General features: G+C 58.5%; 50 protein-coding genes, 1 tRNA gene and 1 pseudogene. 32 read left to right on the forward strand and 20 right to left on the reverse strand.

Features of this window, described 5'->3' with window-relative positions:
* Positions 1 to 143: 143 nt before the first annotated feature.
* Positions 144 to 1,325, reverse strand: a complete 1,182-nt coding sequence (locus ABJO75_RS11165; RefSeq protein ID WP_348130322.1) for a pyridoxal phosphate-dependent aminotransferase — start codon at positions 1,323 to 1,325, stop codon at positions 144 to 146.
* A 258-nt stretch (positions 1,326 to 1,583) separates the two neighbouring features.
* On the opposite strand from ABJO75_RS11165, the gene cysS reads away from it, so the two are divergent.
* The 4 genes from cysS (at position 1,584) to ABJO75_RS11185 (ending at position 6,214) form a co-directional block, all read left to right on the forward strand.
* Entirely contained in the window at positions 1,584 to 2,969 is a 1,386-nt protein-coding gene (gene cysS, locus ABJO75_RS11170; protein WP_348130324.1) for a cysteine--tRNA ligase, read from the forward strand.
* Positions 2,970 to 3,096: 127 nt separating this feature from the next.
* Positions 3,097 to 4,719, forward strand: coding sequence for a citramalate synthase (cimA, locus tag ABJO75_RS11175; RefSeq protein ID WP_348130327.1), 1,623 nt, complete (start codon positions 3,097 to 3,099; stop codon positions 4,717 to 4,719).
* Entirely contained in the window at positions 4,716 to 5,429 is a 714-nt protein-coding gene (locus ABJO75_RS11180) for a class I SAM-dependent methyltransferase (protein WP_348130330.1), read from the forward strand. The genes cimA and ABJO75_RS11180 overlap by 4 nt, the downstream gene beginning before the upstream one ends.
* Positions 5,430 to 5,458: 29 nt before the next feature.
* Positions 5,459 to 6,214 (forward strand): squalene/phytoene synthase family protein, encoded by a 756-nt coding sequence (locus ABJO75_RS11185; RefSeq protein WP_348130486.1) that lies wholly within the window; start codon positions 5,459 to 5,461, stop codon positions 6,212 to 6,214.
* 3 nt (positions 6,215 to 6,217) lie between these two features.
* Here ABJO75_RS11185 and ABJO75_RS11190 read toward each other — a convergent pair whose 3' ends face one another.
* Positions 6,218 to 7,432: an MFS transporter gene (locus ABJO75_RS11190; protein WP_348130333.1), complete on the reverse strand. Its 1,215-nt coding sequence runs from the start codon at positions 7,430 to 7,432 to the stop codon at positions 6,218 to 6,220.
* Between the two features lie 75 nt (positions 7,433 to 7,507).
* On the opposite strand from ABJO75_RS11190, the gene ABJO75_RS11195 reads away from it, so the two are divergent.
* Positions 7,508 to 8,263, forward strand: coding sequence for a cobalt-precorrin-6A reductase (locus tag ABJO75_RS11195; RefSeq protein ID WP_348130336.1), 756 nt, complete (start codon positions 7,508 to 7,510; stop codon positions 8,261 to 8,263).
* Positions 8,260 to 8,895 (forward strand): DNA-3-methyladenine glycosylase 2 family protein, encoded by a 636-nt coding sequence (locus tag ABJO75_RS11200; protein WP_348130339.1) that lies wholly within the window; start codon positions 8,260 to 8,262, stop codon positions 8,893 to 8,895. Before ABJO75_RS11195 ends, ABJO75_RS11200 begins: the two co-directional genes overlap by 4 nt.
* A gap of 2 nt (positions 8,896 to 8,897) precedes the next feature.
* Here ABJO75_RS11200 and ABJO75_RS11205 read toward each other — a convergent pair whose 3' ends face one another.
* Together ABJO75_RS11205 and ABJO75_RS11210 are read right to left on the reverse strand one after the other, a co-directional pair.
* Positions 8,898 to 9,797, reverse strand: a complete 900-nt coding sequence (locus ABJO75_RS11205; protein ID WP_348130342.1) for a DUF2950 family protein — start codon at positions 9,795 to 9,797, stop codon at positions 8,898 to 8,900.
* Positions 9,798 to 9,801: 4 nt separating this feature from the next.
* Complete coding sequence (locus ABJO75_RS11210) at positions 9,802 to 11,061, reverse strand: DUF3300 domain-containing protein (protein ID WP_348130344.1); 1,260 nt, start codon at positions 11,059 to 11,061, stop codon at positions 9,802 to 9,804.
* A 244-nt stretch (positions 11,062 to 11,305) separates the two neighbouring features.
* Here ABJO75_RS11210 and ABJO75_RS11215 point away from each other — a divergent pair, with 244 nt between their 5' ends.
* Both ABJO75_RS11215 and ABJO75_RS11220 read left to right on the forward strand, forming a co-directional pair.
* Positions 11,306 to 11,971 carry an alpha/beta fold hydrolase gene (locus tag ABJO75_RS11215; protein WP_348130347.1) on the forward strand — a complete coding sequence of 222 codons (666 nt, stop codon included), beginning with the start codon at positions 11,306 to 11,308 and terminating at the stop codon, positions 11,969 to 11,971.
* Positions 11,972 to 11,984: 13 nt separating this feature from the next.
* Complete coding sequence (locus ABJO75_RS11220; RefSeq protein WP_348130350.1) at positions 11,985 to 12,284, forward strand: putative quinol monooxygenase; 300 nt, start codon at positions 11,985 to 11,987, stop codon at positions 12,282 to 12,284.
* Positions 12,285 to 12,291: 7 nt separating this feature from the next.
* Here ABJO75_RS11220 and ABJO75_RS11225 read toward each other — a convergent pair whose 3' ends face one another.
* Together ABJO75_RS11225 and ABJO75_RS11230 are read right to left on the reverse strand one after the other, a co-directional pair.
* Positions 12,292 to 12,717, reverse strand: coding sequence for a VOC family protein (locus ABJO75_RS11225; RefSeq protein WP_348130353.1), 426 nt, complete (start codon positions 12,715 to 12,717; stop codon positions 12,292 to 12,294).
* Positions 12,718 to 12,729: 12 nt separating this feature from the next.
* The gene (locus tag ABJO75_RS11230; protein ID WP_348130356.1) at positions 12,730 to 13,302 is read right to left on the reverse strand and encodes a pseudouridine synthase; all 573 of its coding nucleotides are present in this window, start codon (positions 13,300 to 13,302) and stop codon (positions 12,730 to 12,732) included.
* Positions 13,303 to 13,540: 238 nt separating this feature from the next.
* On the opposite strand from ABJO75_RS11230, the gene ABJO75_RS11235 reads away from it, so the two are divergent.
* Entirely contained in the window at positions 13,541 to 14,125 is a 585-nt protein-coding gene (locus ABJO75_RS11235) for an HNH endonuclease (protein WP_348130359.1), read from the forward strand.
* Positions 14,126 to 14,226: 101 nt separating this feature from the next.
* Here ABJO75_RS11235 and ABJO75_RS11240 read toward each other — a convergent pair whose 3' ends face one another.
* From ABJO75_RS11240 to rocF, 3 genes are read right to left on the reverse strand one after another with little or no spacing between them, the layout of a single operon-like run.
* Positions 14,227 to 15,273 (reverse strand): ornithine cyclodeaminase, encoded by a 1,047-nt coding sequence (locus ABJO75_RS11240; RefSeq protein ID WP_348130362.1) that lies wholly within the window; start codon positions 15,271 to 15,273, stop codon positions 14,227 to 14,229.
* Positions 15,274 to 15,284: 11 nt separating this feature from the next.
* The gene (locus ABJO75_RS11245; RefSeq protein ID WP_348130365.1) at positions 15,285 to 16,199 is read right to left on the reverse strand and encodes an arginine deiminase-related protein; all 915 of its coding nucleotides are present in this window, start codon (positions 16,197 to 16,199) and stop codon (positions 15,285 to 15,287) included.
* 11 nt (positions 16,200 to 16,210) lie between these two features.
* Positions 16,211 to 17,125, reverse strand: coding sequence for an arginase (gene rocF / locus ABJO75_RS11250; protein WP_348130368.1), 915 nt, complete (start codon positions 17,123 to 17,125; stop codon positions 16,211 to 16,213).
* Between the two features lie 107 nt (positions 17,126 to 17,232).
* Here rocF and ABJO75_RS11255 point away from each other — a divergent pair, with 107 nt between their 5' ends.
* Both ABJO75_RS11255 and lysM read left to right on the forward strand, forming a co-directional pair.
* On the forward strand, positions 17,233 to 17,658 hold the full coding sequence (locus ABJO75_RS11255; RefSeq protein ID WP_348130371.1) for an Lrp/AsnC family transcriptional regulator: 426 nt from the start codon (positions 17,233 to 17,235) through the stop codon (positions 17,656 to 17,658).
* A gap of 99 nt (positions 17,659 to 17,757) precedes the next feature.
* Positions 17,758 to 18,186, forward strand: coding sequence for a peptidoglycan-binding protein LysM (lysM, locus tag ABJO75_RS11260; RefSeq protein ID WP_348130374.1), 429 nt, complete (start codon positions 17,758 to 17,760; stop codon positions 18,184 to 18,186).
* Positions 18,187 to 18,264: 78 nt separating this feature from the next.
* Here lysM and ABJO75_RS11265 read toward each other — a convergent pair whose 3' ends face one another.
* The 3 genes from ABJO75_RS11265 to ABJO75_RS11275 form a co-directional block, all read right to left on the reverse strand.
* On the reverse strand, positions 18,265 to 19,647 hold the full coding sequence (locus ABJO75_RS11265; protein ID WP_348130377.1) for a DUF2235 domain-containing protein: 1,383 nt from the start codon (positions 19,645 to 19,647) through the stop codon (positions 18,265 to 18,267).
* An 86-nt stretch (positions 19,648 to 19,733) separates the two neighbouring features.
* Positions 19,734 to 20,300 carry a peroxidase-related enzyme gene (locus tag ABJO75_RS11270; protein WP_348130380.1) on the reverse strand — a complete coding sequence of 189 codons (567 nt, stop codon included), beginning with the start codon at positions 20,298 to 20,300 and terminating at the stop codon, positions 19,734 to 19,736.
* A gap of 46 nt (positions 20,301 to 20,346) precedes the next feature.
* Positions 20,347 to 22,386, reverse strand: coding sequence for an ASKHA domain-containing protein (locus ABJO75_RS11275; protein WP_348130382.1), 2,040 nt, complete (start codon positions 22,384 to 22,386; stop codon positions 20,347 to 20,349).
* Between the two features lie 240 nt (positions 22,387 to 22,626).
* On the opposite strand from ABJO75_RS11275, the gene guaB reads away from it, so the two are divergent.
* From guaB to ABJO75_RS11290, 3 genes are all read left to right on the forward strand, one after another.
* A complete protein-coding gene (gene guaB, locus ABJO75_RS11280; protein ID WP_348130385.1) occupies positions 22,627 to 24,078 on the forward strand; it encodes an IMP dehydrogenase in 1,452 nt (483 codons plus the stop codon).
* Between the two features lie 45 nt (positions 24,079 to 24,123).
* Positions 24,124 to 25,302 (forward strand): RsmB/NOP family class I SAM-dependent RNA methyltransferase, encoded by a 1,179-nt coding sequence (locus ABJO75_RS11285; RefSeq protein WP_348130387.1) that lies wholly within the window; start codon positions 24,124 to 24,126, stop codon positions 25,300 to 25,302.
* Positions 25,303 to 25,496: 194 nt separating this feature from the next.
* Positions 25,497 to 27,701, forward strand: a complete 2,205-nt coding sequence (locus ABJO75_RS11290) for an ATP-binding protein (RefSeq protein WP_348130488.1) — start codon at positions 25,497 to 25,499, stop codon at positions 27,699 to 27,701.
* Between the two features lie 9 nt (positions 27,702 to 27,710).
* Here ABJO75_RS11290 and ABJO75_RS11295 read toward each other — a convergent pair whose 3' ends face one another.
* A complete protein-coding gene (locus ABJO75_RS11295; protein WP_348130390.1) occupies positions 27,711 to 28,304 on the reverse strand; it encodes a gamma-glutamyl kinase in 594 nt (197 codons plus the stop codon).
* Positions 28,305 to 28,498: 194 nt separating this feature from the next.
* Between ABJO75_RS11295 and recA the strand changes: the two genes are divergently transcribed.
* The 3 genes from recA (at position 28,499) to ABJO75_RS11310 (ending at position 32,705) form a co-directional block, all read left to right on the forward strand.
* A complete protein-coding gene (gene recA / locus ABJO75_RS11300; RefSeq protein WP_348130393.1) occupies positions 28,499 to 29,572 on the forward strand; it encodes a recombinase RecA in 1,074 nt (357 codons plus the stop codon).
* Between the two features lie 186 nt (positions 29,573 to 29,758).
* Positions 29,759 to 32,416, forward strand: a complete 2,658-nt coding sequence (gene alaS, locus ABJO75_RS11305) for an alanine--tRNA ligase (protein ID WP_348130396.1) — start codon at positions 29,759 to 29,761, stop codon at positions 32,414 to 32,416.
* Position 32,417: 1 nt separating this feature from the next.
* On the forward strand, positions 32,418 to 32,705 hold the full coding sequence (locus ABJO75_RS11310; protein WP_348130398.1) for a DUF1330 domain-containing protein: 288 nt from the start codon (positions 32,418 to 32,420) through the stop codon (positions 32,703 to 32,705).
* A gap of 89 nt (positions 32,706 to 32,794) precedes the next feature.
* Here ABJO75_RS11310 and typA read toward each other — a convergent pair whose 3' ends face one another.
* Both typA and ABJO75_RS11320 read right to left on the reverse strand, forming a co-directional pair.
* A complete protein-coding gene (gene typA / locus ABJO75_RS11315; protein WP_348130401.1) occupies positions 32,795 to 34,615 on the reverse strand; it encodes a translational GTPase TypA in 1,821 nt (606 codons plus the stop codon).
* Between the two features lie 85 nt (positions 34,616 to 34,700).
* Entirely contained in the window at positions 34,701 to 35,036 is a 336-nt protein-coding gene (locus ABJO75_RS11320; RefSeq protein WP_348130404.1) for a multidrug efflux SMR transporter, read from the reverse strand.
* Between the two features lie 742 nt (positions 35,037 to 35,778).
* Here ABJO75_RS11320 and ABJO75_RS11325 point away from each other — a divergent pair.
* On the forward strand, positions 35,779 to 36,048 hold the full coding sequence (locus ABJO75_RS11325; protein WP_348130407.1) for a hypothetical protein: 270 nt from the start codon (positions 35,779 to 35,781) through the stop codon (positions 36,046 to 36,048).
* Between the two features lie 32 nt (positions 36,049 to 36,080).
* Positions 36,081 to 36,332, forward strand: a complete 252-nt coding sequence (locus ABJO75_RS11330; protein WP_348130410.1) for a hypothetical protein — start codon at positions 36,081 to 36,083, stop codon at positions 36,330 to 36,332.
* An 83-nt stretch (positions 36,333 to 36,415) separates the two neighbouring features.
* Here ABJO75_RS11330 and ABJO75_RS11335 read toward each other — a convergent pair whose 3' ends face one another.
* Entirely contained in the window at positions 36,416 to 38,626 is a 2,211-nt protein-coding gene (locus ABJO75_RS11335) for an NADP-dependent isocitrate dehydrogenase (RefSeq protein WP_348130413.1), read from the reverse strand.
* 225 nt (positions 38,627 to 38,851) lie between these two features.
* Between ABJO75_RS11335 and ABJO75_RS11340 the strand changes: the two genes are divergently transcribed.
* Both ABJO75_RS11340 and ABJO75_RS11345 read left to right on the forward strand, forming a co-directional pair.
* Positions 38,852 to 39,616: a hypothetical protein gene (locus tag ABJO75_RS11340; protein WP_348130416.1), complete on the forward strand. Its 765-nt coding sequence runs from the start codon at positions 38,852 to 38,854 to the stop codon at positions 39,614 to 39,616.
* A gap of 315 nt (positions 39,617 to 39,931) precedes the next feature.
* Positions 39,932 to 40,348: a thioesterase family protein gene (locus ABJO75_RS11345; RefSeq protein ID WP_348130419.1), complete on the forward strand. Its 417-nt coding sequence runs from the start codon at positions 39,932 to 39,934 to the stop codon at positions 40,346 to 40,348.
* A gap of 18 nt (positions 40,349 to 40,366) precedes the next feature.
* On the opposite strand, the gene ABJO75_RS11350 is transcribed toward ABJO75_RS11345, so the two are convergent.
* Genes ABJO75_RS11350 through ABJO75_RS11360 form a run of 3 tightly spaced genes read right to left on the reverse strand, consistent with a single transcriptional unit; the run spans position 40,367 to position 41,859 of the window.
* Positions 40,367 to 40,954 carry an HD domain-containing protein gene (locus ABJO75_RS11350; protein WP_348130421.1) on the reverse strand — a complete coding sequence of 196 codons (588 nt, stop codon included), beginning with the start codon at positions 40,952 to 40,954 and terminating at the stop codon, positions 40,367 to 40,369.
* Positions 40,951 to 41,187, reverse strand: coding sequence for a hypothetical protein (locus ABJO75_RS11355; RefSeq protein ID WP_348130424.1), 237 nt, complete (start codon positions 41,185 to 41,187; stop codon positions 40,951 to 40,953). Before ABJO75_RS11355 ends, ABJO75_RS11350 begins: the two co-directional genes overlap by 4 nt.
* 18 nt (positions 41,188 to 41,205) lie before the next feature.
* Complete coding sequence (locus ABJO75_RS11360) at positions 41,206 to 41,859, reverse strand: alpha/beta hydrolase (protein WP_348130427.1); 654 nt, start codon at positions 41,857 to 41,859, stop codon at positions 41,206 to 41,208.
* A 181-nt stretch (positions 41,860 to 42,040) separates the two neighbouring features.
* Between ABJO75_RS11360 and ABJO75_RS11365 the strand changes: the two genes are divergently transcribed.
* The 11 genes from ABJO75_RS11365 to ABJO75_RS11415 all read left to right on the forward strand — a co-directional run bounded on the left by ABJO75_RS11365 (position 42,041) and on the right by ABJO75_RS11415 (position 50,295).
* Positions 42,041 to 42,499 carry an Rrf2 family transcriptional regulator gene (locus ABJO75_RS11365; protein ID WP_348130429.1) on the forward strand — a complete coding sequence of 153 codons (459 nt, stop codon included), beginning with the start codon at positions 42,041 to 42,043 and terminating at the stop codon, positions 42,497 to 42,499.
* Entirely contained in the window at positions 42,496 to 43,539 is a 1,044-nt protein-coding gene (locus ABJO75_RS11370) for a cysteine desulfurase family protein (RefSeq protein WP_348130431.1), read from the forward strand. The genes ABJO75_RS11365 and ABJO75_RS11370 overlap by 4 nt, the downstream gene beginning before the upstream one ends.
* Positions 43,540 to 43,555: 16 nt before the next feature.
* Positions 43,556 to 45,079, forward strand: coding sequence for a Fe-S cluster assembly protein SufB (sufB, locus tag ABJO75_RS11375; RefSeq protein WP_348130433.1), 1,524 nt, complete (start codon positions 43,556 to 43,558; stop codon positions 45,077 to 45,079).
* A gap of 2 nt (positions 45,080 to 45,081) precedes the next feature.
* Positions 45,082 to 45,351 (forward strand): hypothetical protein, encoded by a 270-nt coding sequence (locus ABJO75_RS11380; protein ID WP_348130435.1) that lies wholly within the window; start codon positions 45,082 to 45,084, stop codon positions 45,349 to 45,351.
* Positions 45,348 to 45,662, forward strand: a complete 315-nt coding sequence (locus ABJO75_RS11385; RefSeq protein WP_348130438.1) for a heavy metal-binding domain-containing protein — start codon at positions 45,348 to 45,350, stop codon at positions 45,660 to 45,662. Before ABJO75_RS11380 ends, ABJO75_RS11385 begins: the two co-directional genes overlap by 4 nt.
* Before the next feature lie 52 nt (positions 45,663 to 45,714).
* Positions 45,715 to 46,470, forward strand: a complete 756-nt coding sequence (gene sufC / locus ABJO75_RS11390) for a Fe-S cluster assembly ATPase SufC (RefSeq protein WP_348130441.1) — start codon at positions 45,715 to 45,717, stop codon at positions 46,468 to 46,470.
* Positions 46,470 to 47,750: a SufD family Fe-S cluster assembly protein gene (locus ABJO75_RS11395; protein WP_348130444.1), complete on the forward strand. Its 1,281-nt coding sequence runs from the start codon at positions 46,470 to 46,472 to the stop codon at positions 47,748 to 47,750. Before sufC ends, ABJO75_RS11395 begins: the two co-directional genes overlap by 1 nt.
* On the forward strand, positions 47,750 to 48,235 hold the full coding sequence (locus ABJO75_RS11400) for a YIP1 family protein (protein ID WP_348130447.1): 486 nt from the start codon (positions 47,750 to 47,752) through the stop codon (positions 48,233 to 48,235). The genes ABJO75_RS11395 and ABJO75_RS11400 overlap by 1 nt, the downstream gene beginning before the upstream one ends.
* Complete coding sequence (locus ABJO75_RS11405; protein ID WP_348130450.1) at positions 48,232 to 48,822, forward strand: Yip1 family protein; 591 nt, start codon at positions 48,232 to 48,234, stop codon at positions 48,820 to 48,822. Before ABJO75_RS11400 ends, ABJO75_RS11405 begins: the two co-directional genes overlap by 4 nt.
* Positions 48,815 to 50,035, forward strand: a complete 1,221-nt coding sequence (locus ABJO75_RS11410; RefSeq protein WP_348130452.1) for a cysteine desulfurase — start codon at positions 48,815 to 48,817, stop codon at positions 50,033 to 50,035. The genes ABJO75_RS11405 and ABJO75_RS11410 overlap by 8 nt, the downstream gene beginning before the upstream one ends.
* Positions 50,036 to 50,218: 183 nt before the next feature.
* Positions 50,219 to 50,295, forward strand: a tRNA-Arg gene (locus ABJO75_RS11415).
* Between the two features lie 39 nt (positions 50,296 to 50,334).
* On the opposite strand, the pseudogene ABJO75_RS11420 reads toward ABJO75_RS11415, so the two are convergent.
* Positions 50,335 to 50,514: pseudogene (locus ABJO75_RS11420) on the reverse strand (hypothetical protein); the annotation flags it as partial.

A 50,514-nucleotide genomic window follows, 5' to 3' on the forward strand; every position in this document is an offset into this window, starting at 1 on the left:
CTTCAGCCTGCATCGCGTCTCCTCTTGGCTATCGAGTGTGACGCTGTCTGGCGACGAATCTGTCCTGTTTGCGACGCAGGTGACGCATTTTCCCGGGGCAGGGCGCAGATCCCGGTGAATTCGCAGAGGGTTTGCGGCGCAGATTACGCGGTCTGACTGGCCCGTGTTTCAGCGAATTCACAAAGGGTCGCGAGCGAAGTGGCAAAGGCGCGATCCTCGATGGTCATCGCCACGCGGACATGGCCCGCCGCCGCCGCGCCAAAGCTTTCACCCGGCATGACCGCAATGTGATGCGCATCCAGCAGGGCTTCGGCAAAGGCTTCTCCAGTCATTCCGGTAGCGCGAACATCAAGCATCAGATACATCGCCCCCTGCGCAGGAATCAGGCCAACAGAGTTTTGCCTGGCAAGAATATCCTGCGCGATAGCCCGTCGCCTGCGGAATGGCGTGGCCACTTCTCTTTCCAGTGCGTCGCCTTGTGTAAGCGCAAAAACGGATGCGTCCTGAATGTATCCCGGCACGCCATAAGTGGTGTGGATCGCAAGGGTGATGAGATGGTCAATGGCGCTTTCCGGGCCAACGATCCAGCCACAGCGCGATCCGGTCATGGCAAAGGATTTTGACATGGATCCGACAACCAGCGTCCGGTCAGCCATATCTGGCAGGGCGCGCGGGGACAGGTGGCTGCCTTCCCAAACCTGCGTGTCATAAACCTCGTCCGAAATCAGCCACATGTCGTGGCGTTGGCAGACCTCTGCAATCCGGCTGAGCGTGTCCTCGCCATAGATTACGCCGGTCGGGTTGTTGGGCGAGTTAATGAGCAGCGACGCCGCCCCGACAGCAGCGGCATCAATATCCTCGGCGCGGGGTTGAAACGCGTTTTCGGCACGTGCAGCAACGGGACGCGGCACGGCCCCGACGCCGCGAATGGTGCCGGGGTAGGTGGCGTAATACGGGTCAATATACAGCGCCACATCACCATCGTCACAAACCGCCGTATGGCTGGCGAACAGCGCCGCTTGCCCACCCGGCGTGATCATCACGTTGGCGGCGGTGGTCGCGACCCCGGTCTGTGCCTGTATCCGTGCGGCAACCGTTTCGCGCAGCTCGTCCGTACCAGGAACCGCAGCATAGCCGGTATGCCCGCCAAGGGCGGCCTTGTGCATGGCCTCAAGAATGCTGGGATGGGTCGGGATGTCATGCTCGCCAATCGTCAGTTCCGTCACCGATGTGCCATTGGCGATCATCGCCCGTGCCCGATTGAACAGATCCCAGCCGTCGGATCCGCCGCCAGTGATGTTTGTGATACGTTGGGACAGGTGCATGTCGATCTCCGTCGCTGAATTTGCGCGAGAGGGTCAGAGTCGCCCGGTTTTGTCAATGCGATGCGTGTGCTCGCGCGATTGCCATTGCGATAAAGGAGCTTGGCCAAGGCATGGCTCCTGTGCTAAGGTCATCGCATGAACCGCATCTGCACCATTATTTGCTGCATTCCCTGCTGATCTTTCAAGCGGGCCGGTTTCTGTCATTTTCTTCTACTGACCAAGTTGCTAAGCCCGCGCTGCCTGCGTGAGGATTTTGCCATGACGATCAAGCTGCACAACACCAAGACCCGTAAGAAAGAGGTGTTTGCCCCCATCGACCCCGACAACGTGCGGATGTATGTCTGCGGACCCACGGTTTATGACCGGGCGCATCTGGGCAACGCGCGCCCGGTTGTGGTGTTCGACGTGCTGTACCGTCTCTTGCGGTACACCTATGGCGCGGATCACGTGACCTATGTGCGCAACTTCACCGACGTGGATGACAAGATCAACGCCCGTGCCGCCGAAAGTGGCCGGTCGATTGGCGAGATCACGGCGGAAACCACGCAGTGGTTTCTGGATGACATGGCGGCACTTGGCGCGCTTGAACCCAACCACATGCCGCGCGCAACGCAGTTCATTCCGCAGATGGTGACGATGATCGAAGACTTGATCGCCAAGGGACATGCTTATGAGGCTGAGGGCCATGTGCTGTTTGCCGTGGACAGCTGGCGCGAACACTATGGCAATCTGTCGGGCCGTTCGGTTGACGACATGATCGCCGGCGCGCGAGTCGAAGTCGCACCCTACAAGAAAAACCCGATGGATTTCGTGCTTTGGAAGCCGTCGTCGCCGGATTTGCCCGGTTGGGAATCGCCGTGGGGCCGGGGCCGTCCTGGCTGGCACATTGAATGCTCCGCCATGGCATACGAATTGCTGGGCGAGAGTTTTGATATCCACGGCGGCGGCAACGACCTGATGTTCCCGCACCATGAAAACGAGATCGCCCAAAGTTGCTGCGCCCACCCAGAAGGCGAATTCGCTAAGGTCTGGATGCACAACGAGATGTTGCAGGTCGAAGGCAAGAAGATGTCCAAATCGCTGGGCAACTTCTTTACCGTGCGGGATTTGATTGATGGGAACTGGAGCGGGGGGTGGAAAGTACCCGGAGAGGTAATCCGCTTTGTTTTTCTCGGCACTCACTACCGAAAGCCGATGGATTGGACTGAAACTACCGCTAAGAGCGCGATGGAAGAACTAGCGCGTTGGTATAGGTTTCCCGACTTCATGAAGGGCAATAGCAGTGAACCCGTGAAAGATATTTCGGCTGCTTTGAGCGACGACCTGAACACTCCCGAAGTGCTCAAAATTCTTCGAGATTTAGCGAAGCTGCACGCGTACGAGGAACTGTCTGCTTCGTTGCGATTCTTGGGATTCACAGGAAAATGGTTCTTCGATCTGATCCCATCAGAGGAGGTGTCACGCCGTATTCAATCATTGGTTTCCGAATTGGACAGATTCCGTGAAGAAAAGAACTATGCTGCAGCAGATGAATTGCGAGCTCAGCTGACGGCGGCAGGTGTGCAAGTACGTAGTTCAAAAGGTATCTCGGAGTTTTCGGTAACATCTGATTTTGCGCCCTCCAAATTGGAGGAACTACAATGAATTCCTTTCCATCCCAGACTAAGGCTAGCGCCCGTCCTTGGGTGGGTGCAAAGCGCTCTCCCGGGGGGAGGGACGGGCGCTGGCCGGGCCGCTGGCCCGTCCGGGTCGTTTGTCGCGAGCGAGTCTTATGACCAAAGAACGCCTCTATCTCTACGACACTACCCTGCGCGATGGGCAGCAGACCCAGGGTGTGCAATTCTCGACGGCCGAAAAGGTGCAAATCGCCAAAGCACTGGACGATCTGGGCGTGGACTACATCGAGGGCGGCTGGCCCGGTGCCAATCCCACAGACAGCGCATTCTTTGACGAGGCTCCGAAAACGCGGGCAAGGCTGGCAGCTTTTGGCATGACGAAACGCGCGGGGCGGTCGGCGGAGAACGACGATGTTCTTGCCGCTGTGATGAATGCAGAAACCGATACAGTTTGCCTCGTAGGCAAATCGCATGACTATCACGTTACAACCGCGCTCGGGATCACGCTTGAAGAAAATCTTGCCAACATCGCCGCGTCGATTGCGCATATCGTCGGGCAGGGGCGTGAGGCGCTTTATGATGCCGAGCATTTCTTTGACGGCTACAAGGACAACCCGGACTATGCACTGGCCTGCTGCCTCGCGGCACTGGAGGCTGGTGCGCGTTGGATCGTGCTGTGTGATACCAATGGCGGCGCCCTGCCATCCGAAGTCGGACGGATCGTCACCGAGGTGATCGCCGCAGGGATACCCGGCGACCGGCTGGGCATTCACACCCATAATGATACCGAAAACGCCGTCGCCTGTTCGCTGGCCGCGATCGAGGCCGGCGCGCGGCAGGTTCAGGGGACGTTGAACGGTCTGGGCGAACGTTGTGGCAATGCCAACCTGACCTCTCTGATCCCGACATTACTGCTCAAGGAACCCTATGCCAGCAAGTTCGAAACCGGCGTAAGCCACGAGGCGCTGGCCGGGCTGACCCGGACGAGTCGAATGCTCGACGATATCCTGAACCGGGTGCCGATGCGGCAATCGCCTTATGTCGGGGCCAGCGCCTTTGCCCATAAGGCGGGTCTGCACGCCAGTGCGATCCTGAAGGACCCTGGAACATATGAACATGTCGTACCGGAGCTCGTGGGCAATCAGCGGATCGTGCCGATGTCCAATCAGGCAGGGCAATCGAACCTGCGCAAGCGGCTGGCCGAAGCCGGGCTGACGGTTGAAAAGGGCGATCCAGCGCTTGGTTTGATCCTTGAGCGGATCAAACAGCGCGAGGATCAGGGCTATTCTTACGACACCGCGCAGGCGAGTTTTGAATTGTTGGCGCGTGAAGCGCTTGGGAGGCTGCCGGAGTTCTTTGAGGTCAAGCGCTACAAGGTCACGGTCGAGCGGCGCAAGAACAAGTACAACAACATGATCAGCCTGTCCGAGGCCGTTGTGGTGGTGAAGGTTGATGGGCAGAAGCTGCTGTCGGTGAGTGAATCGCTGGACGAGGATGGCAGCGACCGGGGGCCGGTGAACGCGCTGAGCAAGGCGCTGGCCAAGGATTTGGGCCAGTATTCGTGGGTGCTTGAGGATATGCGGTTGGTCGATTTCAAGGTCCGCATTACGCAAGGCGGCACCGAAGCTGTTACCCGCGTGATCATTGACAGCGAAGATGGCAAGGGCCGGCGCTGGTCGACGGTGGGTGTCAGCCCGAACATCGTCGACGCCAGTTTCGAGGCTCTGCTGGATGCCATCCGCTGGAAGCTGGTGCGGGATTGCGGGGCTGGCGCGTGACCGAAGAAGAGATTCTGGCGCGGATCTATACGGGGCTGGATCGCGAGGGACCGGGCGAGCCGGCTGATGTGGCTTGGGTGATCGATCAGCTTGGCGTGCCAAAGCCGAGTTCGGTCTGTGACGCAGGCTGTGGTTCAGGCGCGGATACGGTGACGTTGGCAAGCATGTTGCCAGAAGCGCAGATCACGACGATCGAACAATTGCCGCATCTGGCGAAAGAGGCGCAGGCACGCTGTAATGCGCTACCCAATGTCAACGTCCTGCAGAGTGACATGGCGCAGCTCGACGGGTCCTATGACCTGATCTGGTGCGCAGGCGCGCTCTATTTTCTCGGAGTGACTGAAGGGTTACGCGGCTGGCGCACGGCCTTAACGCCGGGTGGGGCCGTGGCGTTTTCCGAACCGGTATTGTTGGCCCCTGCGGATGAAACTGTTGCGGCATTCTGGGAGGAATATCCGGCGATTACGGATTTGGACGGGATCAATGCTCGCGTAGAAACGGCCGGTTACGATGTGGTGGATCATCGGCTGATCATCGGCGCACCTTGGCAGCGGTACTACACGCCGTTGGCGGCGCATGTCGCTGCGTTGCACGCCGAACACGACCCGGATTTGCGCGAGGCCGTTGCCGCAACCGAACGAGAGATTGCACTGTGGCAATCGGCGCAGGACCGGATTGCTTATGCGTTGATCCTGGTGCGGCCACGGTGACTGCGCCCGACAAATTTTCCGACGATCTCATGGCGTGTGGCGCGCTGGTGCAGCGGGGAGATCCGGATCGCTTCATGGCTGCGATGGCGGCACCGGTCGCGTCGCGGCGGGTGTTGTTTCCGCTATATGCAATGAATGTCGAGGTCGCCCGCGCGCCCTGGGTGACGCAAGAGGCAATGATTGCCGAGATGCGCCTGCAATGGTGGCGCGATGCGCTGGCCGAAATTGCAGCTGGCGGGGTGGTGCGCCGCCATGAAGTGGTGACGCCGCTGTCCGAGGCTCTGTCGCCGGAGCTTGCCGCACTGGCGGATGAGATGATCGCAGTGCGCCGTTGGGACATCTACCGCGATCCGTTCGAAGACAACGACCATTTCGAGCGGTATATCGACCAGACTTCTGGCACGCTCATGTGGCTGACTGCGCGGACTCTGGGCGATGCGGACGAAGGTGTTGTCCGCGATTTTGCCTTTGCGTCAGGGCTTGCGAATTGGTTCCGCGCTATCCCTGAACTTGAGGCAAACCGGCGTGTGCCGCTGCTGGATGGGACTGCCGATGGAGTGCGCGCATTGGCGAAACAAGGGCTGGCACGGCTGACCAATGCGCGCAAGCGGCGATCCGAGATCAGCAAGGAGGCCGGTGGAGCATTGCTCGCCGGGTGGCAGGCAGAAAGTATCCTGATACAGGCCGCTGCACATCCGGAACACGTGGCCTACGGCACGCTGGGGACCAGCGAAGCGCGTAAGCGGTTAGGCCTTATGTTGCGGTCAGCGACCGGGCGTTGGTAGGCGTCAGACCTTCTGTTCCTTGGGTTGCAGAACCAGCCACAGCAAAGCCCCGCCTGCGAGACACAAGAGTGGGACCATTGCCATGTTGACGGCTGTCCAGCCTTCAACGGCGCTGCCCCCGGAGCAGTTCATCAACCCGCCCGATGCCAATGACGCGACGGTGACACCGCCAAAGACCAACAAATCGTTCAGGCCCTGCATCCGGCCCCGTTCCTGTGGTTCATGTGCACCTGCTAGCATTGTGGTCGCACCGATGAATCCAAAGTTCCAACCAAGGCCCAACAGGACCAGCGCGACAAAGAAGTTCTCAAGCTCCACGCCGCTCAGCGCAACGGCCCCCGCACTGGCAAGGATCAAAAGCCCGAGCGCGACGATCCGTTCCACTCCGAAACGGGCGATCAGGTGGCCGGTAAAGAAGGACGGCGCAAACATTGCAAGGACGTGAAACGACACCACGTCGGCGGCGTCGCCTTCGGTGAAGCCGCAACCGACCACCGCCAAAGGGGTCGAGGTCATCACAAGGTTCATCAAGGCATAGGATACCATGGCGCAAATCACAGCCACCGCGATGCGCGGAGTGGTGATCAATTCCCACCGGCTGCGGCCGCGCGGTGTGTCGGCACTGGGTGCGGCGGGTTTCGGGATGTCGATCAGGAAGAACAGGAATGCGCCGATCACGTTCACCGCAATGACAGCGACATAGGTGCCAAGAAATGGGATCACAAAGGCCTGGCTGGTGGCTTTGACCAATTGCGGGCCGATCACAGCCGACACCAGACCGCCCGCCATGACATAGGAAATCGCCTTGGGCCGGAAAGCGTCAGAGGCCGTGTCGGCGGCGGCAAAGCGGTAAAAGCCCTGTGCGCTCATGTATAGCCCGGTGATGAAGCTCCCTATAAGGAAGATAGGGAACGAGCCCAAATAAAGACCATAGGCCCCGACAGCCCCGCCAACCGCACCGCCGAACGCACCAAGAAAGAACCCCGCGCGGCGTCCAAATTTCTGCATGATGGCCGATACCGGGGTCGCCGACAGCATGGAACCAAGGACGATTAGCGAGATTGGCAGCGTGGCAAGGCAGACGTTTGAGGCAAGCGACTGACCCGCCAGCCCGCCGATGGTAAAGATCATCGGCATCTGCGCGCCCAGAAAAGCCTGCGCGGCCACCAGCACCCAGACGTTGCGGCGGGCGCGCTTATCGTCGAATTGGTCAGTCATTCTGTCCGGTTAGCGCCCAAACCCGGCAGGCACAAGCGGCTTGCACATGCGAGTGGTGGGGATACTGTCAGAGCCATGGATGCACCACCAAAACATCGCCGAAATCTGCTGCTTCTGGCCGGATCAGGAGAGGCGCGGGATCTCGCGGCGGAGCTTATGGATCGTCCGGATTGGAAGGTGACGGGATCATACCTTTTCCCACCGCGCAGCTTTGGCCCGCTGCCGGTGCCGACGCGGTACGGGCGGTTTGGTGGCGAGGATGGCATGGCCCGTTACATGATGGCAGAGCAGATTGATGCGGTAATCGACGCCACCCATCCGTTTGCCCACCAGATCAGCGCAAGTGCTGCGCGGGTCTGTGCGCGACTGGCGATACCCCTTGTCCAGATGTTGCGCCCGCCTTGGGCCCCGGAACAGGGTGATCGCTGGACCGAAGTGGCCGATGAACGCGCGGTCGCATCCCATCTGCGACCAGGGCAGCGGGTCTTTACGACAACCGGGCGCGCAACATTGGAGCATCTGGTCACGCAGTGCAACGCCCGTTTCTTTGTGCGGCAACTGGAGGAGCGCACTCCGCCTGCAAACCTGAAGAACGTCTGCTATGTGACTGGGGCAGGGCCGTTTTCCGTCGCAGAAGAAATTGAAACGCTGAGCGAACTGGAGATAGATGTGCTGGTCGTCAAGAACAGTGGTGGTGATCCAAGCAAGACCAAACTGATCGCGGCCCGATCGCTTGGGTTGCCGGTGATCCTGATCGCCCGGCCGCCGCAACCCGATGTATTGCGGGCGGTCACGGTTCAGGAGGCCTTGAGCTGGGTGGATGGATTGTGAGCGTTGGTCGGATCATCGTCGGCGATGACTGTGTCAGGGAAGGCGCCGTTTGGCTGGCGGAATGTGATGAGCGTTTGGCGGCGGCTCTGGACGAAACCGGGCCATTGCCACTGCGATTGCGACCGGACGGATTTGCGCAATTGTTGAGTGCCATTGTCAGCCAGCAAGTCAGCGTTGCGTCGGCGAGCGCGATCTGGGCCCGAATGGAGGAAGCAGGATTGGCCGATCCGGCAGGGATACACGCTGCGGATGATGACGCTCTGCGTGCGGTCGGGTTGAGCCGACAAAAGATGCGATATGCGCGGGCATTGGCAGAGGCTGATATCGACTATGCCGCCTTGCGAACGGTCCCTTCGCAAGAGGTGATTACAGCATTGACGCAAGTATCGGGTATTGGGGCATGGACGGCGGAAATCTATGCGATGTTCAGTCTCGGTCGCGCCGATGTCTTTGCTCCGGGCGACCTTGCCCTGCAGGAAGCGGCCCGCATTCTCTATGATCTGCCGGACCGCCCAAAGGACCGCGCTCTGCGTGAGATGGCAGAGGCGTGGTCACCTTGGCGCTCGGTCGCGGCGCGCATTCTGTGGGCGTATTACCGGGTCGCGACCAGTAAAAAGGGCATATCCGATTGACGTTATTCGGTTATTGGTGACCAGGCTTCGCCGGGGTCGTACAGGGTCATATCAGCTGCGATATCAAGCGTTTCGCGCCCAAGATCGGCCTCAAGAATGATCCCATTTTCCGACACCATAAAGCTGTGGATTCCAGTTTCGCCATAGGCGGACGGAACTGCAAGCAGGGCATGCCCGGCCAGCATGTGGCCGTTGACGACATACTCCATCGCGCCGCCCGGTGCCGCATCGGTCTGACCGGTCAGGATACGGAAATAGTAGCCCTGATAGGGGTCGGGGTCGAAATCGATCTCACCATCGCTGAAACCGTCAGCGGCGGCCCGCGCCATATCCGCGCCGATCGGGCTGTCGGGGCCGGGCCAGAACAGCCCGTCACGCGCGTCGGCATCCGAGATGATGCGGCGGGCAAATTCCATGACCCCATCGCCGTTTTGATCCACCAACCGGAACGCGGCCTGAACGTCGCCATAGGCATCCATCAGGTCGATGATCTCCAATTCATTGCCGCCAATTTCACGGTTCTGAACTTCGGCGCGACCGGCCTCTGCATCAAAGGCCCAGCCCGCTTCGGTCCGGGCAAGAGGGACAGGGAACGGCCAGCTATCGGTGCCCAGGGCAATGACGATCTCTCCATCATCCTGCGGCTCCATGCGATAGCCTTCGCGGTACATCTGCAGGATTTCCTGCCGGTTTCGCTGATCCTCGGCGGCGTTTCCGGTCGAAATCAGGTCCTCGTTTTCGGGGCCGAAAACCGTCAGCACCGCGTCACGGTCCTGCGCAGACGCGGCATCAATCAACGCCATAAAGGCATCATGCGGCGTGGCGTAGTTCGCAGGGTCCGCGAAGACGGGCGTAACAGAAGCCATGACTGCGGCAAGGCTCGGAAAAAGAAATCGTTTCATGGTCTTATCTCCGCCCTCTATGGCCGCCACCGCCGCCCCGATGCGAGGCCGCACGGGCCTTGTGTGATGGGGCGCGTTTCTGCATGGCTGATGATTTGCGCGGTGCCTTGCTGGTGATCTTGTGGCCACCGCCCGCTGGCTTTTTGGCCGCCGGTTTCTTGACTGCCGGTTTCTTGGCTGCGGGACGGTTGACCGGCGATTTGCCAGCGCCGGGTCGGGTCTTGGCAATGGCGTCATGTTTGACATTTGCAGGCCGCGCCGATGGTCGATTGAGCTCTGGCAGTTTGCCGGCAGCGCCCGGACGGCTGATATCGGCAGCACCGGATTTCTGCGCGAGATTGGCGCGCATGGCATCGCCGCGGCTGTTGCCTTTGTTGATCGGCAGGGTGGTTGCGCCGCCGGGGCCTTTGCGGTCGGCGATCTTGTCCTTTGCGTCCTGCCTGCGCTTGTCGTCCGGTTTCCACTCTCGGTCGCCAAGATCGACGTTGTTGCCGATGTTCACATTGCCATCGACATCGATATCAATATCGGGGTTGCGGATGATCGGATTTCCACCCCACCCGCCGCAGTTACGGCAGCCCCAATAATCGTTCCAAGGGTCATCATTGTCGAAGATCGAATCCATCACCGCATAGGTGCCAAAGGCGATGGCGCCGGCCATCAACGCGTCGCCCACCGCATCGTCATTGTCGGCATACACGACTTGTGTGTCATATTGCGGGACATAGACGACTTCGGGATCGGTCGGCTGGATGATGACCTCGTCCTCGTCATTGACCTCGACGGTCTGCGCCGCACCGCTGATCAAGGCGCCTGAGTCGATGGCTTGCTGCCGCATCGTCTGAATGCCGGTCATGACATCGTCGCTTTGGGCCAGCATCGCGTCGCCCATGGCTTCGGTCCATTCCACATGTTCGGCCATGTCCGAAATCACATCCGGAAACGCAGTGGCGAGCACTCCGACGCTGGGATCATACCCCTCGGCATCAATGGCGCTTTCCAGTGTTGCGCTGTCAGAGCCGGCGTTGTTGGTAAGAAGATTGTCGGCCTTGATGACTTCGAGCGGATAGGTCGATGCGACAAGGATCTGCATCAGGAGCGTATCCGGATATAAGGCGACCGGCGCGACCAGCGTTTCGATCTCTGCCTGCGTCAACAGCGCATCAGTTGCAGTCGCCTCCGAAGCATCGTCGCTCTGAGCCTGCGCCATTGGCACTCCGGTCAGAAGCATTCCGATTGTCAGGTAGTGCGTCAGTCGTTTCACGGCCATCCCCCCGTCTTCGTTCGCGAATACCGTCGCGCACCTCAGGCGCACAATCCAGACCTTAAATTCAATCTGGAGTATTTTTTGCACAATTTGTCCCCGTGCTGGTGGCTGCCTGACCGCGGTCCGATGGCGGATCGTCAATTGCCTTGTCACTCATGAACCCGCATGCCAGAAACATGCAAATGCAGGTCTTGTATACGCCTTTGCGCTGCAGCTTGCGGAAAACTGGATAGAGGGTTTCATGACGCGCGTATTGACTGCTGGCCGGAAAGAGCCGCTTTCGGGCACCACACGATCGGTTGTTGTGTTCCTGCATGGTTACGGGGCCAATGGGGCCGATTTGCTGGGGCTGGCCGATCCTTTGGGGGAACATCTGCCTGATACGCTGTTTGTTGCGCCGGATGCGCCGGAAACGATTGAGGGTATGCCAAACGCCTATCAATGGTTTCCAATCCCGTGGATCGACGGATCAAGCGAAGAGGAAGCGATGCGTGGCATGACGGCGGCGGTCGATGATCTGAATGCCTTTCTTGATGCTCTGATGGTGGACGAAGACGTTCTGCCCGAACAGGTGGTTCTGTTCGGCTTTTCCCAAGGCACCATGATGGCGCTGTATGTCGGGCCGCGCCGAGAGGATGCTGTCGCGGGGATCGTCGGGTTTTCGGGCCGTCTGTTGTCGCCTGAAACGCTTGCGGATGATGTGGTTGTGCGCCCGCCGATCCTGCTGGTGCATGGCGATCAGGATGATGTCGTGCCGCCTCAATCTTTGCCCGAGGCAGCCGAGGCCCTGCAAGAGGCCGGTTGGCAGGATGTCTATGCCCATGTGATGAAGGGCACCGCCCACGGCATCGCGCCCGACGGGCTGAGCGTGGCGCTGGCCTTCATGCGTGACAAACTGAGCCTTTAGAGGAGGAACCGCCATGCTGATCGTTACTGGCATCATCGAAGTCAATCCTGACCGCATCAGTTCTGCACAGGTTGCAGCCGTCAAGATGATGGAAGAAACTCGAAAGGAAACGGGGTGCTACGTTTACGAGTTTTCGCAGCAGATCGAAGCACCGCACCGGTTTCGCGTCTATGAGGAATGGTCGGATGATGCGGCTTTGGAGGCGCATTCCAACGCGCCGCATATGATGGCGTTTCGCGAGGCTCTCGGCGAAATCGGCGTGATTTCACGGGACGTGGTAAAGTTTCAGGCGGGCGAAAAGAAATCGCTCTAACGGGTGATCACTCCCACAACCAAGGCTCCGCGAATTCGACTGAATTGCCTGCCGGGTCGCGCACATAGAGCGAATGGGCGCCGTTGGGCCAGTCGAACTCTGTGTCCACCTCAATTCCGGCTGCAATCAAACGGGCGCGCATCGCGTCGATCTGGTCGCGCGGCATGGCGAAGCACACGTGTCCCGGCCCGCGTGCGCCGTGCGGGGGGACGGGCAGACGTGGATTTTGCGTGGGTTGCTCGGTTGCATCCGGGTTGAACACAAGCAGCACGGCCTTGCCGATGCGGAAAAACACATGCCGGCCTGGAACCGTCTGGAAAGCTTCAAGCCCCAGTAGCCCTTGGTAAAAGCCGGTGGCCGCATCCAGATCGTCCACATAGAGCGCGGTTTCAAGGATCGCGCCGGGTGTAGGGGCAGGGGGCAGGTTGGTCATAGGCACATCCTATCAGGCCCTTGGCCCACTGTCAGTGTCCGCGTCGCCCCACGTGCCGCTGGCCAGACCGTCGAGCGTCCATTGCCCGATGCGTGTACGGATCAGGCGGAGTGTCGGATGACCGACCGCCGCAGTCATACGCCGAACCTGTCTGTTGCGGCCTTCGGAAATGGCAAGTTCGATCCAGCAATCGGGCACCGATTTACGGACCCGGATCGGCGGCGTGCGTGGCCAAAGTCCGGCGGGTTCCTCAATGCGGCGCGCCTTTGCCGGGCGGGTCGGTCCGTCTTTTAGCGTGACGCCTGCGCAAAGGGCCGCGATCGCATCGTCATCTGGATTGCCCTCGACCTGCGCCCAATAGGTTTTCTCCATCTTGTGACGAGGATCGGAGATACGTGCCTGCAACCGCCCATCGTCAGTCAGCAGCATCAAACCTTCGCTGTCGCGATCCAGTCGCCCGGCAGGGTAGACACCGGGCAGGTCGATAAAGTCAGACAGAGTGCGGCGCGGGCTGCCTTGCGTGCCAGAATCGGAGAATTGCGACAGCACGTCAAAGGGTTTGTTAAAGCGTATAAGGCGGGTCATTTTGCCGTCCTACCGTGCAGGCTCATGCCGGTGCAACATGGTGCGAAGACGCAATGTGGATAACTGTCACACCAGAGTTACCTTGCACTTGCAGCATATGATCAGACGAACGGCGACATATTGTGTAAAAACAGGACTTGTCAGGTGCCAACCACGATATATAGTCAAGCCAAAGCTGGGGCGGGTTCCCCGCTCTGGTGTCAGGAAATGGGCAAGCAGGGCGAGGACGGAGTCACCCATGAACGCTGAATTCAGGACGGATTTTGTAAGAGAACCTGGTGCGTTGCGCCAGAACCCGGCATTGGTCCTGAATGCCGATTATCGCCCTTTGTCGTATTACCCTCTCAGCTTGTGGAGCTGGCAGGACGCGATCAAGGCGGCCTGGCTGGATCGGGTTGATATCGTTGCTGAATATGACGAGGTGGTGCGCAGTCCAAGCACCAGTCTCAGGATACCTTCGGTGGTGGTGCTGAAGGACTATGTAAAACCTCAAAAGCGCGTGGCCTTCACGCGCTTTAATTTATTCCTGCGGGATGAATTTCGTTGCCAGTACTGCGGCGGCAAGGGTGATCTGACGTTTGACCATGTGGTGCCACGTGCGAGCGGGGGCGTGACGAGTTGGCAAAATGTCGTCGCGGCCTGTTCCCCCTGCAATCTGAAAAAAGGCTCCAAGGCGCTGCATCGGACTGGCATGTCGCTACGCAAACCTCCGCGCCAGCCCGGCGCCGAAGAGCTGCGCAACATGGGTCGCAAGTTTCCACCAAATCACCTGCACGACAGTTGGATGGATTTTCTCTATTGGGATGCGGAACTCGAAGCCTGACCGCCGCGCTCGCCAAAGAGTTTAAGCTTGCGCGGCAGCAGGCCCGTGTAAAGTGACGCTTGCGATCAGGCGTGCATCGCAAGGTCGGGTTTGGAGCAGGATTAAGATGCGGCGCGGTGCACCATGCCAAAGAGGTCGCGTGGATCGTCCGGATCGGCCAGCAGATCAAGCGGATGATAGAGACCGGTTGCAGGCAGCTGGTCACGGACATAGCGCAGAGCCGAGAAATCTTCGATCGCAAAGCCAACACTGTCAAACAGCGTGATCTGGCGATCTGAGGTGCGGCCCTTGGCCGTACCCGAGATGACCTGCCACAATTCGGTGACCGGGTGTTCCGGATCAAGCTGCTGTATTTCACCTTCGATGCGGGTCTGCGGCGGGAATTCGACAAAGATGTCCGAACGGTGCAGGATCGCCGGGGCCAGTTCGGTCTTGCCCGGACAGTCGCCGCCGATGGCGTTAATATGCACGCCTGCGCCGACCATGTTGTCCGTCAGGATCGTCGCATATTGTTTATCTGCGGTGCAGGTGGTCAGGATCTGTGCGCCTTCGATGGCCTCCTCTGGCGACGAACATTTCACCACATCGATATCATGACCGGCCAGATTGGCGGCGCATTTGGCGGTGGCGGCGGCGTCGGTGTCATAGAGGCGCACGGATTTCAGCCCGCAGATCGTCTTCATCGCCAGCGTCTGAAACTCAGATTGCGCGCCGTTTCCGATCATAGCCATTGTGTCCGCACCCTTGGGGGCAAGGTGCTTGGCGACCATTGCGCTGGTCGCGGCGGTGCGCATCGCTGTCAGAATGGTCATTTCGGTCAGGAGCACCGGATAGCCAGATGCCACGTCCGCCAACAGGCCGAATGCGGTGACGGTTTGCAGCCCCTCGGCGGTGTTCTTGGGGTGGCCGTTGACGTATTTGAAGCCATAAACCTCGCCATCCGATGTGGGCATGAGTTCGATCACGCCTTCTGCAGAGTGGCTGGCGACGCGGGGGGTCTTGTCAAACAGTTCCCAGCGTTTGAAATCGGATTCGATATAGTCGGCCAGCCCGCGCAGCATCGGTTCGATGCCAATGTGGTTGATCAGCTGCATCATGTGATCGACGGAAACGAAGGGCACGAGGGCCTTGTCGGACGGTTGTGTCATGGTTCTCTCTTTCAGCGGCGGGCCAGATGCACGCCCGCGATCATGCAGCGGGCCGAGCCTCCGGCAGTTTCAATGGTGGGCAGGTCCAGCGGCAACAGGTCGGCGCTGCGGGAAATTATGTTGATCTGGTCGTCATGCAATGAGGCCAGCGCACGGGCAGACAGAACCAGCAGCGGGCCATCACGACCCGTCAGTTCGATGGCGTTGCCCGCGAAATTAGCGATCTGATCAGAGCTGAGATCGATCACCTCGCGTCCGGGTTCTGCAAGACGGGACGCCACGGTCGAACGGCGCGCTTCATTTGGTATCAGACCCAGCCCGACAAGCGCATAGGCGGTGCCGATCCCCATCAGAACATTGGTGTGATAAACTGGCGCTCCGGCGGCATCGACCGCATCAAAGACTATGGGCTCAAAACCGAAATGGGTGCAGAACCGCTCGAGCAGGACCGGATCCGCACGCTTGCTGCGGGCGACGTAGGCAACACGTTCGGCATGATCCAGAACCATGGCGCCGGTGCCTTCCAGCGCCAGATCATCAGCCTCCAGACCGGAATAATCGATCACGTCCTGCACGCGATAGTCCTGCTTGAGCATGTCGATCACATCCCAGCGGCGTTCGCGGCGGCGGTTTGCCGCAAACATCGGATAAACGGCGACATGGCCACCTGCATGCGTCGAGAACCAGTTGTTGGGAAACACTGAATCAGGCGTTTCGTTGCTGGTATCGTCAAAGACATGCACCGTCACACCGGCATTGCGCAGCCGGGCAACGGCGGCATCAAACTCGTCGCGCGCCAAGGCGGCGACCTCGGCATCCGTCAGAGGCAGGACGCTTTGAAACGCATTGTCGACGCGGGTTTCCGGATTAGACCGGAATGCATGCGGGCGCACCATGATCACCGAAGAGGGGGCTTGCAGGGTCATTTCAGGTTTTCTCAGGTTGGGCGATCAAAGACGCGACGGCCAAGCGCGGACGCGGCGAGATCAACCATCACCGTCGCAGTGCGGCCATGATCGTCGAGAAACGGGTTCAGCTCGACGAGATCCAGTGAGGTCATCAGGTCGCTGTCACAGATCATTTCCATGACCAGATGGGCCTCGCGCATGGTGGCGCCGCCGGGAACCGTGGTGCCGACTGCGGGCGCGATCATCGGGTCGAGGAAATCGACATCAAGGCTGACATGGAGAAGCCCGTTTGCTGCGGCGACCTGATCAAGGAACGCGGCCAACGGTGCGGCGATACCGGTCTCGTCAATCGAGCGCATGTCGTGGCGCAGAATGGCCGTTTGCTGAAGTGCCTGTTTCTCGGCGGCATCGACAGACCGCAGCCCGACGATACAGATGTTTTCCTGCGGCACGGGGTTGGTGACGGCCGGAAATCCACCAAATCCTGAACGCCCGGTGACATATCCCAACGGGGTGCCGTGAAGATTGCCGGAACTTGTGGTTTCGGGCGTGTGATAGTCACTATGCGCATCCAGCCAGAGCACGAAGAGTGGTCGGCCCTGCGTCGCCGCGTGGTTGGCGACGCCAGCGACGCTGCCCAGAGACAGGGAATGATCACCGCCCATGAAAATCGGCAGACCACGTGCCATAGCGTCTTCGGCAACGCGGATCAGACGATTGGTCCAGCCGATGGTTTCGTTCGGACGCACCAGCTTACCTTCGCCGGTATCCGGTGCATGTGTTGCGGGGGTGAGGTTACCCATGTCCCGAACCTTGTGGCCCAGATCAGAGAGCGCCTCGGTCAGGCCGGCGGTTCGATAGGCATCCGGCCCCATCAGGCATCCACGCCGACCCTTGCCGCTGTCCACAGGTGCGCCGATCAGAATACAGGTTTTAGGTGTCATAGAAGCCTCGCAAGATTGGGTTGCCTGCTTGTATGTTCCGGAATGGTGTTGTCAGAAGCCAAAAAATTGACCAATAAGAATGTAAATTAGCTAAAATGGAGGTCGATTTGGACAAAACGGACGAACGCCTGATTGCGGCGCTGCGTGACAATGCACGCGCATCTCTTTCGGACCTTGCGCTAACCTTGAACCTTTCGCGCACAACCGTGCGGTCTCGGATCGAGCGCCTTCAGCAAAGCGGTCAGATTCTCGGGTTTACGGTGGTGATGAAAGAGGACACGCTGCGCGATCCGGTGCGCGGATTGATGATGATCGGGATCGAAGGGCGCGGAACCGAGCGGGTCATTCGCCAACTGCGCGGACTGGCCGCTGTGCGGGCTGTGCATTCGACCAATGGACGGTGGGATGTGATTGTGGAACTGGGCACCGAGACATTGGAACAACTGGATCTGGCGTTGGGCACGATCCGGCGGTTTGACGGGGTAAGTACAAGTGAGACAAGCCTGCTCTTAGCGACGCGCAAGGCGACCTGACGCACTGACCGCGAATGATGTAAACGCCGACGTTTTCCCACTTGTGAGCAAGCGGACAGTCGGCGACACACATGTCATAGCAACAAGATGGAGAGCGTTATGGGTTTGTGGAGTTTCGTGAAGGACTCGGGCAAGAGCCTGTTCGGTGGCGATGATGCGCCGGATGCCGAGGTACTGAAACAGGAAGTGGCCGATCTGGGTCTGGATACATCCGGGCTGGATATCTCGGTCGAAGGTGACTCGGTAAAGGTGGCCGGTGCGGGCGTTGATCAGGAAACCCGTGAAAAGATCGTTCTGGCCGTTGGCAACGTCAGCGGTGTTGCCAGTGTTCAGGATGATGGCGACGGGGCCGGAACCGTCTTTCACACGGTTGAGCGCGGCGACACCTTGTCTGCGATTGCCAAAAAGACACTTGGAAATGCGAACCGCTACACCGAGATCTTTGAGGCAAACAAACCGATGCTGAGCCATCCCGACAAGATCTATCCGGGGCAGGTTCTGCGCATCCCGAAAGACGCGGCGGCCTGATCCGACTTACCACTGAAAATGATGCGCCCTGCCATGCGGGGCGCGTCATTCATCTTTCAATGCGGAATGCCTGATGCACTAGTCCCTGGGCAGGTTGATCGGGCGATAGAACCGCCAGCGGCGCATGCGCTCATGCACCGAGTCGTCGATTGTATCGTCCTTTGCGATGATACGCGGCTCGGACAGGGGCAGGTACCAGAGCCAGCCGGGACGTTTGTGCCATTGTCGCCGGATGGTGGTCTTGGGAAAGACCTCAAGCGGCGCCCAGGCCAGCGACATCGAGTCATGGAGTGGTGCCAACGCGTCGGGTTTTGCAAAACGCTGCCCATCCGGAGTGGTGCGGGTTTGATCGCGGCCTTCCAAAAATCCCGTTCGATAGCTGGATTTGACCTTTACGCCATGCATTGGTTTCATGCGGCGCTCGCCAGGTTTTGGCGGATCAAGTGCTGAGTCTTCCTTCCAAGCGAGATGGTCCATGCGCCGCAATTCTTCGAGCATCCAGAGAAGGGTGATCTTGCCGATACCGCTGAAGTTCTCGCGTGGTGATCCGCCAATGTCGGAATGGTAGCCGGGGAACCAGCGCTGATGAACGAATTGCGTTCGCTTCTGATTAGGCTGGCGGAACCGATTGCCGTAATAGTCTGTCTTTTGCCAACGCAGCTGGCGAAACATGCTGCGGCGCTCATCAACGGCCATTGCATGCAGGACGATGCGCACGGATGCGTTGCGCTCGACGCTGGCATGAGTGCTCAGTTCCATTGGACTGCGATATTTGAAGAGCGACGACATGGGCCGGTTCAGGCGCACCATCGAGGCCACGGTATCAAACAGCCCAAGGCACTGGATCGGAACACGGCCATTGGGCCGCAGAACACTCTCATACTGTCGTAGTGCTTTGAAAACCACGGCATTGGGTTCGTTCCGGTCATGCTCTGTCACGATCCGGTAGGCGCGGAACGCCTCGGTGATCATGTGCAGGCGCGACGGATCGACCAGCCCAAAGTTGTGGATGAACCCGGCCAGAATACGCGCGGCATAGGCACCACGGGAAAACCCGAAGATATAAATCTGATCATCCTCGGCCTCTGGTACAGAGGGGTTCTTGCGTGGCGATTTTTGACCGAGTTTGCGCGCCGTATCCCGCAGGGTTGCGCGGTCGGCGTTAAAGGCCTTTCGCTTGTCAGACGCGCTTTGGTAGGTGCCGCAGAGAAAGCGATAGGCGTCGAGCACATCGTCCTCAAGCCCCATGCCAAAGGCCAGCCCTGCCAGCGCTTTGGTCTTGCGCACAAGGGTCGATCCTAAGAGGCGCGGGCCGTCCATCGTACCGACACCGGGGACATAATGCACAATTTGCCGGTCTGATTGAGCGAGGCCTTTATAGAGCTTGAGAATATTGCTTTCGTTGTCTCCGACCCGGTTCCCGGTGCCGTCGATGCAGATGATTATTTTGCGTGTTTGCATGCCGGGCCTTGTGCAATGACTGAATCAATGCACGCAGAATGCCAGTCACAGGCGGCTTGGCAAGTCCGGGATACCGGACCCTTGTGTCAGTCCAGCACGCCGATCTTGCGGCCCCAGTCGCCATAGGTCCCGGTGCGGCGGGCGGTCAGGTCGTCTTCGGTGATGGCGTCTGGGTCTACCGGATAGGCGGTCACGCCGGTGCCTTCGAGAATGCGGTTCATGAAATTGAAGAGAGCGCAGGTTTGTATCGCGTCAAACAGCGCCCGTTCGCTCCAGCCGGCATCATAGACCGCCCGGGCGTCGGCCTCGGTCATCGTCGCGGGCGCCGTGGTCAGTTTTGCGACATAGGCCAATATGGGTCTCATCTCGGGGTCGACCGGTGCTGTGGCAGGATCATCCAGCAGCGCGTCGATTGTTTCAGGTGACACGCCAAAGGCCCGCGCCATGATGACATGCGCTCCGAAGCAAAAGGCGCAGGCGTTCAGACCGGAGACATAGGCGGCAATCAGTTCCCGCTGTGCGACGCTGAGCGGACTGTCCGAGCGGAGCAGGGCATCATGATATTCTAGCAGGGGTTTTATGGTGTCTGGAAACGCCTGAAACACCTCGGACAGACCCGCATTTTCGGGCAGAGAGGGAAATAGCTTTTTCACGTCGTGTCCTTTCTTTGTTTGCTGGGCGATCCAGCAGGCGCGTTTGCTAGTCGCGCCGCCGCCGCCGTCCGCGCGACTGTGTTTCCCGGCCGCCCTGATTAAAGTTCACGTCGGGCAGCGACATGATGCTGTTAAGGATAGGGTAGGGTTCAATCGCGTTGGGAATGTTTGAGGCATTCACGAAATGCTCTTGGAAGCGCGGTTCGATCGCGGTTTCGATCTTGTGGATCGCGCGAACAGTCTGTTCGATTTCGTCCCGTGCCTTGCGGTTCAAAAGTGCGATCCGCGCCCCGGTTCCGGCGGCGTTGCCCGCCGAAGTCACCTTGTCGAGCGGCGCGTCGGGGATCATGCCCAGAACCATGGCATGTTTGGGGCTGATATGCGCGCCAAAGGCACCGGCCAGCACGATACGGTCAACATGATCCACTTCGAACTTGTCCATCAGCAGGCGAGCACCGGAATAGAGCGCGGCCTTGGCCATCTGGATTTCGCGAATGTCGCGGTTGGTCACGGTGATGCGCGGTCCGCCATCGGCTGTGCCATCCCAGATCAGATAGGAATAGGTGCGCCCGTCGAGGATACAGCGGTCGCTGCCGGTCTGTTCTGCTGAACCGATCAGGCCGGGTCCATCAACGATGCCCGCCATTCGCATTTCGGCCACCAGTTCGATGATACCTGATCCGCAAATACCGGTGATTCCGGTCGTGGCGATGACATCGACGAATCCGTCCTCGTCAGACCAGACATCGCTGCCAATGACCCGAAAGCGCGGCACCTTGGTAACCGGATCAATCTCGGCGCGTTCGATTGCCCCCGGCGCGGCGCGTTGGCCCGAGGAGATTTGCGCCCCTTCAAAAGCTGGCCCGGTGGGCGAGGAACAGGCGAGCACCTTGTCCTTGTTGCCCAGCAGGATTTCGGCATTTGTGCCAACATCAACAACCAGTACGAGGTCATCGGATTTGTCCGGTGCTTCGGACAGGGCGACAGCGGCGGCATCGGCCCCGACATGCCCGGCAATACAGGGCAGCAGATAGATCCGCGCACTTGGATGCAGTTGCAGATCCATCTCGGCCGCCGTCAGGTTCAGGGCATCGGACGTGGCCAGCGCAAACGGGGCCTGCCCGAGTTCGAACGGATCAATCCCGAGAAACAGGTGGTGCATGACGGGATTGCAGACAAAGACCGCATCCATGATTTCGGTCTTGTCAATTTCGGCTTCTGACGCGATTTGATCAAACAGCGTGTTCATTCCGGCCCGCACTGCAGCCGTCATTTCGGCGGCACCGCCCTTGTTCATCATCGAATAGCTGACCCGGCTCATCAGGTCTTCGCCAAACCGGATTTGCGGGTTCATGATTCCGGAAGAGGCGACAACTTCGCCGGTCTGCAAGTTGCAGAGATGCGCCGCGATGGTGGTCGAGCCAAGATCGACCGCGAGGCCATACGTCGGGGCATCGTGAAAACCCGGCAAGACCTGCATGATGCGGGGCCGATAGGCGCGCGAGCCGAGGTGAACGGCGCAGGTGACTTTCCAGCCGCCTTTGCGCAGCACCGGCTGAAGTGTTTGCAACGTTGGCAGGTCGATCTGCAGATCGGTCACCTGCCATTGGTCGCGCAGCGCGTTGCGCAGCCGTTCCAGATCGCCGGTGGGGTCATGCATGTCGGGTTCTGCAACCTCGACGTAGTAGAGTTTGACAGACGGATCGAGAACGATGTCGCGCGCTTCAGCGCGCTTGCGGACCACTTGTTTGTGGACCTGGCTTTCCGGTGGCACGTCGATCACCACGTCCCTCTGGATCTGTGCCTGACACCCCAGTCGGCGACCGTCGATCATCCCGCGCTTAGAGCGATACCGCTCTTCCACCGCGTTCCATTCTGTCAGGGCGTCGTTGGCAACGGTGACCCCATGTTTGGGGAATTCACCATAGCTTGGCGTGATCTGGCATTTGCTGCAAATGCCACGACCCCCACAGACGCTGTCAAGATCGACGCCAAGCTGGCGCGCTGCGGTCAGAATCGGAGTGCCAACGGGGAAACGACCGCGTTTTCCGGAAGGGGTAAAGATCACGAGAGGGTCGGATTGCATGCCGGGAACCTGCCTTGTGTGTCTGCTTGGAGCACCATAGTCGGCGCTGTGTAAATCGAAACGCAAGTAACGGCAATTTCTGATGCACCTGCGTCATTCCGTAATCACATGTGGATGTGTTGATCACGGGACGCTGCGGAAAACGACATGGCGGGTCACAATATACTGTGTGAACCCTTTCCCCCATCCGCCAACCATGCCATAGGGAAGCGCCAAACGAGATATCCACGGAGAGTGACGATGGAGATTCGCGAGGCCCTCACCTTTGATGACGTTCTGTTGGTCCCTGCGGCCAGCAATGTACTGCCCTCGACGGCCAGTACCGCGACAAATGTGACGCAGAGCATTCAGATGAACATACCCCTGTTGTCCAGTGCAATGGACACGGTGACCGAGGCACGCATGGCCATCGCCATGGCACAGGCGGGCGGCATGGGCGTCGTGCACCGCAACCTCTCGATAGAGTTGCAGGCGCAGGAAGTGCGCCGGGTCAAGCGTTTCGAGAGCGGCATCGTCTATAACCCGATCACCCTGCATGCGGATCAGACGCTGGCCGATGCCAAGGCATTGCAGGAACGATATAGAGTCACCGGCTTTCCCGTGGTTGACGACACGGGCAGGGTGGTCGGGATCGTGACCAATCGGGATATGCGCTTCGCAACCGATGACAGCACCCCGGTTCGGATCATGATGACGTCGGACAATCTCGCCATCCTGCAGGAACCGGCAGATCGCGACGAGGCGATCAGCCTGATGAAGGCACGGCGGATCGAAAAGCTGTTGGTCACCGATGCCAAGGGCAAGCTCACCGGGTTGCTGACACTCAAGGATACGGAACAGGCGGTGCTGAACCCGACGGCCTGCAAGGACCAGCTTGGCCGTTTGCGTGTTGCGGCTGCCAGCACTGTTGGTGACGCCGGTTACGAACGAGCACAGGCGCTGGTTGATGCTGGGGCTGACATGATCGTGATCGACACGGCGCATGGTCACTCCGAAGGGGTTGCCCACGCTGTTGAACGTGCCAAGAAACTGTCCGACGAAGTGCAGATCGTGGCTGGCAATGTCGCAACTGCCGAGGCGACACGGGCGCTGATCGGGGCAGGTGCGGATGCGATCAAGGTCGGAATCGGGCCGGGCAGTATCTGCACCACACGTATGGTCGCAGGCGTTGGCGTGCCTCAGCTGACCGCGATCATGGATTGTGCCAGTGGGGCGGGGGATATTCCAGTGATCGCCGATGGGGGGATCAAGTTCTCGGGCGATTTCGCCAAGGCAATCGCCGCCGGAGCGTCCTGTGCTATGGTTGGCAGCATGATTGCGGGTACCGACGAGTCTCCTGGAGAAGTCATTCTGTATCAAGGCCGTAGCTTTAAGAGTTATCGTGGTATGGGCTCGCTCGGCGCAATGGCGCGCGGTTCTGCGGATCGGTATTTTCAGAAGGATGCGGCAAGCGACAAGCTTGTGCCTGAAGGGATCGAGGGACAGGTGCCTTACAAGGGCAGTGCGGGGGCAGTCATTCACCAACTGGTCGGCGGCCTGCGCGCGGCGATGGGCTATACCGGGTGTGCCACGGTGGATGAGATGCGCAAGAATTGCAATTTCGTCAAGATCACCGGTGCCGGACTCAAGGAAAGCCATGTACATGATGTGCAGATCACGCGCGAGTCGCCAAACTATCGTATCGGCGTTTAGCAAGATCATGTCCTTGCGATTGATTGCAAAGGCGGCGACCGCGCCATGACACCTGCTGCACGGGTGCAGGCCGCGATCGAAATCCTCGACGAGATACAGGCTGGCAAGGCGGCTGAGCGCGCTTTGACAGGCTGGTCGCGCCGCAGCCGCTATGCCGGGTCCAAGGATCGTGCTGCGGTGCGCGACCACGTGTTTGACGTGATGCGGTGCCTGAGGTCCTTCGCGGCCCTCGGTGGGGCACAGACCGGGCGTGGCTGGATGCTGGGTGCCTTACGGCATGCCGGCACCGACCCGGATAGTGTATTTACAGGCGCGACCTATGCGCCTGCGTCCCTGACAGACGTGGAGCAGGCAGCAGGCCAGGCACCACAGTCCGGTCCCGAAGCGCTCGATATCCCGGATTGGCTCTGGCCTAGATTCTCGGAGAGCTTGGCAGAGCAGACCGAAGCGTGCGCACAGGCGCTGCAGACCCGTGCGCCGGTTCATCTCCGAGTGAACCTGCAAAAGACCGATGTGTCGGGTGCGCAAGCGCGGCTGCTTAGGGACGGGGTCAGCACGATACCGCATTCAGTGGCGACCACCGCGCTTGAAATCACCGATGGCGCGCGCCGGTTGCGGCAATCAGAGGCCTATCAGAGTGGTTTGGTTGAACTTCAGGATGCGGCCAGCCAGGCCGTGGTCGAGGCGTTGCCGTTGCGGGATGGTATGCGTGTTCTTGACTACTGTGCAGGCGGGGGAGGCAAGGCGCTGGCCCTGGCTGCGCGGGCGCGGATTGACCTCTTTGCCCATGATATTGCACCCGAAAGAATGCGGGATCTTCCCGTGCGAGCGGCGCGGGCGGGCGCAATTGTCACGGCGATTTCCAGCGATGAGATTGGGCAGGCAGGACCATTCGATTTGGTTCTCTGTGATGCCCCGTGTTCCGGCAGCGGTGCGTGGCGACGCTCGCCCGAGGGTAAATGGCGTCTCGATGAACCAGGGTTGAATGAACTCTGTGGCATTCAGGGCGGGATCCTTGAAACCGCGTCCGGGTTGGTGTCCGAAGATGGCTTGCTTGCTTACGCCACTTGTTCGGTTCTGCAGGACGAGAACCAGAACCAGATAGACCACTTCCTGAAACAGAACAGCGAGTGGCGGCTTGCTGTTCAGCGACAGTGGACAATGCAACACGGAACCGATGGATTCTATGCGGCACACTTGACGCGGGATACATCTCGAACCTAAACAACCTATACGGTAATATTCGCTTGTTAAGCATGGCTTAACGCTCACGCGGCGAAATTAGCGTTAGGGAAGTCAGGTTTGGGAGGCCTCATGTGAACAGTCGTCGGATGCCGATCCAACCCTTTCTGGACGCACATCTTTCAGATGCCGGTCGTATTGGCGTCGTCATTGGCTTCGCCTGTGCATTGGGCGCGATGGGGCTGTTTGGACTACCCGGTGGGTTGATATCGCAAAGTATGCTCGCAGCATCGGCAACACTGTTGGCGGTATCCGTGATCTTTGCCGCGCGAAACATCGCCTTTAGCAGTTCTGATCGTGCGGAAACTGGCGTGCTGGCATCCATTATTGAACGGGATTCGTCACCCAGCTTTGTCGCAAACGAGGATGGCGCGATCCGGGTCATCAACACGGCGGCGACAATACGCTTTGCCGATACTGCAAGCGAAACGCTTGCGGGCACATTGCGGATCATGTTCGCAAATCCGTCGGCGGTGCTGTACCGGCTGCAATGTCGCGCACGCCTCGATGGTGCGGCGCGCGAGGATATCGTAACGCGCCGCGGCCATGTTCGACTGTCAGTACACCTTGTCGGGGCGTCCGACTATCTCTGGCGCATGGAAGACATGCCCGAGCGTTCTCCGGGTGCCCGCAGTTCAGAGTCATTGCCTGTGCCGATGATTACGACAGGTCGCTCAGGGGCGGTGTTGTTCATGAACGATGCGGCGCTTGCCTTAATCGGCGAACGCGCCAAGACACTTGATCGTCTTTTTCCATCCCTCCCAGTCACACCCGGCAAGTTGAACCGTTTGAGCGCCAAGAATGGTCCCATTGATGTCATGGTGGCCGAGAACGACAGTTTCGCGGGTCGCCGGGAACTCTATTTCCTTCCCTCCGAAGGGCCTGAGGGGCAGGGGCATGACATCGTCTTTGAAACCCTGCCAGTGCCGATGATCAAGGTCGCAACCGACGGCCGTATATTGTTGGCAAATCAGATGGCCATCGGTCTGCTTGGTATCGACAGCGCCGAGGGGCTGATGCTTGGACAGACCATGGAGGGGCTCGGTCGGCCGATCTCTGACTGGTTGCAGGAAACGATATCAGGCAACACTCAAAAGAATTCGGAATTCCTGCGGGTCAGCCGCAAGGACAGAGAAGTTTTTGTTCAAGTCACGCTGAGTCGCGTTACCGAGAACGGCGAACCGCTGCTGATTGCTGTTCTGAACGACGCGACCGAACTTAAGACACTCGAAGCCCAGTTTGTGCAAAGCCAGAAGATGCAGGCGATCGGACAGTTGGCCGGAGGTGTCGCGCATGATTTCAACAACCTGCTCACGGCGATTTCCGGGCATTGCGATTTGCTGTTGCTACGGCACGATCAGGGCGATCAGGACTATGGCGATCTGGTGCAGATAAACCAGAATGCCAACCGGGCGGCGGCGCTTGTGAGTCAATTGCTGGCGTTCTCCCGGAAACAGACCCTGCGCCCCGAGGTGCTGGATCTGCGAGATACACTGTCCGACCTGACGCATCTGCTGAACCGACTCGTCGGCGAAAAGGTGACCCTGACGCTGAGCCACGACCCGGTCCTGAATCCGATCAGAGCGGACAAACGACAGCTTGAGCAGGTGCTGATGAACCTCGTCGTCAATGCTCGCGATGCTATGCCTTCCGGTGGCGAGATCAGGATCGAAACAGAGGTAACGACGCTGACGACGCCTTTGTTGCGGGACCGTGCGACCGTTCCTGCTGGCCCCTATGTGACGGTCAAGGTGAGCGACGAAGGCGCGGGTATTGCACCCGATATGCTACAGAAAATATTTGAACCATTTTATACAACCAAACGGACGGGAGAGGGTACGGGGCTGGGGTTGTCGACGGCGTACGGGATCGTCAAACAGACCGGTGGTTTCATTTTCGTCGACAGTACGATCGGCAACGGCACGGTGTTCACGCTGTTCTTTCCCGTGCACGAGGCCGAAGTCACAGCCTCGCCCGAAGTTGCGAAATTCAGCCCGCAACCGACCGCGAAACAGGGTGAGGGCGTGATCCTGCTGGTCGAAGACGAAGCGCCCGTACGCGCGTTTGCCTCCCGCGCATTGCGGTTGCGCGGGTATACTGTGCTTGAGGCTGAGTCAGCCGAAGATGCCTTGAAAACGCTCGAGGATCCCGGCTTGAACGTGAATGTTTTTGTCACTGATGTGGTCATGCCGGGGATGGATGGGCCAAGCTGGGTGCGCGAGGCACTAAAGGTTCGGCCCGACGTGCGAGTGGTTTTCGTTTCTGGGTATGCCGAAGGTGCATTTGGAGATGCGCAACCAGCTGTTCCGAACTCGGTCTTTCTGCCGAAACCGTTCTCCCTCAATCAGCTGACCGATACGGTGCACCAGCAACTGCATTGATGGCCTGAGTCAGGCGATACCTTCATACAGGCGAAACTCGTCCGAACATTTTTTGCGGTATATGCGTTCGACCTCGGGGGAAAGGAACAGGTCCATTTCCGGTGACACATTCTTGCGCTTAAGAATGATTTCGACACCAATGCGTTCTTCGAGGAACCTGTTTAGTCGAGGCAACTCTTCGTAGCGAAACAGATGGGTTATCGCGGTGCCACTGGGATGCGTCTTGAGAAAGCTGGCCTGACTCCCGACATCAGCGAACGCGGGCCGGCTGCCCTTGACATAGGCCAGAACGAAATCGTCAAAGCTCATCCCCTGGGTGCTCCGCTCTGTGTCGCGCAGGTCGTCTCTCTGCCGGTATCTGTACCAACTGCCCAGCCAGCTGACGGGCTCGCGCATTACGGCAAGGAGCTCCATCTCGGCACCACCAACCTTGTTGAACATCGGGCGGAAAAATCGGCTGTAGCGATAAACCGAAGCGTGTTTCAATCCGGAAGGGTGCGAGACCACCATGTCGGCGCGCCTGGCCAGAGCGGAATGATAGGCGGTCGTTCCGGTCTTTGGTACCGCCAGAAACGCCAAGCGTTCTTTATGAAAAACAAGCATTTACAGGACATTTCTCCGCGCAGGTTTAGCAACTTCATCGGATAAACTACTCTTTAACCCCTTTCAGAAACAGTGGGGATGTCAAAAATTCTAATTGAAATGTTCTCTTTTTGGTCCTATTTGGAACAAGAAGTGAACAAAGCAGCGATTGCCGCCCGTCTGCGGGTGTGACAATAAGATAAGGGAACAGGACTATGGCGGATCTATTGACCATGAGCAGCAAGAAAAACGCAGACAAGCAAAAGGCGCTCGACAGCGCGCTTGCGCAGATTGAACGGCAATTCGGCAAGGGGTCGATCATGAAGCTTGGCGCCGAAGGTGCCATTCAGGAAATCGAATCCAGTTCGACCGGGTCTTTGGGGCTTGATATCGCACTTGGGATCGGCGGCTTGCCGATGGGACGCATCGTTGAAATCTACGGACCGGAAAGTTCGGGCAAGACAACGCTCACGCTGCATTGTGTTGCCGAACAGCAGAAACGTGGCGGCGTTTGTGCCTTTGTCGATGCGGAACACGCGCTTGATCCGCAATATGCCCGCAAGCTTGGCGTCGATATCGACGAATTGCTGATCAGCCAGCCCGACACCGGTGAGCAGGCTCTGGAAATCACCGACACGCTGGTCCGCTCCGGAGCGGTCAACATGGTTGTGGTGGACTCGGTCGCCGCACTGACGCCAAAATCCGAACTGGAAGGCGATATGGGCGACAGCAGTGTGGGCGTCCAGGCCCGCCTGATGAGCCAGGCCATGCGCAAACTGACCGGTTCGATTTCGCGCAGCAATTGTATGGTCATCTTTATCAACCAGATCCGGATGAAGATCGGCGTGATGTTTGGCAGCCCGGAGACGACGACCGGCGGCAATGCTCTAAAGTTCTACAGTTCGGTGCGGCTCGACATCCGCCGCATCGGGTCGATCAAGGACCGTGATGAGGTCGTGGGCAATGCCACCCGCGTGAAGATCGTCAAGAACAAGGTCGCGCCACCGTTCAAGCAGGTCGAATTTGATATCATGTATGGCGAAGGTATCTCGAAGATGGGCGAGTTGCTTGATCTTGGCGTCAAAGCCGGGGTGGTCGACAAATCCGGCGCCTGGATGAGCTATGGCGACGAACGCATCGGGCAGGGCCGCGAGAACGCGAAACAGTACCTGCGCGATAATCCGAAGATCGCTTATGAAATTGAAGACAAGATCAGAGCGGCGCATGGTCTTGAATTCGATATGCCCAAACCTGCCGACGCCGGTGGCGAGGATGTGCTTGAGGCGTGAACTCTTGTCTGAGGGTTTGCCCTAACGGGGCATTTTTCAGCCGAAAAGGCGAAGCGGTCTGAGAAGAAACGGGGCGTGCCACATGGCGCGCCCTTATTGCTGTGTTTCGGTGCGATTGCGGCGGTGGACAGTGCCGGGGCTTACAGCTATTTCAAGTGCCAAACTTGAACCTCCGAAAGCTTGCCCATGCCCACGTTGAATGACATCCGGTCCACTTTTCTGAGCTATTTTGCAAAGCAAGGACATGAGGTTGTAGAGAGCAGCCCGTTAGTGCCGCGGAACGATCCGACGCTAATGTTTGCGAACTCTGGCATGGTCCAGTTTAAGAACCTGTTCACCGGCGTCGAGCATCGTGACTACAAACGCGCGACGACGGCGCAAAAATGTGTACGCGCGGGCGGTAAACATAACGATCTGGACAATGTCGGCTATACCGCGCGGCATCACACCTTCTTTGAGATGCTCGGCAATTTCAGTTTTGGCGATTACTTCAAATCCGACGCCATCCCGTTTGCTTGGGAATTGATCACCCGGGATCTTGGCATCGACAAATCCCGATTGCTGGTCACGGTCTATCATACGGATGACGAGGCGGCGGAGATCTGGAAGAAGGTCGCCGGTCTGCCTGACGATAGGATCATCCGCATCCCGACCAGCGACAATTTCTGGCAGATGGGCCCGACCGGCCCCTGTGGTCCCTGCACCGAGATCTTTTATGACCACGGTGAACAGTATTGGGGTGGCCCTCCGGGCAGCCCTGACGAAGATGGCGACCGGTTTGTCGAGATCTGGAATCTCGTTTTCATGCAATACGAACAGTTCGAGGATGGCAGCCGCAAGGATCTGCCAAACCAGTCGATTGATACCGGCATGGGGATCGAGCGGGTCGCGGCCTTGTTGCAGGGAACCAACGACAACTATGCAACCGACCTGATGCGCAGCCTGATCGAGGCCAGCGCCGATGCAAGTAGCACCGATCCTGATGGGCCCGGCAAGACGCATCATCGGGTCATTGCGGATCATTTGCGGTCAACTTCGTTCCTGATGGCCGATGGTGTCATGCCTTCTAACGACGGACGTGGCTATGTCTTGCGGCGGATCATGCGGCGCGCCATGCGCCATGCTCACCTGCTGGGCGTTAAGGACCCGCTGATGTACCGGTTGGTGCCAGCGTTGATCCAACAGATGGGTGCGGCTTATCCTGAACTGGGCCGGGCCCAGTCGCTGATCGAAGAGACGCTGAAACTGGAAGAAACCCGGTTCAAACAGACCCTTGATCGCGGTCTGAAGCTTTTGGATGACGAAGTCGCGAGCCTGCCTCAAGGCGCGGCGCTTCCCGGACAGGCGGCGTTCAAACTCTATGACACTTATGGATTCCCGCTTGATCTGACGCAGGACGCACTGCGCGAGCAAGACAGAACCGTCGATACCGAAGGGTTTGACGCGGCGATGGCCGAGCAAAAGGCCAAGGCGCGTGCGGCGTGGTCAGGCAGTGGCGAAGCGGCAGATGCAACGGTCTGGTTTGATGTGGCCGATCAGCACGGAACCACCGATTTTCTGGGATACGACACCGAAACCGCCGAGGGGCAGATCGTGGCGCTGGTCCAGGATGGTGGCACGGTGGACGAGGCCGGGCAGGGACAGGAGGTGCAGATCGCGCTCAACCAAACGCCGTTCTATGCCGAAAGCGGGGGGCAGGTCGGCGATACCGGAGAAATCCGCACCGAGAGCGGTGTGGCGACGGTGACAGACACGCGCAAGACGGCGGGCGTCTTTTTGCATATCGCAAAGGTCAGAGAAGGCGACATTCGCGTCGGCGAGGCCGCGACCTTGACTGTTAATCACGATCGCCGGACGTCGATCCGCGCCAATCACTCGGCGACGCATCTGCTACACGAGGCATTGCGCCGCGCATTGGGGGATCATGTTGCACAGCGCGGGTCGCTGAATGCCGAGGATCGCCTGCGGTTTGATTTCAGCCATACCAAGCCTCTGACTGCGGACGAGTTGCAACAGGTTCAGGAAGAGGTGAACAGCTTTATCCGCCAGAACGCGCCGGTCGAGACCCGGATCATGACGCCCGATGATGCACGTGGGATTGGCGCGCAGGCCCTCTTTGGCGAGAAATACGGCGATGAAGTTCGCGTGGTGTCGATGGGTGTTGATCCCGAGTCTGGCAAAGGCGGCAATGGCGCGACATATTCGATCGAACTGTGTGGCGGCACCCATGTGCGCCAGACCGGCGATATCGGCGTCTTTGTGACGTTGGGTGATTCAGCATCTAGTGCCGGTGTCCGCCGGATCGAGGCGCTGACCGGGGCCGAGGCATTTCGTTATCTGCGGGATCAGGATCAGCGGCTTTCCGAGGTTGCGGGCGCACTCAAGGCACAGGCGGGTGAGGTTCCTGACCGCGTCCGCGCTCTGATGGACGAGCGCAAGGCCTTGAGTAATGAGGTGGCCCAACTGCGCCGTGAACTCGCGATGGCAGGCGGAGGGCAAGCTGAACCGGAAGCACGACAGGTCAACGGGGTGGCGCTGGTCGCACAGGTGCTTAGCGGTGTTACCGGCAAGGATCTTCCGGCGCTGATCGACGAACACAAGGCGCGCATTGGCAGCGGTGCGGTTCTGTTGATCGCAGATGCCGGTGGCAAGGCCGCCGTGGCCGCTGGCGTTACCAGCGATCTCACAAGCCAGTTGTCGGCGGTCGATCTGGTCAAGGCCGCAGTGGTCGAACTTGGCGGCAAAGGTGGTGGCGGCCGACCCGATATGGCACAGGGCGGTGGCCGGGATGCCGGCAATTCGGATGCCGCGATTGCGGCTGTGGAAAAGGTTATGGGAGGCTGAAATGGGCGCACTTTGGATTGCACATGTGACGGTGACGGACGCTGAGGCATACGGAAAATATGCGGAACTTGCAGGGCCGGCGATTGCCAAGCACGGCGGCGAATTTATCGCTCGGGGCGGGCGTTCTGTTCAACTGGAAGGCAAGGAACGCCCGCGCAATGTTGTCGCGCGGTTTCCATCGGTTGATGCGGCTGTCGATTGCTACAATTCGCCAGAGTATCAGGCGGCGCTCAACCATGCGCGCGGCGCCTCTGAGCGCGAGTTAATGGTTGTAGAAACCACCGATTAACAAGCCTCTCAAGGGCCAGTTATTCTGGTCTGAAGAGACCGCATTTTTACTAGCACCGGCGCACAATACGCGCCGGTGCTAAATTCGTTTTAGCTGGCGGCCCGAGCCGCACGTTTGCGCTCATGCGGGTCGAGGTGGCGCTTGCGCAGACGGATGGCGTTGGGCGTGACCTCTACCAGTTCGTCATCATCGACATAGGCAATGGCTTCTTCCAGCGACATGGTGATCGGTGTGGTCAGGCGCACGGCTTCGTCGGTGCCGCTTGCGCGCACGTTGGTTAGTTTCTTGCCCTTGAGCGGGTTCACCTCGAGATCGTTCTCGCGGCTGTGTTCGCCGATGATCATGCCCTGATACACGTCGGCCTGCGCACCGATGAACATGCGGCCACGCTCTTCCAGATTCCAGAGCGCATAGGCGACGGATTGTCCCTTTTCCATCGAGATCAGAACACCCGCGCGACGGCCGGGGATCGCACCTTTGTGCGGAGCCCAGTCGTGGAAAACGCGGTTCAGCACCCCGGTGCCACGTGTGTCGGTCAGAAATTCTCCGTGATAGCCGATCAATCCGCGCGATGGGACATGCGCGATGATGCGGGTCTTGCCTGCGCCGGCGGGTTTCATTTCCACCAACTCGCCCTTGCGCACGCCGGTGATCTTTTCGATCACGGCGCCGGAATATTCATCGTCAACATCGATGGTGGCCTCTTCGATCGGCTCCATCCGTTGGCCGTCAATTTCCTGAAACAGAACCTGCGGGCGCGAGATCGAAAGCTCGAAACCTTCGCGGCGCATGTTTTCGATCAGCACGCCCATCTGCAATTCACCACGTCCTGCGACCTCAAAGGCCTCGCCACCGGGTGTATCGCTGATCTTGATTGCGACATTGCTTTCGGCTTCTTTCAACAACCGTTCGCGGATCACGCGGGATTGGACCTTTTTGCCGTCACGTCCGGCAAGCGGGCTGTCGTTGATGCCAAAGGTCACGGTAATTGTAGGAGGGTCGATTGGCTGTGCGGGCAGGGCATCAGAGACCGAAGGTGCCACGATGCTGTCAGCGACTGTGGCCTTGGACATGCCTGCAAGGCTGACGATATCGCCCGCTTCGGCGAGGTCGATTGGCTGTTGCGACAGGCCGCGAAACGCCAGAATTTTGGTGCAGCGGAAATTTTCGATAAGCGCGCCGTCTCGAGCCAGTGCCTTGACGGTATCACCAGCCTTGAGCGTGCCGCTTTCGACACGGCCGGTCAGGATACGACCGATAAACGGGTCGTTGCCCAGTGTGGTCGCGAGCATGCGGAACGGTTCGTCCTTATGCGCGATCTGCGCCGGGGCCGAGACATGTTCCACGATCAGATCGAACAGTGCGGTCAAATCCTTGCGCGGCCCATCCAGTTCCATATCGGCCCAGCCTGAGCGGCCGGAGGCATACATCGCCGGAAAGTCGAGTTGTTCGTCAGATGCGCCGAGGTTGGCAAAGAGGTCAAAACATTCGTCCAGAGCCCGTTCGGGTTCGCCGTCCGGTTTGTCGACCTTGTTCAGGACCACGATTGGGCGCAAACCAAGGGCAAGCGCCTTGGAAGTGACGAACTTGGTTTGCGGCATCGGGCCTTCGGCGGCATCTACAAGCAGAACAACACCATCCACCATCGACAGGATGCGCTCAACCTCGCCGCCAAAGTCGGCGTGGCCGGGGGTGTCAACGATGTTGATACGGGTGCCTTTCCATTCAACGGAAGTCGCCTTGGCGAGAATGGTGATTCCGCGTTCACGCTCAAGGTCGTTGCTGTCCATGGCCCGTTCGGTGGTGGCCTGGTTGTCCCGGTAGGTACCGGATTGTTTTAGCAGTTCGTCCACCAGCGTGGTCTTGCCGTGGTCCACGTGTGCGATGATTGCGATATTGCGCAGGTCCATAGGTTCAGCCTTTGTACGGGAGTTGCCGCGCGCATAGCGCGGGACGCCGTCAATAGCCAGAGCTAATCCGTGATTTCAGCAGCGCTCAGTGAGTCGCAGTGTTCGAAAACAGCTGAATGATCGCGATACCGGCGATGATGAGGCCGAGACCGATTATCGCGGCAAGGTCGAGTTTCTGGCCAAACATGACAAGGCCGATCAGGGCAATCAGCACGATACCCAGTCCTGACCAAATCGCATAGGCAACGCCAACAGGCATGAACCTGAGCGCCATCGCCAGCAGGTAGAACGCGATCCCATAGCTGATGACGACGACGACGGATGGGCCGAAACGGCTGAACTGCTGGCTGGCTTGAAGAGCTGTGGTTCCGATCGTCTCTGCAACGATCGCCAGCAGAAGGTAGATGTAATGGATCGGCATAGTGGGACCATCTCTCTTGAAGGATCGTGGCGTCGGCGGAGCGACCGGTACGGTTGTCGTGACAATGACCGATCCATGCGGTTGAATCCATGGTTGAAATTATGCTTTGGCCGTCATTTCATACACGGTCAACGAGTCTGAGGTGTTCTTGTTGAGCCGACCTAAGCTGATCGCATTGCCCGGTAGGCTGCTTTGCCGCATGGTTCGCCGATATTTTCTGGTTTGGAGATAATCCGCTGGATCAGGATGTTTTGTTCGGTTCCTTCAGCATGATGGAACCGCGATTACGAACTTTGGAATTAATGTGGTGCAGGTTTCCCGTGAGACGCTGTTAGGTCATCCGATCGACATTCAGATTCTGCAAAAGACGGTAGGGCTTCGCGCAAACTGTTTCAGGATGATTCTCAAGGTTCCGGCCTCGGCATAGAGATCAGAGACAAAATGGGGTGCTTTCGTCTAATATACCGGCGGTACGCTTCGCACGCTCGGTTGTCGATATCGACGACATGGTGCAATTTGCCGATGGAAACACCCTACACGCAGCACGATTTGAAACCGACAATCCAGATCTGCGCAATAATCGTCTGATTCTGAGTGATGATCGCTAGAAGGTTGTGCGGAAATTTTTAGGGATTTATGATCCATTCCCACTCTCTACCAATGCAAATGTGTGGCGGGACGTTTCCGAAGACAATTTGGAACTCACGGCCAAGATATACTGCGCTGCGTAACGGGGGCGGACTTGCTGAAAGGCTGCGGGGTTAGTGATACGTTGACAGGTGGAGTGCATCGCTACAGGTTTGTGTTCACAAACGTTCATGGTGGACAGGATGCGATCACCGACTTTTCCGCTGCAGACGACACCATCCTGATCAAACTTCGCGGTGCGGATGCGGTGGAGCTTACGGTGAATTCTAACGGTGGGAACACAACATTGGCGCTGGATACCGTCGATGTCATCCTGTCGGGCGTGATGCTGGATGAAAGCGATGTCAGTTTCCAGTTCATCTGATCTGGGATGGCCCGGTCCCGGGAACCAAACGCGTGGAGGCGATGATGGTTCACAAACCGACGATGTGGTGTCTGATGCTTGGGCTTGTGGTGGCCTGCGACGATGCACAATCAAGCCTTGCCGATCTGCAATCGGCATGCAGCGCAGGGTCGGTGGAGGCTTGCGCCGAGGTTGAGATGCGCGAAAGACAGATCAAGGCCTATCAGAATCAACTAAATGGCAAGCGCGTTCCGGGCTCACTGGGATGTAGTCAAGGCTTTGAGGGAGAGGTGACCTGCATTTGAGCCATTTGGCGCAACGTCATCTGATCGTGTGACACTCTTGCGCCCGAACCGATAAACGGTCCGGGCGCAAGGTTTGCTCGGGATCAGCCAAATATGCTGTTCAGCGTCGCGCTTGGCCGCATCACGCTGCTCAGTTTTTCCGGAACGGCCTTGTAGTAGCCGCCGATATCTGCTGGTTTGCCCTGAACTGCGGCGAGTTCCGCGACAATTGCCGCTTCGCCATCAGCCAACGCCTGTGCGACCGGCGCGAAATGCGCCGCAAGTTCCGCATCCTCGGTTTGTGCTGCAAGGGCTTCGGCCCAATAGCGCGCAAACCAGTAGTGGCTGTCGCGGTTGTCCGGCTCGCCCACCTTGCGGCTGGGGCTGTGGTCATGATCGAGAACGCCCTGTGTCGCGGCATCGACAGCTTTGCCCAGCACCGCCGCCTTGGCGTTGTTCTTGCGTTCGGCCAGGAAAGAGATGCTCTCACCAAGGGCGCAGAATTCGCCCAGGCTGTCCCAACGAAGATGGTTTTCCTCGACGAGCTGCTGCACGTGCTTGGGAGCGGAACCGCCGGCACCGGTTTCAAACAAGCCGCCACCTTGCATCAGTTTGACGATCGACAGCATCTTGGCAGACGTGCCGAGCTCCAGGATCGGGAACAGGTCCGTCAGATAATCACGCAGCACGTTGCCGGTGATCGCGATGCTGTCCTCACCCTTGCGGATGGTTTCCAGTGACAGGCGTGTTGCCTCGCGCGGTGCGAGAATCTGAAACTTGTCAGCAACGCCCTTGGATTCAAGGATCGGTTTGACCTTTTCGATAAGAACCGCATCGTGAGCCCGGTTTGCATCCAGCCAGAAAATCGCCTGTGCACCGGTTGCCGCCTGACGTTCGATCGCCAGTTGCACCCAGTCTTCGATCGGTGCTTGCTTGGCAGTGGACGACCGCCAGATGTCACCGGCCTGTACGTCGTGCGTGTGCAGGACGTCGCCATTTGCGGCGATCATGCGCACGGTACCATCCGCCGGAATTTCGAACGTGGTCGGGTGCGAGCCGTATTCTTCGGCCTTTTGAGCCATTAGGCCAACGTTTTGAACGGTGCCCGATGTGGTCACGTCCAGTGCGCCGGTCTCTTTGAAGTAGTTGATGGTTTCATCGTAGACCGTTGCATAGCAGCGATCCGGGATCACGCATTTGGTGTCGGCTTCGTTCCCATCCGGGCCCCATCCCTTGCCACCTGCGCGGATAACGGCGGGCATGGAGGCGTCGATGATCACGTCAGACGGGACGTGCAGGTTGGTGATGCCCTTGTCAGAATTGACCATATACATCGGCGGTTTTGCGGCAAGGGCTGCCGCGAGGTCGGCTTTCAGTTCTGCGTTGTCCGCGATGCGCGCTTCGATATCGCCGATGCCGGAATTGGGGTTCACACCCAGAGCGTCGAGCGCGGCGCCGTGCTTGGCAAAGAAGTCTTCGAGATAGACGGAGACAGCGTGGCCAACGATGATCGGGTCGGACACCTTCATCATCGTTGCCTTCATGTGCAGGGAAAACAGAACGCCCGGTTCCATGCTGGCGACTTCGCCTTTCAGAAAGCTGCGCAATGCGGCGGCGGACATAAAGGTCGCGTCAACCACGGTACCTTCATCAAGCTGAACGCCGTCCTTCAGTACAGTTTCGCTGCCGTCTGTGCCCGCTAGGACGATCTTTGCCGCGCCAGCCTGTGCTGCGGTCACCGTTGTGGAGGTTTCGTTGGCATAAAAATCGTCGGCGGCCATCGACGCCACATGCGTTTTGCTGTCGGCGCTCCACTTGCCCATCCGGTGCGGATTGGCCATGGCATAGTTCTTGACAGCCTTGGCTGCGCGGCGGTCGGAGTTGCCTTCACGCAGAACAGGGTTCACGGCCGAACCCTTGATCGAGTCATAGCGTGCCCGAACATCTTTTTCTTCGTCGGTTTTGGGTTCTTCGGGATAGTCGGGCAGGGCATAACCCTTGGATTGCAACTCGGTCACGGCCGCAACCAGCTGCGGGACAGACGCCGAAATGTTCGGCAGCTTGATCACGTTGGCCTCGGGAGTCTTGACCCATTCGCCCAATGCGGCAAGGTCATCATCCTGTTTCTGCTCGTCGCTCAGGTAATCCGGAAACGTCGCGATGATCCGGCCCGCGAGCGAGATGTCGCGGGTATCAACGTTGATGTCAGCTGCTTTGGCAAAAAAGCGCACCATCGGCAGCAGCGACGCGCTTGCCAGTTCCGGCGCTTCGTCGACGGTGGTATAGACAATATCGGTATCAGAGAGGTTTGCCATAGGGTCTGCCTTTCGGGCCTTGGGTCAAATTTAGGGGCGCTATAACTGATCCCGACGACATCTTAAAGTCCTGTATGCCATGGTATACCGATTTGTCGCAGGGAGGATTGTCTGTCGCGAGGCAAGGTGTATGGTTGCATGGTTGTAGCGCCTGTCCAACGTCGTTGACTCTTTCTTGACGTAATATCCTCATTCGCATGCTAGTTCTCTACGGGATTCATTATTGTGACTTCGAGCCTAGGTAGCACTGCCAACATCGACCTATCGGATGCGCAACTCAAGCTTGAGCGCGCACGATTTCACATCGCTGATCTCGACGCTCAACTTGATACCTATTTGTCGTCAGATTTTTATCGTCTTAGACTCGAGAAGGACAATAACGAACGGCGGTGGAATGTTCATTTTGAATCCCTTCATAAGCCAGACCGTACCATCGATACTGTCCTCGGCGACGCAATAGGGAACCTGCGAAGCGCGCTAGACTACGCCGCTGTTGCGCTGGTCTATCCAATAACCAACAAGACGAGTGGCACCGGGTTCCCGTTCGCCGACGATGAGGCAGGCTTTCGCGGCCAAGCGAGTTCAAGTCGGTGTTTTGGGCATTGTGAACAACGGGTCAAGGACTACTTCACCGATGTTGTGCAGGCATTTGACGGCGGGGCTGGACATTGCTTTTGGGTGCTAAACAAACTTCGCAATATTGATAAGCATAGGCTGCTGGTGATCACAACGAGCCTTGCAGGGGTTTCCGCTTCTTGGAAAGTGGGCGGAGTTACTTTCACCGATTGCGGCATGGCCGTAGAGCAAGGAAAGCAAGGTGTGTTTATCAGCGCACCCGCAGGAAGCATCGAGTTCACCGAGCAACCGCGCGCTACCTTTGAGGTGGAGTTCAACGAGCCGGAAGTGATCCGTGGGAGAAGTGTATCTGACTTTCTTAGTTCTGCGGCTGACCAAGTTCAGTGCCTTCTAAGCACGCTCAAGACATTCTGACCGCACATGGAGCGTCGTTGGATACCTTGATGAAGCTTCCAAGGTGATTCTTTTCAGACAATTGTCTGATCCCGAGGTTTTATTGTGCCATTCATTCGGTGGCGTGGAGGAATACCTTAGGGGCTAGATGATTCATCTCCTAATAAACGCCCGTTATCGAGATGTTGGAAGCTCACGTCGATACCGGGTGTTACTGGTCCTCGGGTTGCTCAGCGCTCTTGTATTCAAGGCTTCCGTTCGCATACTTCTGGGCAGCCTGCATTTTCCGGTTGCCGAACGAACAAGTGAAATACTACGATTTGGAAAGGTTAAGCTATGGGATTGTCGCACAGGACGCGGGTGGTGATTGGGACCGCTGATTGCGACGCTCTGGGGCATATGAACGTGGCGCGGTACTTTGCCCTTTGCAATCAGAACGGGTTTGCCATGCAGACCGCGATGGGCTGGAACCCAGGGGATACTGTCGAGGGCCAAAGGCTTTCGTTTGCAGTGGTCCATTCTGAGAGCGATTTCAAATCAGAGGTGATGGAAGGCGAAGCGCTTGTTGTGGAGACCGACATTTCCGAAATCAGCAATCGCTCGGCCACGTTTCGCAATCGTATCTGGCGCGAGGATGGTGCGCCGGTATTTGACTCGCATTGGAAATCAGTGCTTCTTGATCTCGAAACCCGCCGCGCGGCGCATATTCCGGAGCCGTTTCGAGAAGCGCTTGCGCGATACATGTCTCCCTGAAGAGAACGTTGCCCGGTGTCAGGGGCGCGCGCTGTTTGCAAAGAACGTACGCAGTTTTGGCAAGAGCCAGTCCCACACCTCGGGCAAACCGCGCTTGACCGGAACACCGACTCGCGTTTCCAGTTGGTCCAGTGTCACGTCATAGTCTTTCCAGCTGCCGCCATCGGTAACGAGGTTGGCAACCGGCGTTTGCAGCCGGTCGATGCTCTTGGCAAAGATCGCATCCGGGCTTTCGGCCGCTTCGAATTCATCCCAAAGGGCACGAAAACCATCGGCCTGATCACTTGGTAATAGGCCAAATAGGCGATCCGCTGCGGCGGCTTCCTTGGCAGCCATTGCGGCATGATCAACATTGCCGTGAATGGGCGCATCTCCTGCATCGATCTCGACGATGTCGTGGATCAGCAGCATCTTGAGCACGCGGTTGATGTCGACGTCCGGTCCGGCGTGATCCGACAGCACAAGGGCGTAGAGCATGATATGCCAGCTGTGCTCTGCCGAGTTTTCATGCCGCGACCCGTCGATCAGGCTCGACGCGCGCAGGATGGATTTGAGCTTGTCCGCTTCGCGCAGGAACGCGATTTGGGCATCAAGATGGGCCGTCATGCCGAAGACGAGGCCGTGCGTTTCGCGGCGGCAATCTTTGCGTTCAAAAGTTTGCGTGCTGCCTTTTCCGCGAGCCGGACACGGATCGCGGTCAGATAGGCCTCTTCCAAGGTTTGCGATGACGCGCCGATCAATTCTCCGATTTCGACGAACAATCGCTCGTCGCCGGTGATTTTCATGGCCTCGATCGTGTCATCGGCCAGTTTGGAGGCGAGCGATTCTAGCGTGCTCATCGCGGGGTCCGATCTGGTCTAGCGTGTGGTTTCTGTCAGCCTACGCTTTACGTATTCGCTGACATTGCCGATCATGGTGTCCATGTGAGGTTCTTGAAAGAAGTGATCAGCCCCCTCGATTTCCTGATGGGTGATCGTGATTCCCTTTTGCTCGTGAAGCTTGTTCACCAACGAAACGGTGTCCGCCGGGGGTGCAACACGATCCGCGCTGCCGTTGATGATCAGGCCAGAGGACGGGCAGGGCGCAAGGAACGAGAAATCGTACATGTTCGCCGGGGGCGACACGCTGATAAAGCCGGTGATCTCCGGGCGACGCATCAGCAATTGCATGCCGATCCACGCGCCAAAGGAAAAGCCCGCAACCCAGCAATGCTTGGAATTGTTGTTCATAGACTGCAGATAGTCGAGCGCGCTGGCCGCGTCGGACAGTTCGCCGATGCCTTGATCGTACTCGCCCTGGCTGCGACCGACGCCGCGGAAATTGAACCGCAGGACCGTAAAGCCCATGTTGTAGAAAGCGTAGTGCAGGTTGTAGACGACCTTGTTGTTCATCGTTCCGCCAAATTGCGGATGCGGATGCAACACGATGGCAATCGGGGCGTCCTTTTCCTTTTGGGGGTGGTAACGGCCTTCAAGGCGGCCATCGGGTCCGGGAAAGATGACCTCGGGCATTTATCGGTAGTCCTGTCTGTTTCTGCTCTGGTGCCGCGAAATTCTTGACGAATTCCCTAAGCTACCTTAGAACGGTTCTAATTGGGCGCGCGAGCGTTGCCTCGTGTGTGTGGGCACATACGCATTGGGCGCGTGAACGTCAATGATTTCGCGCAAATGTCAGCCTTTCGGGGGAACGATCATGAAACTATCGACCAAAGGCAGGTATGCAATGGCGGCGTTGGTCGATATCGCACTGCAACCCGAAGACTCGTTGGTGACGTTGGGCGACATTTCTCAACGCCAGAACATATCACTCCCGTATCTGGAGCAATTGTTCGTCAAGCTCCGCCGCGCAGAGTTGGTTTCGTCGGTGCGCGGGCCGGGCGGCGGCTACCGACTGGCCAAGCCAACCTCGGAGATCCGCGTCGTCGATGTGCTTTCGGCGGTGGATGAAAAGGTCGATGCCATGCACAAGGGGGCAGGCGTTTCGGGTGCGTCGTCTGGCAGCCGGGCGCAATCTCTGACCAATCGCCTTTGGGAGAGCATGAGCGCCCATGTCTATGTGTTTCTGCACCAGACCCGGCTGTCGGATGTGGTGTGCAATGACCTCGCGCCATGCCCTGCGGTACCCGGCCTGTTCGACGTGGTCGACGAATGACGCGGACCTATCTCGACTACAACGCCACCATGCCGCTGCGCCCCGGGGCGCGTGCGGCGATGGTTTCGGCAATGGATGCGATCGGTAACCCATCAAGCGTTCATGCCGAGGGGCGTGCAGCCAAGGCGTTGATCGAGCGTGCGCGTGCGCAGGTCGCCACGGCCTTTGGTGCCGAAGGGGCCGATATCGTCTTTACTTCTGGGGCAACCGAGGCCGCGGGTCTTGCCTGTGGGGGGCGCGGATTGCTTGGCGCAGCCATTGAGCACGATGCGGTTGCTGCCTGGATCAAGGATGCGTTGCCGGTCGGGTCAACGGGGCAGGTCGATGTCACCGATCCTGCGTCATCGGTTTTGCAACTCGCGAATTCCGAAACCGGCGTGTTGCAGGTCTTGCCCAACGGGCTCGCGGTGGTGGATGCCACGCAGGCATTCGGCAAGGTTCCGGTCGCGTTCAACGATCTGGGTGCACAAATGGCGCTGATCTCGGCACATAAGCTTGGCGGGCCAAAGGGTGTCGGAGCATTGGTCATTCGCCGCGGCACTGCAGTGGCTGCCCAGATCCGTGGTGGTGGGCAGGAAATGGGGCGTCGTTCGGGTACTGAAAACGTTATCGGGATCGCCGGGTTCGGGGCGGCCGCCGAGGCAGCCGCGCATGATGTCGCGGAAGGCGTCTGGGAGCGAATCGAGGAATTTAGAAATATTCTAGAAAACGCTCTTGTGGCTGCCGCAAAGAATACTACTTTTGTCGGAAAAGGCGCGACGAGACTTCCGAACACATTGTGCTTCTCCAGCCCCGGCTGGAAAGGCGAAACCCAGGTCATGCAGATGGATCTGGGCGGTTTTGCGATCAGTGCCGGGTCCGCATGTTCCAGCGGCAAGGCCAAGGCGAGCCGGGTGCTGGGTGCCATGGGACATGACGAAATCACTGCCGCCAGTGCGATCCGCGTGTCGCTGGGGCCGGAGACAACAGAAACCGACGTGCTTCGCTTTGCCGACGCATGGTTGGCCAAAGAACAGAAATTTCGCGCCCGCGCGGCGTGATTGAAGGAGAGTGCCCATGACCATGGTGGACCAGACACAAGTCAAAGAAGGTGTCGATCAGGACACGGTGGATGCCGTGCGCGAGGTTGGCGGGGCCTATAAATACGGTTGGGAAACCGAGATCGAGATGGAATACGCCCCAAAGGGGCTGACGCCGGATATCGTTCGCCTGATCTCGGAAAAGAACGAAGAGCCGCAATGGATGACCGACTGGCGTTTGCAAGCCTACGAACGGTGGTTGCAAAAGGAAGAGCCCACATGGGCGATGGTCGACTATCCCGAGATCGATTTTCAGGACCAGTATTACTACGCCCGCCCAAAATCGATGGAGGTCAAACCCAAGTCGCTGGACGAGGTCGATCCCAAGCTGTTGGCGACTTATGAGAAACTGGGTATCCCGCTGAAAGAGCAGATGATTCTGGCTGGCGTCGAAGGTGCCGAAGCCGCACCTGCCGAAGGCCGCAAGGTGGCCGTGGACGCGGTGTTTGATTCGGTTTCGGTCGGCACGACCTTTCAGGCCGAGTTGAGAAAGGCCGGGGTGATCTTTTGCTCGATTTCCGAAGCGATCCGCGAGCATCCCGAACTGGTCAAGAAATACCTCGGATCGGTCGTGCCGGTCAGTGACAATTTCTATGCGACCTTGAACAGCGCCGTGTTCTCGGATGGATCGTTCGTCTACGTTCCGCCGGGCGTGCGCTGCCCTATGGAATTGTCGACCTATTTCCGCATCAACGCGGAAAACACGGGTCAGTTCGAACGTACACTGATCATCGCCGACAAGGGCAGCTATGTGTCCTATCTCGAAGGTTGCACAGCCCCCGCGCGTGACATCGCGCAACTTCATGCCGCCGTGGTGGAAATCATCATCGAGGAAGACGCCGAGGTGAAATATTCCACGGTGCAGAACTGGTATCCTGGGGATGAGAACGGCAAGGGCGGCATCTATAACTTTGTAACCAAACGTGCCGATTGCCGTGGCGACCGGGCCAAGGTGATGTGGACTCAGGTTGAAACCGGGTCTGCCGTGACATGGAAATACCCGTCCTGCATTCTGCGCGGGGACGACAGCCAGGGTGAATTCTACTCCATCGCGATCGCCAACAACATGCAGCAGGCCGATACCGGAACCAAGATGATCCACTTGGGCAAGGACACCAAGAGTCGGATCGTCTCCAAAGGGATCAGCGCGGGCAAGGCGCAGAACACGTATCGTGGGCTGGTATCAATGCATCCCAAGGCCAAGGACGCGCGGAACTATACCCAATGTGACAGCTTGCTGATTGGCGACAAATGCGGGGCGCATACGGTGCCCTACATCGAAGTGCGCAACAATTCTGCCCGCGTCGAACACGAAGCGACAACGTCGAAAGTGGACGATGATCAGCTGTTCTATTGCCGCAGTCGGGGCATGGACGAAGAAGAAGCCGTCGCACTGGTTGTGAATGGGTTCTGTAAGGACGTACTTCAGGCACTGCCGATGGAATTCGCGATGGAAGCGCAGCAACTGGTGGCGATTTCGCTTGAGGGCTCGGTGGGGTAAGAGTGGCCGAAGGCGAAAAGACGAGAGCAGAGGTGCGGACCTTTGAGTACAACGCGAAAGAAGGCGTTCGCGCCGTCGCGTTCATTTTTGTTTTGCGCCGTATTGCTTTCCCTCTTTTCGTCTTGTTCTTGGTTGTGGTTTTTGCGGCTTTTGCCGTGAATGGTGTCGTCGCCGGGTTGCTTTGCTTGGCGATTTTCGGGGGGCCTTCCCTTCTGTTATGGGGGGTTATCTCAGATCAGGGCAAAAAAGTCTTGGAGTATTGGAAAAGATGATCGTGACAACGACACAGAGCGTCGAAGGGTATCAGATCGCCGACTACAAGGGCATTGTCGTGGGCGAGGCCATCATGGGCGCCAACGTCGTGCGCGATGTATTTGCCTCGATCACCGATATCGTCGGGGGCCGCTCCGGCGCCTACGAAAGCAAGTTGCAGGATGCCCGCGACACCGCGCTGCGTGAATTGGAAGAGCGCGCAGCGGAAAAAGGTGCAAACGCCGTGGTGGGTGTTGATCTGGATTATGAAGTTGTCGGCCAGTCGATGCTGATGGTGTCCGCCTCGGGCACCGCAGTGGTATTGGGCTGACGTCAGGAAACATGGCGGCCGGACGGTACGCGCATACGCAAGGAAAAGAATAATGTTGGAAATCAGGAATCTGCACGTAAAACTTGAGGAAGAAGATAAGCAAATCCTCAAAGGCGTCGACCTGACCGTAGAGGCTGGCAAGGTGCATGCGATCATGGGGCCGAACGGATCGGGAAAATCGACTCTGTCATATGTCCTGTCAGGACGCGACGGCTATGAGGTGACCGACGGCAGCGCGATGCTGGGCGATCTGAACCTGCTGGAGCTTGAGCCAGAAGAACGTGCGGCGGCGGGGCTGTTTCTTGCCTTTCAATACCCTGTCGAAATCCCCGGCGTCGGCAATATGACCTTTCTGCGCACCGCTGTGAACGCGCAGCGCAAGGCGCGGGGCGAAGACGAGATGAGTGCCGCAGATTTCCTCAAGCTGGTGCGCGAACGGGCAAAGGCTTTGAAGATTGATGCCGAGATGTTGAAGCGCCCGGTGAATGTGGGCTTCTCCGGAGGTGAGAAAAAGCGCAACGAGATCCTGCAGATGGCGATGCTCGAGCCGAAAATGTGCATTCTGGACGAAACAGACAGTGGCCTTGACGTGGACGCGATGAAGCTGGTGGCCGAAGGCGTGAACGCCCTGCGTGGCGAAGGCCGTGGCTTCTTGGTTATTACACATTATCAACGGCTTCTGGACCACATCAAACCTGATGTTGTACATATCATGGCGGACGGTCGTATCGTCAAATCGGGCGGTCCCGAGCTTGCGATCGAGGTCGAGCATAACGGTTACACCGACATTTTGGCTGAGGTGGCGTAATGGCCCTGCCTGATCGAAAGCAAAGCGACACCGAGGCCCGCCTTGCGGGGCTTGTGTTGCCAACCGGTGGCTGGGTCGAGAGCAGCCGACGCGAGGCTCTGGGCCGGGTGACGGCTATGGGGTTGCCACAGCGGCGGGACGAGTATTGGAAATACACGCGACCCGACATGCTGCTAGATCCTGCTGCTCCGCATGCGGCGCTGCTTGAAACCGGGGATAGCCCGGTGTTTGACGATGTTGAAAGCCTCAAGGTGGTGTTTGTCGATGGTGTGTTTGATGCCGATGCATCAGACGATCTGTCGCTGGAGCATGTGACCATCGAACGGCTTGCCGAAATCGGAGACTCGGACATTCACTGGGCCAAATCGCTTTACGGCGTATTGGAAGCGCGCGGGCAAAAACCCGTCGAGCGCCCCTTTGCTGCGTTGAACACGGCGTTTGCGACCGATGGCCTTGTCATTCATGTCACGGGCAAACCAAGCAAACCGATCAGCCTGATTTATCGTCATGAATCAGAGAGTTCCGACGCGATCATGCACAACCTGCTGCGCGTTGAGAGCGGTGCCGAAGTCACGCTTCTGGAGACCGGCCCGGCCGCCGCGCGGTTCAACCATTGCACAGAGGTCGACATTGCCGATGGCGGAACGCTGCACCACGTACGTGCGCAGGGTCGCGATCACGAGCGCAAGGCCGTCACACATATGTTCGCGCGCCTCGGTGAGAAATCGGCGTTCAAGTCGTTTACGCTGACCGTCAACGGCGTCTTGACGCGGAACGAATGCGTAATTGAACTGACTGGTGACGATGCAATCGCCCATGTGGCGGGCGCCTGTGTCGGGGATGGCGAATTCCATCACGACGACACGGTGTTCGTTACCCATGACGCCGTAAATTGCGAAAGCCGTCAGGTGTTCAAGAAAGTGCTTCGCAATGGTGCGACCGGGGTGTTTCAGGGCAAGATCCTTGTCAAAGACGGCGCGCAGAAAACCGATGGCTACCAGATCAGCCAATCGCTGCTTCTGGATGGAGACAGCCAGTTTCTCGCCAAGCCTGAGCTGGAAATCTATGCGGATGACGTTGCCTGTTCCCACGGATCGACGAGCGGAGCCATCGACGAAGAGGCGTTGTTCTATCTGCGATCGCGCGGTGTCCCTGAAAGCGCAGCCACGGATTTGCTGACCCTTGCCTTTCTGGCCGAGGCCGTGGACGAAATCGAGGACAAGGAACTGGCCGAGGATATCGTGACCCGTCTGGAAAACTGGATGGCACGCCGCCGCTGATGCCTGTGACGTCGGACATTACGGCCACCTATCGGGGCCCGCGTCGGGTGATGCAACGATTGCTGTCCATGGGGCAGCGCGAAGATCGTGCGTTGGCCATTCTGATGGGCGCGTGTTTCATCGTCTTTATCGCCCAGATGCCGCGCCTGTCGCGCGAGTCGCATCTGACCGGTCAGGAGTTGAACATGCTATTGGGCGGTGCCTTGCTCGGCTGGCTCTTTATTGCGCCGCTGATGCTCTATGCGCTTGCCGGGCTGAGCCACCTTATTGCACGCCTCATCGGCGGGCAGGGGAACTGGTTCGGTGCGCGCCTTGCGTTGTTCTGGTCTCTTCTGGCCTCGACACCGTTGCTGCTCTTGCATGGATTGGTTGCCGGGTTTATCGGTCCGGGACCGGGGTTGCAGGCGGTCGGGTTTGTCTGGTTCGTCACCTTCACCTGGTTCTGGATTGCCTGCCTGCTGCAAGCGGAAGGATCAGCGACATGACTGTATCAAACCTGCGTGATCTTGCGGTGTTGACGATCAAGACGCCAGCAGAGGCATCGCGTGTTCTGTTGGGGATGGATATCCCGCGCGAGGCGCTGTGGACCGGGCTCGCTTTGGTTGCGGTGCTGAATGGTCTGCTCTTTACGCTCTCCAATCTGCTGGTTCCCGGCCCGTCGCCACTGCCTGAAATAATTCTTGTACCCGCGCTTTATACGGTATTGGTTGCAGGGGGGCTGGTCCTGACGGTCTATGCACTGTTCTGGACCGGACGTTTCATGGGGGGCACCGGGTCGCTTGACGACATCATGCTGACCATCGTCTGGCTTCAGGGGCTGCGTGTCGCGCTGATGGTGTTGGTTATCGTGCTCATCCTGACGGTTCCCGTACTGTCGGCCTTGCTGGGCTTTGCCGCTTCGATCTATGGTTTGTATATTCTGCTTCACTTTATCGATCAGGCGCACAGGCTGAATTCCTTGGCCAAATCGGCCGGTGTTCTGGTTGCCTCGATGGCGGCGATCGTGCTGGGCCTGACCTTGCTTATCTCCCTGTTCGGGGGGCCAATTTCTGGACTATCTGCCTATGTATGACGTTGAAAAAATCCGCACCGACTTTCCGATTTTGTCGCGTGAAGTGAATGGCATGCCGCTGACCTATCTGGACAACGGCGCATCGGCGCAGAAACCGCAGGTGGTCATCGACGCGGTGACACGTGGATACGCCGAAGAATATTCCAATGTTCACAGAGGGCTGCATTTCCTGTCCAACCTCTCCACGGAAAAATACGAAGCGGTCCGCGGCACCATCGCGCGATTCCTTGGCGCGGAGTCCGAAGACGAGATCGTGCTGAATTCCGGCACCACCGAGGGCATCAACATGGTTGCCTATGGCTGGGCGATGCCGCGCCTTGAGGCCGGTGACGAGATTGTTCTGTCGGTGATGGAGCATCACGCAAACATCGTCCCCTGGCATTTTCTGCGCGAGCGGCAGGGGGTGGTACTGAAATGGGTCGACGTCGATGCCACCGGTGCGCTTGATCCACAGGCCGTGATCGATGCCATCACACCGCGCACGAAACTCGTGGCGATCACGCATCTTTCCAACGTGCTGGGGACTCGCGTTGACGTCAAAACCATCACGCGCGAAGCGCAGGCCTTGGGCGTACCGGTTCTCGTGGATGGCAGTCAGGCAGCGGTGCACATGCCTGTGAATGTACAGGACATTGGCTGCGACTTCTATGCAATCACCGGGCACAAGCTCTATGGCCCATCCGGGTCTGGCGCCATCTATGTCAAGTCCGAACGACTAGCAGAGATGCGCCCCTTCATGGGTGGTGGAGACATGATCAAGGAGGTCAGCAAAGACACTGTCGTCTACAATGATCCACCGATGAAGTTCGAAGCCGGAACACCCGGGATCGTACAGACCATCGGTCTTGGGGCCGCTCTGGAATACTTGATGGAACTGGGATTGGGCAACATCGCTGCCCATGAAGATAGCGTGCGTGACTATGCCCGCTCACGGTTGGATGGGCTGAACTGGCTTCAGGTGCAGGGAACGACCCCCGACAAGGCGGCGATCTTTTCTTTCACACTGGACGGGGCGGCGCATGCCCATGATATTTCAACGATTCTGGACAAGCGCGGTGTTGCGGTCAGGGCAGGGCATCATTGCGCAGGTCCGCTGATGGATCACTTGGGGCTTACCGCAACTTGCCGCGCCTCCTTTGGTCTCTACAATACGGTTCAAGAAGTGGATACGCTGGTTGACGCGCTGGAACTTGCCCACGAACTCTTTGCCTGACGACGCATGAAATTTCTGATTGCGGGGCAGAAGTGGCAGGGATATAGAACTCAAAGGTGCTTTGGCTCTGCTGAGTTGCAATTCGTGCGATGTAGCTGGGTGAAGCGCTGAGACGAAACGGAATTACCTCGGCCTTGAGGCAGACCGCGATCAATGGTCCGACAATTGGCCGAACAACAGTGCGGACCCATAGCTCAGCTGGATAGAGTGTCGCCCTCCGAAGGCGAAGGTCGTAGGTTCGAATCCTACTGGGTCCGCCATTTCACCCCCCTTGCAGTTGATTTCATTATATTTTTCACTCATATTGTCGAACCTTTACTGTTGGGTTCGTCAAGTTTCGAACCCGTTTCGTTCTGCCGCAGCTTGGCAAATCCCTGATCCGCCATAAGGCCGCGCCGCGCCTTACCTGCGTAAATCTGGACCATTTGCGGCGATGTGTGACCCGTCCAAGCCATAATCTCGCGCTCCGACGCCCCGGC

This window comes from Sedimentitalea sp. (assembly GCF_039973035.1).
Classification (GTDB): Bacteria; Pseudomonadota; Alphaproteobacteria; order Rhodobacterales; family Rhodobacteraceae; genus Sedimentitalea.

What these genes read in the sequence shown, in the direction of transcription:
- ABJO75_RS11400 (WP_348130447.1), top strand. Translation starts at nt 47,750, where the DNA reads ATGCCTGTGACGTCGGACATTACGGCCACCTATCGGGGCCCGCGTCGG.
- recA (WP_348130393.1), top strand. Translation starts at nt 28,499, where the DNA reads ATGGCGGATCTATTGACCATGAGCAGCAAGAAAAACGCAGACAAGCAA.
- ABJO75_RS11190 (WP_348130333.1), bottom strand. Translation starts at nt 7,432, where the DNA reads ATGACTGACCAATTCGACGATAAGCGCGCCCGCCGCAACGTCTGGGTG.
- ABJO75_RS11385 (WP_348130438.1), top strand. Translation starts at nt 45,348, where the DNA reads ATGATCGTGACAACGACACAGAGCGTCGAAGGGTATCAGATCGCCGAC.
- ABJO75_RS11405 (WP_348130450.1), top strand. Translation starts at nt 48,232, where the DNA reads ATGACTGTATCAAACCTGCGTGATCTTGCGGTGTTGACGATCAAGACG.
- ABJO75_RS11185 (WP_348130486.1), top strand. Translation starts at nt 5,459, where the DNA reads ATGGCGTGTGGCGCGCTGGTGCAGCGGGGAGATCCGGATCGCTTCATG.
- ABJO75_RS11275 (WP_348130382.1), bottom strand. Translation starts at nt 22,386, where the DNA reads ATGCAATCCGACCCTCTCGTGATCTTTACCCCTTCCGGAAAACGCGGT.
- ABJO75_RS11310 (WP_348130398.1), top strand. Translation starts at nt 32,418, where the DNA reads ATGGGCGCACTTTGGATTGCACATGTGACGGTGACGGACGCTGAGGCA.
- ABJO75_RS11365 (WP_348130429.1), top strand. Translation starts at nt 42,041, where the DNA reads ATGAAACTATCGACCAAAGGCAGGTATGCAATGGCGGCGTTGGTCGAT.
- ABJO75_RS11350 (WP_348130421.1), bottom strand. Translation starts at nt 40,954, where the DNA reads ATGACGGCCCATCTTGATGCCCAAATCGCGTTCCTGCGCGAAGCGGAC.
- ABJO75_RS11285 (WP_348130387.1), top strand. Translation starts at nt 24,124, where the DNA reads ATGACACCTGCTGCACGGGTGCAGGCCGCGATCGAAATCCTCGACGAG.
- guaB (WP_348130385.1), top strand. Translation starts at nt 22,627, where the DNA reads ATGGAGATTCGCGAGGCCCTCACCTTTGATGACGTTCTGTTGGTCCCT.
- typA (WP_348130401.1), bottom strand. Translation starts at nt 34,615, where the DNA reads ATGGACCTGCGCAATATCGCAATCATCGCACACGTGGACCACGGCAAG.
- lysM (WP_348130374.1), top strand. Translation starts at nt 17,758, where the DNA reads ATGGGTTTGTGGAGTTTCGTGAAGGACTCGGGCAAGAGCCTGTTCGGT.
- ABJO75_RS11265 (WP_348130377.1), bottom strand. Translation starts at nt 19,647, where the DNA reads ATGCAAACACGCAAAATAATCATCTGCATCGACGGCACCGGGAACCGG.
- rocF (WP_348130368.1), bottom strand. Translation starts at nt 17,125, where the DNA reads ATGACACCTAAAACCTGTATTCTGATCGGCGCACCTGTGGACAGCGGC.
- ABJO75_RS11215 (WP_348130347.1), top strand. Translation starts at nt 11,306, where the DNA reads ATGACGCGCGTATTGACTGCTGGCCGGAAAGAGCCGCTTTCGGGCACC.
- ABJO75_RS11335 (WP_348130413.1), bottom strand. Translation starts at nt 38,626, where the DNA reads ATGGCAAACCTCTCTGATACCGATATTGTCTATACCACCGTCGACGAA.
- ABJO75_RS11290 (WP_348130488.1), top strand. Translation starts at nt 25,497, where the DNA reads ATGGGGCTGTTTGGACTACCCGGTGGGTTGATATCGCAAAGTATGCTC.
- alaS (WP_348130396.1), top strand. Translation starts at nt 29,759, where the DNA reads ATGCCCACGTTGAATGACATCCGGTCCACTTTTCTGAGCTATTTTGCA.
- ABJO75_RS11320 (WP_348130404.1), bottom strand. Translation starts at nt 35,036, where the DNA reads ATGCCGATCCATTACATCTACCTTCTGCTGGCGATCGTTGCAGAGACG.
- ABJO75_RS11205 (WP_348130342.1), bottom strand. Translation starts at nt 9,797, where the DNA reads ATGAAACGATTTCTTTTTCCGAGCCTTGCCGCAGTCATGGCTTCTGTT.
- ABJO75_RS11165 (WP_348130322.1), bottom strand. Translation starts at nt 1,325, where the DNA reads ATGCACCTGTCCCAACGTATCACAAACATCACTGGCGGCGGATCCGAC.
- cysS (WP_348130324.1), top strand. Translation starts at nt 1,584, where the DNA reads ATGACGATCAAGCTGCACAACACCAAGACCCGTAAGAAAGAGGTGTTT.
- cimA (WP_348130327.1), top strand. Translation starts at nt 3,097, where the DNA reads ATGACCAAAGAACGCCTCTATCTCTACGACACTACCCTGCGCGATGGG.
- ABJO75_RS11410 (WP_348130452.1), top strand. Translation starts at nt 48,815, where the DNA reads ATGTATGACGTTGAAAAAATCCGCACCGACTTTCCGATTTTGTCGCGT.
- ABJO75_RS11245 (WP_348130365.1), bottom strand. Translation starts at nt 16,199, where the DNA reads ATGACCCTGCAAGCCCCCTCTTCGGTGATCATGGTGCGCCCGCATGCA.
- ABJO75_RS11355 (WP_348130424.1), bottom strand. Translation starts at nt 41,187, where the DNA reads ATGAGCACGCTAGAATCGCTCGCCTCCAAACTGGCCGATGACACGATC.
- ABJO75_RS11370 (WP_348130431.1), top strand. Translation starts at nt 42,496, where the DNA reads ATGACGCGGACCTATCTCGACTACAACGCCACCATGCCGCTGCGCCCC.
- ABJO75_RS11225 (WP_348130353.1), bottom strand. Translation starts at nt 12,717, where the DNA reads ATGACCAACCTGCCCCCTGCCCCTACACCCGGCGCGATCCTTGAAACC.
- ABJO75_RS11235 (WP_348130359.1), top strand. Translation starts at nt 13,541, where the DNA reads ATGAACGCTGAATTCAGGACGGATTTTGTAAGAGAACCTGGTGCGTTG.
- sufC (WP_348130441.1), top strand. Translation starts at nt 45,715, where the DNA reads ATGTTGGAAATCAGGAATCTGCACGTAAAACTTGAGGAAGAAGATAAG.
- ABJO75_RS11220 (WP_348130350.1), top strand. Translation starts at nt 11,985, where the DNA reads ATGCTGATCGTTACTGGCATCATCGAAGTCAATCCTGACCGCATCAGT.
- ABJO75_RS11360 (WP_348130427.1), bottom strand. Translation starts at nt 41,859, where the DNA reads ATGCCCGAGGTCATCTTTCCCGGACCCGATGGCCGCCTTGAAGGCCGT.
- ABJO75_RS11295 (WP_348130390.1), bottom strand. Translation starts at nt 28,304, where the DNA reads ATGCTTGTTTTTCATAAAGAACGCTTGGCGTTTCTGGCGGTACCAAAG.
- ABJO75_RS11395 (WP_348130444.1), top strand. Translation starts at nt 46,470, where the DNA reads ATGGCCCTGCCTGATCGAAAGCAAAGCGACACCGAGGCCCGCCTTGCG.
- ABJO75_RS11240 (WP_348130362.1), bottom strand. Translation starts at nt 15,273, where the DNA reads ATGACACAACCGTCCGACAAGGCCCTCGTGCCCTTCGTTTCCGTCGAT.
- ABJO75_RS11230 (WP_348130356.1), bottom strand. Translation starts at nt 13,302, where the DNA reads ATGACCCGCCTTATACGCTTTAACAAACCCTTTGACGTGCTGTCGCAA.
- ABJO75_RS11195 (WP_348130336.1), top strand. Translation starts at nt 7,508, where the DNA reads ATGGATGCACCACCAAAACATCGCCGAAATCTGCTGCTTCTGGCCGGA.
- ABJO75_RS11345 (WP_348130419.1), top strand. Translation starts at nt 39,932, where the DNA reads ATGGGATTGTCGCACAGGACGCGGGTGGTGATTGGGACCGCTGATTGC.
- sufB (WP_348130433.1), top strand. Translation starts at nt 43,556, where the DNA reads ATGACCATGGTGGACCAGACACAAGTCAAAGAAGGTGTCGATCAGGAC.